Source organism: Phormidium sp. CCY1219 (assembly GCF_055795085.1).
Genome location: NZ_JAYFEQ010000724.1, coordinates 1 through 57,671, shown reverse-complemented (window position 1 = coordinate 57,671; position 57,671 = coordinate 1). Strand labels below are relative to the sequence as shown.

45 protein-coding genes are annotated in these 57,671 nt (G+C 50.4%); 24 read left to right on the top strand and 21 right to left on the bottom strand.

Annotated elements, in window-relative coordinates; all coding sequences use genetic code 11:
- Window positions 1-26 precede the first annotated feature (26 nt).
- A complete protein-coding gene (locus AC0QH1_RS21790) occupies window positions 27-176 on the top strand; it encodes a hypothetical protein (protein WP_324633432.1) in 150 nt (49 codons plus the stop codon).
- Window positions 177-213: 37 nt separating this feature from the next.
- Entirely contained in the window at window positions 214-1,287 is a 1,074-nt protein-coding gene (locus tag AC0QH1_RS21785; RefSeq protein ID WP_324633431.1) for a fatty acid desaturase, read from the top strand.
- Window positions 1,288-1,819: 532 nt separating this feature from the next.
- Here the strand turns inward: AC0QH1_RS21785 and AC0QH1_RS21780 are convergent.
- From AC0QH1_RS21780 to AC0QH1_RS21770, 3 genes are all read right to left on the bottom strand, one after another.
- A complete protein-coding gene (locus tag AC0QH1_RS21780; protein ID WP_324633430.1) occupies window positions 1,820-2,581 on the bottom strand; it encodes a phycobilisome rod-core linker polypeptide in 762 nt (253 codons plus the stop codon).
- Between the two features lie 256 nt (window positions 2,582-2,837).
- Entirely contained in the window at window positions 2,838-3,551 is a 714-nt protein-coding gene (locus AC0QH1_RS21775; RefSeq protein WP_324633429.1) for a hypothetical protein, read from the bottom strand.
- Window positions 3,508-4,122 (bottom strand): phycobiliprotein lyase, encoded by a 615-nt coding sequence (locus tag AC0QH1_RS21770; RefSeq protein WP_324633428.1) that lies wholly within the window; start codon window positions 4,120-4,122, stop codon window positions 3,508-3,510. Before AC0QH1_RS21770 ends, AC0QH1_RS21775 begins: the two co-directional genes overlap by 44 nt.
- Before the next feature lie 222 nt (window positions 4,123-4,344).
- Between AC0QH1_RS21770 and AC0QH1_RS21765 the strand changes: the two genes are divergently transcribed.
- Entirely contained in the window at window positions 4,345-4,515 is a 171-nt protein-coding gene (locus tag AC0QH1_RS21765) for an NblA/ycf18 family protein (RefSeq protein ID WP_324633427.1), read from the top strand.
- Window positions 4,516-4,725: 210 nt separating this feature from the next.
- On the opposite strand, the gene pstB is transcribed toward AC0QH1_RS21765, so the two are convergent.
- Complete coding sequence (pstB, locus tag AC0QH1_RS21760; RefSeq protein ID WP_442957353.1) at window positions 4,726-5,541, bottom strand: phosphate ABC transporter ATP-binding protein PstB; 816 nt, start codon at window positions 5,539-5,541, stop codon at window positions 4,726-4,728.
- A 636-nt stretch (window positions 5,542-6,177) separates the two neighbouring features.
- Here pstB and bioB point away from each other — a divergent pair.
- From bioB to lspA, 3 genes are all read left to right on the top strand, one after another.
- A complete protein-coding gene (gene bioB / locus AC0QH1_RS21755; protein ID WP_324633425.1) occupies window positions 6,178-7,227 on the top strand; it encodes a biotin synthase BioB in 1,050 nt (349 codons plus the stop codon).
- Window positions 7,228-7,458: 231 nt separating this feature from the next.
- Window positions 7,459-8,028 (top strand): biotin transporter BioY, encoded by a 570-nt coding sequence (locus AC0QH1_RS21750; protein ID WP_324633482.1) that lies wholly within the window; start codon window positions 7,459-7,461, stop codon window positions 8,026-8,028.
- A 114-nt stretch (window positions 8,029-8,142) separates the two neighbouring features.
- Window positions 8,143-8,628, top strand: coding sequence for a signal peptidase II (gene lspA, locus AC0QH1_RS21745; RefSeq protein WP_324633481.1), 486 nt, complete (start codon window positions 8,143-8,145; stop codon window positions 8,626-8,628).
- 87 nt (window positions 8,629-8,715) lie between these two features.
- On the opposite strand, the gene AC0QH1_RS21740 is transcribed toward lspA, so the two are convergent.
- Complete coding sequence (locus tag AC0QH1_RS21740) at window positions 8,716-9,822, bottom strand: hybrid sensor histidine kinase/response regulator (RefSeq protein ID WP_324633424.1); 1,107 nt, start codon at window positions 9,820-9,822, stop codon at window positions 8,716-8,718.
- Window positions 9,823-10,363: 541 nt separating this feature from the next.
- Here AC0QH1_RS21740 and AC0QH1_RS21735 point away from each other — a divergent pair.
- Window positions 10,364-12,628 carry a PBP1A family penicillin-binding protein gene (locus tag AC0QH1_RS21735; RefSeq protein WP_324633423.1) on the top strand — a complete coding sequence of 755 codons (2,265 nt, stop codon included), beginning with the start codon at window positions 10,364-10,366 and terminating at the stop codon, window positions 12,626-12,628.
- Between the two features lie 101 nt (window positions 12,629-12,729).
- Here the strand turns inward: AC0QH1_RS21735 and AC0QH1_RS21730 are convergent, their stop codons facing one another.
- The 5 genes from AC0QH1_RS21730 to AC0QH1_RS21710 form a co-directional block, all read right to left on the bottom strand.
- Window positions 12,730-12,999: a hypothetical protein gene (locus AC0QH1_RS21730; RefSeq protein ID WP_324633422.1), complete on the bottom strand. Its 270-nt coding sequence runs from the start codon at window positions 12,997-12,999 to the stop codon at window positions 12,730-12,732.
- Window positions 12,996-14,261, bottom strand: a complete 1,266-nt coding sequence (locus AC0QH1_RS21725; RefSeq protein WP_324633421.1) for a response regulator — start codon at window positions 14,259-14,261, stop codon at window positions 12,996-12,998. Before AC0QH1_RS21725 ends, AC0QH1_RS21730 begins: the two co-directional genes overlap by 4 nt.
- A gap of 67 nt (window positions 14,262-14,328) precedes the next feature.
- Entirely contained in the window at window positions 14,329-16,431 is a 2,103-nt protein-coding gene (locus AC0QH1_RS21720) for an ATP-binding protein (RefSeq protein WP_324633420.1), read from the bottom strand.
- 370 nt (window positions 16,432-16,801) lie between these two features.
- A complete protein-coding gene (locus tag AC0QH1_RS21715) occupies window positions 16,802-21,655 on the bottom strand; it encodes a PAS domain S-box protein (RefSeq protein ID WP_324633419.1) in 4,854 nt (1,617 codons plus the stop codon).
- A 436-nt stretch (window positions 21,656-22,091) separates the two neighbouring features.
- On the bottom strand, window positions 22,092-28,436 hold the full coding sequence (locus tag AC0QH1_RS21710; RefSeq protein ID WP_324633418.1) for a PAS domain S-box protein: 6,345 nt from the start codon (window positions 28,434-28,436) through the stop codon (window positions 22,092-22,094).
- Window positions 28,437-28,802: 366 nt separating this feature from the next.
- On the opposite strand from AC0QH1_RS21710, the gene AC0QH1_RS21705 reads away from it, so the two are divergent.
- Together AC0QH1_RS21705 and AC0QH1_RS21700 are read left to right on the top strand one after the other, a co-directional pair.
- Window positions 28,803-29,501 (top strand): glutathione S-transferase family protein, encoded by a 699-nt coding sequence (locus tag AC0QH1_RS21705; RefSeq protein ID WP_324633417.1) that lies wholly within the window; start codon window positions 28,803-28,805, stop codon window positions 29,499-29,501.
- A gap of 89 nt (window positions 29,502-29,590) precedes the next feature.
- Window positions 29,591-30,949, top strand: coding sequence for a TrpB-like pyridoxal phosphate-dependent enzyme (locus AC0QH1_RS21700; RefSeq protein ID WP_324633416.1), 1,359 nt, complete (start codon window positions 29,591-29,593; stop codon window positions 30,947-30,949).
- A gap of 163 nt (window positions 30,950-31,112) precedes the next feature.
- Here the strand turns inward: AC0QH1_RS21700 and AC0QH1_RS21695 are convergent, their stop codons facing one another.
- The 3 genes from AC0QH1_RS21695 to AC0QH1_RS21685 all read right to left on the bottom strand — a co-directional run bounded on the left by AC0QH1_RS21695 (window position 31,113) and on the right by AC0QH1_RS21685 (window position 32,598).
- Entirely contained in the window at window positions 31,113-31,463 is a 351-nt protein-coding gene (locus AC0QH1_RS21695) for a cupin domain-containing protein (RefSeq protein ID WP_324633415.1), read from the bottom strand.
- A 342-nt stretch (window positions 31,464-31,805) separates the two neighbouring features.
- Window positions 31,806-32,435 carry a class I SAM-dependent methyltransferase gene (locus AC0QH1_RS21690; RefSeq protein WP_324633414.1) on the bottom strand — a complete coding sequence of 210 codons (630 nt, stop codon included), beginning with the start codon at window positions 32,433-32,435 and terminating at the stop codon, window positions 31,806-31,808.
- A gap of 40 nt (window positions 32,436-32,475) precedes the next feature.
- A complete protein-coding gene (locus AC0QH1_RS21685) occupies window positions 32,476-32,598 on the bottom strand; it encodes a hypothetical protein (protein ID WP_324633413.1) in 123 nt (40 codons plus the stop codon).
- Between the two features lie 132 nt (window positions 32,599-32,730).
- Here AC0QH1_RS21685 and AC0QH1_RS21680 point away from each other — a divergent pair, with 132 nt between their 5' ends.
- The gene (locus AC0QH1_RS21680; RefSeq protein WP_324633411.1) at window positions 32,731-33,780 is read left to right on the top strand and encodes an endonuclease/exonuclease/phosphatase family protein; all 1,050 of its coding nucleotides are present in this window, start codon (window positions 32,731-32,733) and stop codon (window positions 33,778-33,780) included.
- Here AC0QH1_RS21680 and AC0QH1_RS21675 read toward each other — a convergent pair.
- The gene (locus AC0QH1_RS21675) at window positions 33,766-33,921 is read right to left on the bottom strand and encodes a hypothetical protein (protein WP_324633409.1); all 156 of its coding nucleotides are present in this window, start codon (window positions 33,919-33,921) and stop codon (window positions 33,766-33,768) included. The genes AC0QH1_RS21680 and AC0QH1_RS21675 overlap by 15 nt on opposite strands.
- 81 nt (window positions 33,922-34,002) lie before the next feature.
- On the opposite strand from AC0QH1_RS21675, the gene AC0QH1_RS21670 reads away from it, so the two are divergent.
- The 3 genes from AC0QH1_RS21670 (at window position 34,003) to AC0QH1_RS21660 (ending at window position 37,433) form a co-directional block, all read left to right on the top strand.
- Entirely contained in the window at window positions 34,003-34,203 is a 201-nt protein-coding gene (locus tag AC0QH1_RS21670; protein WP_324633408.1) for a hypothetical protein, read from the top strand.
- Between the two features lie 213 nt (window positions 34,204-34,416).
- Window positions 34,417-35,091, top strand: coding sequence for an SDR family oxidoreductase (locus AC0QH1_RS21665; protein ID WP_324633407.1), 675 nt, complete (start codon window positions 34,417-34,419; stop codon window positions 35,089-35,091).
- Between the two features lie 413 nt (window positions 35,092-35,504).
- Window positions 35,505-37,433, top strand: coding sequence for a sensor histidine kinase (locus AC0QH1_RS21660; RefSeq protein WP_324633406.1), 1,929 nt, complete (start codon window positions 35,505-35,507; stop codon window positions 37,431-37,433).
- Window positions 37,434-37,681: 248 nt separating this feature from the next.
- Here AC0QH1_RS21660 and AC0QH1_RS21655 read toward each other — a convergent pair whose 3' ends face one another.
- Window positions 37,682-38,890, bottom strand: a complete 1,209-nt coding sequence (locus AC0QH1_RS21655; RefSeq protein ID WP_324633405.1) for a hypothetical protein — start codon at window positions 38,888-38,890, stop codon at window positions 37,682-37,684.
- A 365-nt stretch (window positions 38,891-39,255) separates the two neighbouring features.
- On the opposite strand from AC0QH1_RS21655, the gene AC0QH1_RS21650 reads away from it, so the two are divergent.
- Entirely contained in the window at window positions 39,256-40,440 is a 1,185-nt protein-coding gene (locus AC0QH1_RS21650) for a glycosyltransferase family 4 protein (RefSeq protein WP_324633404.1), read from the top strand.
- Between the two features lie 15 nt (window positions 40,441-40,455).
- Here AC0QH1_RS21650 and AC0QH1_RS21645 read toward each other — a convergent pair whose 3' ends face one another.
- Entirely contained in the window at window positions 40,456-41,697 is a 1,242-nt protein-coding gene (locus AC0QH1_RS21645; RefSeq protein ID WP_324633403.1) for a glycosyltransferase family 4 protein, read from the bottom strand.
- A 136-nt stretch (window positions 41,698-41,833) separates the two neighbouring features.
- Between AC0QH1_RS21645 and AC0QH1_RS21640 the strand changes: the two genes are divergently transcribed.
- Genes AC0QH1_RS21640 through AC0QH1_RS21630 form a run of 3 tightly spaced genes read left to right on the top strand, consistent with a single transcriptional unit; the run spans window position 41,834 to window position 44,064 of the window.
- A complete protein-coding gene (locus tag AC0QH1_RS21640) occupies window positions 41,834-42,712 on the top strand; it encodes a hypothetical protein (RefSeq protein ID WP_324633402.1) in 879 nt (292 codons plus the stop codon).
- 18 nt (window positions 42,713-42,730) lie between these two features.
- Window positions 42,731-43,420, top strand: a complete 690-nt coding sequence (locus tag AC0QH1_RS21635) for a hypothetical protein (RefSeq protein WP_324633400.1) — start codon at window positions 42,731-42,733, stop codon at window positions 43,418-43,420.
- A 5-nt stretch (window positions 43,421-43,425) separates the two neighbouring features.
- Window positions 43,426-44,064 (top strand): FHA domain-containing protein, encoded by a 639-nt coding sequence (locus tag AC0QH1_RS21630; protein ID WP_324633399.1) that lies wholly within the window; start codon window positions 43,426-43,428, stop codon window positions 44,062-44,064.
- Window positions 44,065-44,245: 181 nt separating this feature from the next.
- Here the strand turns inward: AC0QH1_RS21630 and AC0QH1_RS21625 are convergent, their stop codons facing one another.
- Window positions 44,246-44,500 carry a hypothetical protein gene (locus tag AC0QH1_RS21625; protein ID WP_324633398.1) on the bottom strand — a complete coding sequence of 85 codons (255 nt, stop codon included), beginning with the start codon at window positions 44,498-44,500 and terminating at the stop codon, window positions 44,246-44,248.
- Window positions 44,501-44,602: 102 nt separating this feature from the next.
- Window positions 44,603-45,268 (bottom strand): iron-sulfur cluster biosynthesis transcriptional regulator SufR, encoded by a 666-nt coding sequence (gene sufR / locus AC0QH1_RS21620; protein WP_324633397.1) that lies wholly within the window; start codon window positions 45,266-45,268, stop codon window positions 44,603-44,605.
- A 276-nt stretch (window positions 45,269-45,544) separates the two neighbouring features.
- Between sufR and AC0QH1_RS21615 the strand changes: the two genes are divergently transcribed.
- From AC0QH1_RS21615 to AC0QH1_RS21585, 7 genes are all read left to right on the top strand, one after another.
- Window positions 45,545-45,907 carry a ferredoxin-thioredoxin reductase catalytic domain-containing protein gene (locus tag AC0QH1_RS21615; protein WP_324633396.1) on the top strand — a complete coding sequence of 121 codons (363 nt, stop codon included), beginning with the start codon at window positions 45,545-45,547 and terminating at the stop codon, window positions 45,905-45,907.
- 129 nt (window positions 45,908-46,036) lie between these two features.
- Window positions 46,037-47,473 carry a Fe-S cluster assembly protein SufB gene (gene sufB / locus AC0QH1_RS21610; protein WP_324633394.1) on the top strand — a complete coding sequence of 479 codons (1,437 nt, stop codon included), beginning with the start codon at window positions 46,037-46,039 and terminating at the stop codon, window positions 47,471-47,473.
- Window positions 47,474-47,566: 93 nt separating this feature from the next.
- Window positions 47,567-48,355, top strand: a complete 789-nt coding sequence (gene sufC / locus AC0QH1_RS21605) for a Fe-S cluster assembly ATPase SufC (protein ID WP_324633393.1) — start codon at window positions 47,567-47,569, stop codon at window positions 48,353-48,355.
- On the top strand, window positions 48,355-49,722 hold the full coding sequence (sufD, locus tag AC0QH1_RS21600; RefSeq protein WP_324633392.1) for a Fe-S cluster assembly protein SufD: 1,368 nt from the start codon (window positions 48,355-48,357) through the stop codon (window positions 49,720-49,722). The genes sufC and sufD overlap by 1 nt, the downstream gene beginning before the upstream one ends.
- A gap of 365 nt (window positions 49,723-50,087) precedes the next feature.
- Window positions 50,088-51,350 carry a SufS family cysteine desulfurase gene (locus AC0QH1_RS21595; RefSeq protein WP_324633391.1) on the top strand — a complete coding sequence of 421 codons (1,263 nt, stop codon included), beginning with the start codon at window positions 50,088-50,090 and terminating at the stop codon, window positions 51,348-51,350.
- Window positions 51,351-51,450: 100 nt separating this feature from the next.
- The gene (locus tag AC0QH1_RS21590) at window positions 51,451-52,101 is read left to right on the top strand and encodes a Uma2 family endonuclease (protein ID WP_324633390.1); all 651 of its coding nucleotides are present in this window, start codon (window positions 51,451-51,453) and stop codon (window positions 52,099-52,101) included.
- 349 nt (window positions 52,102-52,450) lie between these two features.
- Window positions 52,451-54,961 carry a CHAT domain-containing protein gene (locus AC0QH1_RS21585; protein WP_324633389.1) on the top strand — a complete coding sequence of 837 codons (2,511 nt, stop codon included), beginning with the start codon at window positions 52,451-52,453 and terminating at the stop codon, window positions 54,959-54,961.
- A 66-nt stretch (window positions 54,962-55,027) separates the two neighbouring features.
- Here AC0QH1_RS21585 and rppA read toward each other — a convergent pair whose 3' ends face one another.
- The 3 genes from rppA to AC0QH1_RS21570 form a co-directional block, all read right to left on the bottom strand.
- A complete protein-coding gene (rppA, locus tag AC0QH1_RS21580) occupies window positions 55,028-55,717 on the bottom strand; it encodes a two-component system response regulator RppA (protein ID WP_324633387.1) in 690 nt (229 codons plus the stop codon).
- A 328-nt stretch (window positions 55,718-56,045) separates the two neighbouring features.
- A complete protein-coding gene (locus AC0QH1_RS21575) occupies window positions 56,046-57,053 on the bottom strand; it encodes a copper resistance protein B (protein WP_324633386.1) in 1,008 nt (335 codons plus the stop codon).
- Window positions 57,053-57,671, bottom strand: a 619-nt coding sequence (locus AC0QH1_RS21570; RefSeq protein ID WP_324633385.1) for a multicopper oxidase domain-containing protein, incomplete at its 5' end; no start/stop codon positions are given. The genes AC0QH1_RS21575 and AC0QH1_RS21570, both read right to left, overlap by 1 nt.

Below are 57,671 nucleotides of genomic sequence, written 5' to 3'. Positions count from 1 at the left end.
GACCCATTGAATTTTCTGATGCAATCATGCAAGTTATCCCTATGCTCCGACTCTATGCCCTGGACAAACCCCTTGGTTTGAGATTCGCCTCCCGTTGGGAATTGGCGATCGCCCTGGAAGCTTTGCTGAGTCACATACCGGGCTGCAAATTCTTTGGGGTCATCGGTGAAAGGTGAAATTTTGGCTTTAAAATCAGGTAGAATTGTAAGTTTCGTGCAATCAAACACTGTTCTCAATCAACCGACGGTAACAGCCTCATCCACCCGGACCGCAGAGTTACCCTTTACCCTGCAAGACCTCAAAACGGCAATTCCTGCTTTTTGTTTTGAACCCTCGGTGGGAAAGTCTCTGTTTTATTTTGTTCTCGATGTTTCGATTATCGCGGGTTTGTACGCGATCGCCGCTACCCTCGATTCTTGGCTTTTTTTCCCCATTTTCTGGGTGATGCAAGGCACCATGTTTTGGGCGTTGTTTGTGGTGGGGCATGACTGCGGTCATGGATCCTTTTCCAAAATCAAATGGCTGAATAATCTCATTGGGCACCTGTCCCATACGCCGATTCTCGTGCCTTTCCACGGTTGGCGTATCAGTCACCGCACTCATCATGCCAATACGGGCAACCTGGATACGGATGAAAGCTGGTATCCGGTGTCGGAAACCAAATACAACGAGATGAGGTGGTATGAAAAGCTGGTGCGCTTTTATTTACCGTTGCTGGCGTATCCCATCTATCTATTTAAGCGATCGCCCGATCGCGACGGTTCCCACTTTCTGCCCAATAGCCCCCTATTCCGTCCCTCGGAAAAATGGGATGTGGTAACCAGTTCTGCCCTTTGGCTGCTGATGGTTGGCTTTTTGGGTTTCCTGACTTATCAGTTTGGTTGGCTGTTTCTAGTCAAATACTACCTGGTTCCTTATCTTATCTTTGTGATGTGGTTGGATTTAGTCACCTTCTTGCATCACACCGAAGCGGATATCCCCTGGTATCGCGGAAAAGATTGGTATTTCCTGAAAGGCGCATTGTCCACTATCGATCGCGATTACGGGTTTATCAATCCGATTCATCACGATATTGGCACCCATGTGGCCCATCACATTTTTTCTACCATCCCCCACTACCATCTAAAAACCGCAACTGAAGCGATTAAACCGGTATTGGGTGATTATTATCGCCAGTCTAGCGAACCGATTTGGAAGAGCTTTATTCGCTCTTATTTCTCTTGCCATTTCGTCAGCGATCGCGGTTCCCAGGTTTACTATCAATCTGGTTGGAAGCGCTCTAATTAATTCGCTTTTTCCCCTTTTAATTGCCCGGTGCAAACCGGGCACTCTACCGACAAAGCCCGCCCGCGCGGGCTATTTTTTTGCCGATGTAATTTATATATTGCATAAACCCCGCGATCGACACCGCATCAGCCATGAAAGCTAGAGGCGGATGATGGAAGATATCCAGGTCTTCACAAGGAGTTTCTCGCGCCTCTGAGAGATTCCGAGATGACACCCCGCATCGGGTCGAGGGGCTGTTTTTCGCGTTACCCAAACAGGGCGATCGCATTTTCCTCCCCAACTTCCCCACCAATTGCAATTGTCAATTGTCAATTTCAGGACTTACGCACCACCTTCACGGGTAGGGTGGGCAAGGAGTTGCCCACCCTACGGCTCAAAATTACTCAATTCTTAATTTTCAATACTCAATGCAGTTAGGGGTCAAAGACTAGAAAGTGCAGCCGACGAGCCATAACTCTAGCCGCGCGCTTCTAGTCTGTGACCCCTAACAAAGCGATGGAACTGCGGTTAGTTCCAAATTAGCAAGGTGCAATTATTTTTTGCGAGGCACCAGAGCTTCGTAGTTCATGTTGAACGTAGAGACTCTTGGCGGTGGATTGCCTTGAGCGTTATTCAGAGAGCGCGCCATACCCAGATAGCCGGCGGGGTCGCCTTCGCGAAGCCGCTTGTCTTGGGGAATAAAGCGGCGCACTTGATTTTGCCAGACAACTTGGGGGAAGCCCAACTGACTGCGGTGGTACGCACCATAGCGGGGAGTTTTCAGGTTAAAAGGAGTATCGCCTTTAGCCTGCTGGGGAAGGATGCGACGGCGCTGATAGGGCACCGTATCGTAGCCGAAGTTGTCCAGATACTCTTCGCTATCGAGCACAGCATCGATAAAACCTTCCACGCCTTTAGTCGCGATGACAATCGACCAAGCGATTTTTTCCCGTTCGTTGTAAATATCGCGGCCCAAAATCCGCTGCACGCAGATTTCAGCAAAGCGATAGTTGCTGTTGGTTTCGTAATTGAGGGTCAAAAACGCCGGCGAAGTTGCCAAAGCGCGGATGAAATCGCGGACGGTGATTTGACCGTACCGCAGTTGGGACTCAGCGAAAGTTTGACGATTGCTCTTCAGGATTTGGTGTTCGCTGAACACTTGACGATAGCTGGCCCAAATCAACTCATCCATCTCAGTGGGAGAGGGTAAGTTTTCGGTGGAATAGACCTTGGGTTGTTCTTCGCTACCGACTTCGTATCCAGCAACGCGCTCGTTTTGGCTCTTTGGAGCGTACTGTAACAAAGGTATTGCCACGTCAGAATCTCCGTAATGTCAAATTCTAATTATCTGCGTTCGGCACAGAAGAGAAGCACCGGGGGTCCAACGTAACGGATCCGTACAGAGGGATGGGACTCCGAAAGTACGCGATCGCCGATCGTTGGCGGAGGATGCTTGCTCGCCGAGCGCCGATTTAATAAATAGACATCATTCAGATTACGGGATTACGGTAATCTGCGTCTAAATTTTCTCACCGAACGCAACAATCTGTAACATTTCGAGAAAAAAAGTATTATTCGCGACCCATCCAGAAGGCCAAAGAGTCAGCGGTGGAGCCACAGTGAGGCCAATTTCGCAAAGTAGCCTCCATTGTTTGGGGATCCATCCCCTCCACCACCGGGGGTGGGAGGCCCAAGCCCAAACACAGATGAGTCAGAACCTCGAAAAAGGGGCGATCGTGTCCGGGAGACTTCAAATGGGCGTGGGCATATTCATGCACCACGATGCTCAACCAGTCGGCGGGTGCAGTGCGACCCACATCAATCAGAATCACCACCGGATCCAAGAGAATATTGCAAAGGGCATCGATGCCAAATTCCGGGGCGATGGGGGCGGCAAAAATTTCGATCGCCCGCCTGTCTTGGGTGGGAAAGCACTGATGACAGGCGCAGAGACACTCCGCCAGTTCTTGGTTGAGGGCGTCAATATGTTCGCCGATCCAGGTACAGATGCGGATCCGATCGATGATGTCCTCCCCGCCGGCGATCGCATCCGAGGTCAGGGCTTTTTGACGCAACCCATTCAAATACTCCGATCCGCGCACGAACGGATCGCTCATCGGGTCTGGAAGTTGCGACGCCGGTGGGCGATCGCTCCGGGAGTGACTCCCCGGGGAAAGCACCGGGGAGAGACCTTCACTCGAGGACTTCGGCGGTTCCCCGGGACTCCCTTCCCGGTGTGGATCACCAGCCGAAGGCGGAATGGAACTGTGGGGGGGTTGTGGCATTCTCCGTGGATTCTGCTTTGCGATCGCTATGGCTGGCTGAATCTGGGGCGGCATGGATCCGGCTTTCGCTACAGAAAGAAGCGGTACTAAACCCGCCAAAGCGCGTTACCGTACTCGTCCGCAGACGCAGATCCGGACTGGCAAACCAAAAGCGCTCGATAACGCTCATGGTTTCGTATTCCGTAATCAAAACCAGCCCGTTTTCATCATCGATATGATACTGACCCGCCACCGGGACAATTTCTGCATAACCGCGTTCCCGCAATAGTTTGCCCATTGAGGGATTGTTCGGTTCTGGTACCAAGGCAAACACCGTGGATCCTTCGTGATTTTCATCCTCGCGGTCCCACGCCATCGACCCGGCCCAGGTGACATAGGCTCCCCCTACCGCCGTCCTTGGATCCACCTGATGCATTTCGCAGATCTCTATGACTTTGGGGTGATTTTGCTCCAGGGTTTCCACTTGGATTTGCGAATCCCCCATCTCCGCCCGTCTAAAGGCAAGATGGTGGGTCGTGCGCTGCGATCGCCAAGTTCCAGCACTTTGGCGAAAAAACTCCATTGCATCCATGAAAGTTATCTCCGTTGGGTGATGCTTCGCGGCTGTTTCCCTTTTATGATAAGGCTTACAGGGCTTTAAACCATTTTTTTTTTCAAGATTTTTGCCAAACTGTACATCATGGACAGTTTGTCAAGGGTTTGTTACGATAATTTACAAACCAAGGAATCAAACCCGACACTACCCACGTCTGGGTGAATAATTCAATCATTGAAAAACAGGAGGACAATTCTCATGGAGATGCCCACAGGTTTGAGCATGGAACAAGAATTCAAACTGCAAGTGTTGCGCGAACAAGTCGCTACCCTCACTCGGGAACAGGCGCAAGAGTATTTACTCGAAGTGTTGCGGCAAAATATGGTCAAAGACAATTTGTTCAAGTACCTACTGAAAAAGTCGGCGTAGGGAGGCGGCGAATGCAATTGCGATCGTCATCAAACCTATCGCGTAAAAGCAAATCGGGTGAGTTGCACCCTCGAGTTGCAAAGAATATTCTGGCGATCGCTGTTTCCCCCATCCCACTCAACTGTGTTTTTCGTTACTAATTGAATCGGGAGGTGAGTCCAACTCAATTCACACTCTTTCCCCCCATCGTTCGCTTCCTCGCAGAATTCCTTAACCAAAACGACCGCGAATATATTGTCGCGTTAAAGATTGAGCCGGATTCAAGAAAATCATCGGCGTTTCATCGTACTCCACAAGATAGCCGACTCTTCTGTGATTTTCACTGAATTCTACATTAAAAAAAGCCGTCATATCCGACAGGCGCGACGCCTGCTGCATGTTGTGCGTGACGAGCACGATGGTGTAATGTTGCTTGAGTTCTTGCAGGATTTCTTCCAGGGTCAGAGTGGATATGGGATCTAGGGCAGAACAGGGTTCGTCCATCAAAATCGCTTCTGGTTGCACGGCTAACGTGCGGGCAATGCACAACCGCTGCTGCTGACCCCGAGACAAAATCAAAGCACTTTTGCGGAGTCGATTTTTCACTTCTTTCCACAGATCCACTTGGATGAGCGATCGCTCCACTAACTCATCGAGATTCTTTTTTAATCCGATGCTTTTCGGACCAAATGCAATATTTTCGTAAATCGACATGGGCAAGGGATTTGGTTTTTGAAACACCATGCCGATCCGACGCCGGATTGCCACCGGATCCACACCAGAATCGTAGAGATTTTGCTGGTAATAGGAAACACTTCCTTTCAGACGAAAGTTTTCGATGCGATCGTTGAGTCGATTAAAGCAGCGAAGTAACGTACTTTTACCGCAACCACTCGGGCCAATAAAAGCGGTAATGTTGTTTTTGGGTATTTCTAAATTAATGTTACGCAGGGCGAGAGCATCTCCGTAATAAACATTTAAGTTTTTTGTCTGCAAAACGCTCTCGGTTTTTTTGACGGTGGGAATGCGATCGGGCATAGAAATCATCATCGATCCTAGGAATTTATAGTGGATCTCGCGGGTGAGTGGGCGACAAAAACACGCTCGGGGTACAGAGAGTTTGGCACAGGGTCGATGGCGGAAACGCGCCGATGATGGCGCAGGGGTATGAGAGCGATCGCGAGCATTTCACGAGGGAGTCTCAATTTAACCTGTGCTTAACCCGGCCATAAAATGGCACGCGCTGCTGTAGTTAGTATTACCGTAGTGCGAGAAATCTCTACCGTCTTTCCCTCAAAATTGGGTTAATTTTTAATACAGTAATTTTTCAGTTTGTCAATAAATATTGCAAAATATTGCGTTAGTTGCGCCAGAGTGCATAAGAATTGAGAATTGAGAATTGAGAGAACTGGCTGAAGGTTGGCGGTGTGAAGGTCAGCAGAAGGTTCAGGGGGAAGAATTGAGGAATTTTCCTTGACAAAAGAGAGGAGTTGTGGTATGTCAGGGAGGATTTGAAGGGAGGAAGTGGGAGCGGATCCGGTGGCATGAGGGGAAGGGTACGGCTTTGGCGTGGTAAAATGCCTAAACTTCACGAACACAGAACTCAAAGGGCTGAAAGTGGTTCAAGCACCCAGATCGACAACCTCAACTCCGTCAACCCCACGGTGGACTGGAAGCGCCGCCGTGCATCCAGGGGAGTCAACCCAGCAACTTCGCGAGTCTCTAGACCAGTTAGCCAAGCGGATTATAGCAGGCGATCGCCTAGAGCGAGAAGAAGCCCTCGCCCTCACCGAAATTGAAGGCGAAGAAAACATCATGCTGCTGTGCGAAGCCGCCGATCGCGTTCGACAAGCCTGCTGTGGCAACACCGTAGACCTGTGCAGCATCGTCAACGTCAAATCGGGCAATTGTTCGGAAAACTGTAGCTTTTGCTCCCAGTCAGTACATCATCCCGGGCAAGATTCGCCGATTTACGGTCTCAAATCCACCGAAGAAATTCTCGAACAAGCCAAATCCGCCGAAGCTGCAGGGGCGCGTCGGTTTTGCTTAGTCTCCCAAGGACGCGGACCGAAATACAGCAGTCCGAAATCCCAGGAATTCGAGGGCATTTTAGAAACCGTGCGGCGCATCATTGCCGAAACCAATATCAAACCCTGCTGTGCCTTGGGAGAAGTGAGTCCAGAACAAGCTCAAGCCCTGGCTGAAGCAGGAGTGACGCGCTATAACCATAATTTAGAGGCATCGGAAAACTTTTATCCCGAAATCGTCACCACCCATACCTGGAGCGATCGCGTGGAGACGGTGCAAAATCTAAAAGCTGCCGGGATCCAAGCTTGTACCGGGGGAATTATCGGGATGGGCGAAAGTTGGTCCGACCGAGTAGACTTAGCCTTAGCGCTCCGAGAGCTAGAAGTGGAATCGGTGCCGTTAAACCTGCTCAATCCCCGCCAGGGAACTCCCCTGGGCGATCGCACCCGGTTGGACGCCTATGAAGCGCTCAAGGCGATCGCGATTTTCCGCCTGATTCTCCCCACCCAAATCATCCGCTATGCTGGCGGACGAGAATCCGTCATGGGAGAACTGCAAGCCCTCGGACTGAAAGCGGGTATTAACGCTATGCTCATCGGGCACTACCTGACCACCCTCGGTCAACCGCCAGAAAAAGACCATGAAATGCTCGCGGAACTCGGACTCGAAGGTGGCGAAGCGCCGGTACCGGGCATTGAGAAGTGAGCGATCGCAAATTGAAACGCGATCGGCACTGAAATTGTGCCGTTCAATTTTGGATTTTCATCCGGAATCCGGTTGAGATAGTCTGACAAAACCCCCTACCCGACAAGGGTGGAGGTGAACAACTGTCGCCCGCCTGCGCGGGCTAATTTGAAAAAATACTTTTGTCAGCCGGATTGGCGATCGCCTCTCGATTCTACTAACGTCTTTATCCTTCAACTTTTTGTGTCCACCGTGTTTGCTCCACTGGAAATCATGTGGGCTTTAATTGGCTTAATTCTGACAATTGGCGGCACCTTTCTGGAAGCCTCAATTGCCAGTCCCTCCTGGAATGTATTGCAGGAGGGAATTCCCATATACTCTCTCGGTGTCACCTATCAAGTGGGAGCTGTACTTCTCGTGGGCTGTCTCGGGGGAAAAAATGCCGGCGCACTGTCCCAAATTGCCTATTTGGTTTTGGGGTTACTGTGGTTGCCGGTTTTTACCCACGGCGGTGGACTTGACTATATAAAACAGCCTACGTTTGGTTATTTACTCGGTTTTATTCCCGGGGCGTGGGTATGTGGATGGCTGGCGTTTAAACTCCCACCGCGCTTAGAATTTCTTGCTGCAAGCAGTTTGTTGGGTTTGCTGTGCGTTCACGCCATCGGGCTGTTGTTTTTGGTGGTGATTGTTCACGCCAATCAAAATGCCCTCGCCAATGCGGCGATCGCCTATTCGGTTTATCCGTTACCCGGTCAATTAGCAGTGGTTTGCGCCGTCAGCGTGGTGGCATTTATCCTGCGAACCATTATGTTTTATTGAAGCGTCAACAGTTCGTGCCAGCTAGGGCGAATTCTCCAGGGGAAATGCCTCCCCTTGCCATTTGCAATCAGTCACCAAACGAGCGATCGCTCACCCCCTGCCATGAAGTATGCCATGAAGTTGAAAAAAAATCGCATTTTCTGGATTATTGCTGCTGTTAGTGTGGTATTAGACCAGCTTACCAAATTTTGGGTTTTGCAAAATTTTGAACTCGACGAATCTTGGCCATTATGGGAAGGGGTTTTTCACTTTACCTACGTGACGAATACTGGTGCGGCATTTAGTTTATTTAGTAACAATGGCGGATGGTTGCGCTGGTTATCGTTAGTGGTGAGTCTGGGGTTGATGGCATTGGCGTGGTTTAGTCCGCGATTGAACAAGTGGGAACAAATGGGATATGGGTTGATTTTAGGCGGGGCGATCGGCAATGGTATCGATCGCTTTTTTTTGGGGCATGTCACCGATTTCCTCCATTTTACCTTAATTAATTTTCCGGTCTTCAATATTGCTGATGTGTCTATTAATATCGGCATTGTTTGTCTGCTCATCGTCGCCTTGAAAACCCCCCCGCAACAAAGCAAGGGAAAAGCCCGAAAATAGGGGGTAAAGTTGAAGTGGAAGGATAAAGAATAAAGGAGAAACAATAGAGAAATTTTTCCTTGAAACTTTATCCTTTTGCCTTTTTCATCACCCCTCACCTGCGGGTTTTGGCAAGACAACCCTGACGGTGGTGTAGGAAACACTCGGATCGCTGTAGATGGTTAATGTGCCGCCGTGTAATTCGGCGATTCGTTTGGCGATCGCCAATCCCAAACCGGATCCTTGTTGTTCGTGCAGTTTGCGCTCGAATTGCATATATGCGCCGACCTGGGCAATTTGTTCTGCACTCATCCCGCGCCCTTTGTCGCTGACGGAGAAAATCGCGCGATCGCCCTCGGATTTGAACGCCACTTCCACCGGGGTTCCCGCCGCCGAAAACTTCAACGCATTATCCACCAGTTCTCGCACTAACTTTTGCAATTTTATTGCGGATATTGCCACGGTGGTATTGTGCAGTTTCAGTTGCAAATCTGCTTGGCGATCGGCTTTTAGAGCTTGGTACATGATGCAATCGGCTAAAGCTGCATCGGCGGAATGAATCTGCTCATTTCGCAGGGCTTGAACTTGCTGCGGATCTGAAGCAATTAAATCCAGTTGCGCGCAGAGCAAAAAATTTTCGATTTGCCGCGATAACCGTTTTCCCGCATGATTGATGCTTTCTCCCATCTGTTGGATTTCTTCCGGGTGAAATTGGGAAGTTCCATTCATTAAGACTTCAGAAAAACCCAGAATAGAGTTGAGAGGTGTCCGCAGTTCGTGAGGCAGAGATTGGGCGATGTTGGCGCGTAAATTTGCCAGTCTGGCTTCGCTTTGGCGAGCGATCGCGGCTTGTTTGTCCAACCGCGCGGCGATCGCTGCCAGCATTTCTTCCGGTTGGCAAGGCTTCGTCAAATAATCATCAGCGCCTCGGGTCATCCCTTGGCGCAAATCCACTTTTTCGGCTTTAGCCGTCAGAAAAATAAACGGGGTCGTCTCCATTTTCGGATCTTGACGCAAGGCCCTCAGCACCCCGTATCCATCCAGTTTCGGCATCATAATGTCGCAGAGAATTAAATCCGGTTTTTTCTGCCTTGCCAATTGCAGACCCACAATGCCATTGGTCGCACCAAAGGTTTCAAACCCCTCGGCTTCCAGCAGTTCTCGAATATTTTCCAAGATTCCTTCTTGGTCTTCGATGACTAAAATTTTGGTCACTGACCCTTCTCCTGTGTACGAGTATGATTCAATTTTAAGTTTGGGATTTCCCCGTTGAGAATCCATAGGTGTATCGAATTGTGTGGTCTCTCCAGAAGACCAAGGGCAGCCATTTCCCCTTTCGGAAAATAATTGAACCGGTGTGATAAATTTTTGACGCCGGAACCGGGAAGCGGCTTAGGGTTTAACCTTGGTTTCAGTGAATTGATATCTTAAAACAGCCGTTTGATTAAATTGAATCGGTTAAATTTCAATCGTTCTGTTGGCCGTAACGGTTGACTAAATTGTAGTTTTATGATAAACCAAGCCAATGGGTGGGTAAAAATGGGATCGCATAGGGAGTCGAGCCATCTGTGGCGCAGCAAGCTATCATCATCAGAGAAGGGCATGTCTGCGAAGCAGCGGCGATGATGCAGGGCGTTTGCGTCTGGAAAAACGAGCCGATCCGTTGTAGTGATGCCCACGGTCGGCGTTCACTGGGGGTAAACCCCAGGCGTGCCTGTTGTGAATTTGGTTATTGTTGCTTTTTCGAGATTAGCAAATGAGTTCTTCTATGCCTCCCGGTCCCCCCCAAAAACCGAAAACGCTCCTGGGTACGATTACTCAAGCCACCCAGACGATGTTAGCCAAGGTTAATTTTTCGCAGTTGGTTCTCAAACCCAATGCCAGGGTGCCGGAACTGAGGATTTTCGATGGGGGGGCGAACAAGGCAGATGTGTATCCCTTGTTGGGCGATCGCTACATCATCGGGCGATCGTCGAAAACCAGCGATATTGTAGTCCGCAATCCGGTGGTCAGTCAAACTCACGCCTCCTTATCTCGCGATAGCAAACGTCCCCATACCCCGTTTTACCTGAAAGATGAAAACTCCACGAACGGCATCTATCGGGGCAAACGACGGATAAAGCATTCTCCCATACGTCACGGACAGAGCTTCACCCTCGGCCCGCCGGAACTCGCCGATAGCGTGGATATCCACTACTACGATCCGCCGCCGTGGTACATTCGCGCGGCACGATGGACCTTTTACAGCGCCAGTGGGTTGGTCGGTTTAGCCGCCGTTTATATCGGCATCGAATGGCAGAAATTTGAAGTGCGCCCGTTGCCGATTTCCCTTCACGGACCGGTGGTGGTATATGCGCGAGACGGACAAACTCCCCTGCGTCCGCCTTACAACAATGCCCACGTGGAAATGAAACAGCTCTCGGACTTTTCCGAATATCTGCCGCAAGCGTTAATGGCCTCGGAAGACAGTCGGTTTTATTGGCACTTGGGCATCGATCCGATCGGTACCCTGCGCGCCTTAATGGTCAATTTGCGCGGGGGAAGTCTGCAAGGGGGGAGTACCCTGACCCAACAGCTTGCCCGCAGTTTGTATCGCGATTATGTGGGCACTCAGGATTCGGCGGGTCGGAAAATTCGCGAGGCGATCGTGGCGTTAAAGTTAGAAACATTTTACAGCAAAGAAGAGCTGTTGTTAGCTTATTTAAACCGAGTTTATTTGGGGATTGACCTATATGGGTTTGAAGATGCGGCACAGTTTTATTTTGGCAAATCGGCGAAAGCGCTAACCCTATCGGAAGCGGCAACGTTGGTGGGGATTTTGCCCGGACCGAATGCGTTTAATCCGGTGCAAAATTACGATTTAGCGGTGAAGTATCGCAATGGGGTATTGTATCGGATGCAGCAGTTGGGGATGATTTCTCAGTCACAGGCCGATCGCGCGCGGCGATCGCGGATTGAAATTAACCCAAAAGCTCTAGAAATTATCGGCAATACGATCGCTCCTTATTATTACAATTACGTGTTTATGGAATTAGAGGAACTGTTGGGGGAGCAACTGGTGCGAGAGGGGAATTTTATCGTCGAAACGGCATTAGCTCCGCAGGTTCAAACACAGGCGGAGCGATCGCTGAAAAACTGGGTAGAAACTGCCGGCGATCGGTATGCTTTCGACCAAGGGGCGATCGTTACCCTGGACTCTCGTACCGGGGAAATTTTAGCCTTAACCGGCGGGGTGGATTACCAGGAAAGTCAGTTTAACCGCGCGACCCAAGCTCTGCGCCAACCGGGTTCGACGTTTAAAGTGTTTGCCTATGCTGCAGCACTTGCCGAGGGGATTTCTCCGAGGAAAGCTTATTCGTGCAACCCCCTGCGCTGGTCCGGTCAGTATTATAATGGCTGCGAGCGCAGTAGTGGGAATGTGGATATGTATCGGGGGGTGGCGCAGTCGGAAAATGCGATCGCTCTGCGGGTTGCCCGGGATGTGGGCTTGGGTAAAGTGGTGCAGATGGCACGCCGACTGGGGATAAAGTCGGAGCTGAAGGCGGTTCCGGGGTTGGTACTCGGTCAAAGTGAGGTCACGGTGCTGGAAATGACCGGGGCGTTTGGGGTGCTGGCTAATGAGGGGAAAAAAAATCCCCCTCATGCTATCCGGCGAATTCTCGATAGCAGCGACTGTGACGATCGCAACGACCCGAACACCTGTCGCGTGATTTATGACGCCGAACGCGATCCCAGTGCCAACCGACGGGCGATCGACCCGGATGTGGCACGAACCATGACCAATTTGTTGCAAGGTGTGGTGCAAGGAGGCACGGGACGCAATGCTTATCTCGGTCTCGGCGAAGCGGGAAAAACCGGCACTACGAATTATAATGTAGACCTCTGGTTTGTGGGGTATATTCCCCGTGAGGATTTAGTCACGGGCATTTGGTTGGGCAACGATGACAACAGCCCCACCTATGGCAGCAGCGCCCAAGCGGCTCAGCTTTGGGGAAATTACATGGATCGAATCCTGCCGTAGGCGGGATTGAGAGAAACTTCACCCTCTCATCGTGCGGGGAGTTGGTTGCGAGCTAACTCTGGATCAATGTACCTTCAGACACAGGCTTTTCGTGGGGGAAGCTATCTGAATGATGAAGAAGACACTAAAGTTGATACAATCTGAATTTGCGAGGCTTCCCGTTTAATAAACGAGATGGCTTTTTTGTCGTCAGTGGCGATCGCCCATCCTCGGTGAACGGCGATCGCACAGGAGGCAGATTCTCCATCACCCCTCAATTCAAAAACATAATTGACGAACAATTCTGCCTCTTCTATTGAGGCTAGGGGAAAATGGAGGGAAGGGCGAATGGGTGAGCGGGAGGGGAGGAGCGATCGCCTGGAAGCGCTCATCTATCCGGGGTGGAATCGGAGGGAGAGTGAGGTGGGCGGTGCTGACGAATGGGAATGGCGATCGCCAATTCAGTGCCCTCACCCAACTGAGAAACGCACTCTAATTTACCGCCATGTTTTTCCACCACAATTTGATAGCTAATCGTCAACCCCAATCCCTTGCCCGCGCCCACCGGTTTAGTGGTAAAAAACGGATTAAACACTTTCGAGACTAATCCTCGGGGAATGCCTACCCCATTGTCAGAAATCCGAATTTCCACCCATCCATCGTGGCGGGGGAATGTGCGAATTGCAATCTGCCCGGTGTCCTCATGGATTTGGCGCACCGCATCGATCGCGTTATTCAAAATATGCAGAAACACTTGATTCATTTCCGCCGGATAGCATTCCACCCGGGGGAATTCGCGATACTCCTTCATCAATTCAATTCCGCCGAGACGGTGCTGCAAAATAGACACAGTATTATCGATTCCTTCATGGATATCCACCGCCTTCATCTGCGCCTCATCGAGACGAGAGAAATTCCGCAGAGAAAGCACAATTTCCCGAATTCGCTCTGCGCCTCTTTTCATGGAGTGCAGCAATTTGGGAAAATCTTTCATCAGGTATTCTAGCTCGATTTCTTCGGCGAGTTCTTGCATTTCAGGCACCGGGTGGGGATAGTATTTTTGATAGTGATGCAAAAAATTTATCAATTCATCGAGATATTTTGCCCCATGACTGAGATTCCCATCGATAAAGGTCACGGGGTTGTTAATTTCGTGAGCGATGCCGGCCACCATTTGACCGAGAGAGGACATTTTTTCAGATTGAATGAGTTGAGCCTGAGTTTTTTGCAAATCGCGCAATGTTTTGCTCAGTTGCCGATTCGATTCGCTCAATTGCAACTGAGACTGATAGAGGCGAAGTCCGGCGCGCACCCGGGCGAGGAGTTCTGCCGGATCTACGGGTTTGGAGAGAAAATCGTCAGCGCCGGCATCGAGTCCTTGTACGCGATCGTCGAGGTCCACTTTGGAGGTCAAGAGAATAAAAAAAGTGGCGAACAAATCGGCATCGGATTTAATGCGGCGACAGACTTCCACCCCATCGAGATTGGGCATGACCCAATCACAAATAATCAGGGCGGGTTTAAAGGCGATCGCCGATTCTAACCCTTCTTCTCCATCTTTGGCCAGCTCCACTTCATGCCCTTCGAGCTTTAAATCGCGCTTGAGCAGTAAGCGGGTGGCGGAATCATCATCAACAACCAGAATTTTCGCCATTGTCTTCCTTAAAGATGTTTTCGAGCGCGGGTGAAATACCCATGTTGCATGTTACAATCGCCGAGGCTCATTCCAAACGCGGATCCCTGGTTTTTTCTGAGGTAGAGGGTTGGCCGATCGCCGTTTCTGGGGTCAAGGGCAGGCGCACGGTAAAGGTGGTTTGTCCCGGTTCGTTATCCCGGGCCAGTTGACTGGTGACGGACACTTCACCGCCGTGTAATTCCACGCATTTTTTCACAATAGACAACCCCATGCCGGTGCCGGATATTGCGCCCACATTGCGACAGCGGTGGAACGACTGAAAGAGATGGGGTAGGTCTTCTGGGGGAATGCCAATGCCGCGATCGGCGATGGTAAAAATGGCGTGGCGATCGGCACAAGATAGCTGGAATCGGATCTCACTGCCCGCCGGAGAATACTTCAGTGCATTGACCAGCAAATTATTGAGAATATGGCGCAGGAGCTTGTCATCCATTTTGGCGGGAATGCTGCGATCGGCAGCAACAAATTGAATCTGATGCTGATTAATATCCAGTTGTTCGATTTCGGCAATTAAACCTTGACAAAATTCGCGCAAATCCAGGGGAATGGGTTTCACCTGAAGGCGTCCGGTTTCTGAGCGATTCATCAATAAAACATCATCGATAAGTTGGCTCATATTCACGGCGGTGGTTTGAATGCGCTGCAAGCACTCTACTTTTTTCTCAGCTTTGTCATGGGGAAAGTCTTCCAGGTAATATTCTAATAAATCGGCAGAAGACAGAATCGCCGTGAGCGGGTTGCGAAATTCGTGAGATACGAGGGAGACAAAATGAGTTTTCAGCTCGTTGAGTTCCTTTTCTTTGGCGAGAGCTTTGAGGGTTTCTTGTTCGGCTTGCTTGCGTTCGGTGATATCTCGCCCCACGGCTTGGAACTCCACGATCCGATCGCCGGAATAATCAAACAAGGCGCGTTGGGTCCACTGGTGCCAGCGAACTTGTCCGTTGGGGAACCTCACCCGTTCTTCGCGCGTAATCACCGGATGGCGTTTCAAATCTTTATCGAGGGAGGGGCGAAAGGGCAGGCGGGTGCTTTGCGTCACCTCTTCTCTAGTGAGGCCAAAATTGCGACAGTAAGCATCGTTGACAAAGGTGAGAGTACCGTGGGGGTCAAAGCGACAGATCGATTCGGTTTGGTCTTCCACGATCGCGCGATAGCGGGCTTCGCTCTTTCGCAGGGCCACCAAAGCCGCCGAGCGATCGCGATGCACGGAAATGGCACCGGCGGCGGCTTGCAAAATCGAAATCAAAGCGCTATCATCCGGCGTTACCCGAGAGTTTTCCAAGCCGATCGCGCCAAATAATTCTCCCTTAACCATCAAGGGTAACATCAACAGCGATCGAATCCCGAGTTGGGTGAATTTTTCTCGTTTTGACGGGGGAAAATCCTCGGCGGTACAGGTGACGCTCTCACCGCGAGCGAGCAGGTCTAACCATTGAGAAAAGTCAGAAAAGGGACAGTAACCGGAGAGGGTTTTCCCCAAGTGAGAATCCGGGGAGCGATCGCCGGAATTCATCGTCGATCTGTCGGCACTTTGGGCAACCCACTCGCCCAAAAGCATCGCCTCGGGTTTGGGATTTTTGCGTTTTAATTCGCATAAATAAACGCGACTGGCTCCCGACACTTCTCCCAGGGGTTCTAACAACTCGGTGTAAGAGATCGGTTTGCTTTCGTTCTCCCATTCCACAGTTGCCAATAACCGCTGCTGTACCGCGACTAGGGCGGATAAATGTTTGTTGGCTTGGCTCAATTGCTGGGTGAGCTGGCGCAGTCGCAATCCCGCCCGCACCCGCGCCAATAATTCTTCATTTTCAATCGGTTTTGAGAGAAACTCATCGGCTCCCGCATCGAGTCCTTCAATGCGATCGCCGAGTTGTTCGCGCACGGTGAGCAAGATAAAAAATATGGTCGCCAATTCCGGGTCTGCTTTCAATTGCCCACAGACTTCCACGCCATCGAGGTGAGGCATCACCCAATCGCAAATAATCAAATCTGGGCGCTCTTCTCGGGCCAGTTGCAGTCCTTCTGCACCGTCTTTTGCGAGGATAACCTGATATCCTTCTAACTGAAGATTTCTTTTCAGGAGTAATCGAGTGACTCCATCGTCGTCAACTACCAAAATTTTTGACATGGTTTGTTCTCTCCTAGGTTTACTGTGGACGCTTTTTCCTTGAGTTTAAGAGTTCGAGCCTATCATTTTATGAAATAGACATAAAAGTTAATTTTTGCTCTCCTGGCGTACTCAATCCGCGTTCATTTTAAGTCAAATAATAGAAGCTTGCAAAGGAGATACGAGGAGGGAGGTTTGCCGTACCACTATGGCTCAGGAATTTCTCGTAACCATTATCCCTCCCCGGGGGGTAACGGTCGTCAAATCCGGGTGAGTCAATCGTCAAAGGAAAGACGATGGGGTGGATCGAAGTGCCCGGTTTAGAGGCAAAGTGTCAATGAGCCGTTTCTTGAGGTAGAAAACCATATTTCTCATCAACTTTAATAGATTTCTAATCTAGGGGAGCCGATCGCCGATCGCGCGATTGGATAAACGCCTCGATTTGCGCCACAATTGCTTCCAAGCGATCGAGGATTTTCTCTGCATTTTCCAGACGCTCGTTTTTGGCGTCTCGTTCCAGAGAGGCGGCGATTTCGGGCATTTCCAGAACCGCCACCGTGGCGCTACCGCCTTTGAGCTGATGGGCTTTGTGGGCGAGGGTGGTGGTATCCTGGGCGGCGAGGGCTTCTTGGGCTTGTGCGATATACGTGCGAGCATCTGCCACAAAGGCGGCGAGCAGTTCCACGGCGAAAGCGCGATCGCCCCGGGAGATTTGGTTGAGGCGATCGAGGTTCACCGGGAGAGGTTCGACGATCGCGCCGGGGGAGGATTGAGTTTGGCGCGTCTCGGGGTCGGCGCGGTTCTCGGGTGCTTGGCGATCGCCAGGGGATTCCCAGTTGTCCATATCCGCCGTGAAGCGCTCGAAAATCTCCTGCAAGGAGGCGAGTAATTCCCTGGCATCTTCCAGTCGCTCGGACTTCGCCTGCGCTTCTAATTGGGAGGCAATTTCGGGGATAAATCGCACGGCTACGGTGCCAGACGCGCCTTTGAGCTGATGGGCTTTTCGCGCCAAGGTCTGTGTATCTTGGCTTTCCAGGGCTTGCCAGGCTTGTGCGATATAAGTGCAAGCGTCGTTGGCAAAAGTGCTGAGCAGTTCCCGGGCAAATTCCGCATCGCCTCGGCTAATCTGATGCAGGCGATCGCCATCCACCGCCGCGATCGTCGGTTGAGGGTCGAGGGTGGAGGGGTTCTGCACTGTGGCGGGGGGATTTTCCCCAGTGGGTATGCGATCGCCGATATCCGTGACCCAGCGTCGGATGGTCGTTTCCAAGTCTTCCAGGGAAACCGGTTTGCTGAGATAGTCATCCATGCCCGCCGCCAGACATTTTTCGCGATCGCCTTTCATTGCATAAGCGGTCAACCCCACAATTGTTGTATGACGTTGGCTGTTGGCTTCCCGGTTTCGCAGGGCTTTCGTGGCGTCATACCCATCCAAAATGGGCATCTGACAATCCATGAAAACGATATCATACTCTCGCTCTTGCAATTTGTCAAGGGCTTCTCGACCATTATTCGCACAATTTGCCTGGAGTCCTAACACATCGAGCTGATTGAGCAGGACTTTTTGATTGATCGGCGTATCTTCTACCAACAAAATATCGATCGCTGAAGGAAGTGGAGTGCGATCGCTCGAGGGTTGGTCAGGGTAGAGAATCGCGGAGGATTGACCGCTCACCGTTGAAGCCCGATCGCATAAAACGCTAGCGAGACAGTCGAGCACTCGCCGTTCTTTTACCGGCTTGATTAAATACCCGGCAAATCCGAATTCAAGCAACTTTTGCGCTCTATTAACCTGACCCAAGGATATCATTAAGACTAATTTGGTGCGCTCCAAAACTGGCTTGAGGCGAATCAACTGTCCCAGGATGTTCGGATTGGGATGGAGTTCGTCAAAATCCAGCAGCGCCACATCATAGGGAGTGGTTTTCGCTGCGGAACATAACCGAGTTAATGCAGAAATACTGCTGTCTGTTTCTTCCACATTTATCCCCCACATTTGGGCAGAGAACTGCACCACGGTGCGATTGGTTAGATGAGAATCCATCACCAACAGTTTTTTTCCGCAGAGGGTTTCGCGAACTCCCGGCATTGAGGGAAATTCGGGGTAGCGATCGCCCACTTGGCCCAAGATGGCGGTAAACCAAAATTGCGACCCCACACCTTCTTCGCTGTCCAAGCCAATTTCTCCGCCCATAAGCTGCACTAACTGCTTGCAAATCACCAATCCCAAGCCGGTGCCCCCATATTTTTTGGTAGTGGAGGGGTCTACTTGGGAAAAGGATTGAAACAGTTTTTTCTGGTTTTCTGGGGAAATGCCGATGCCAGTGTCTTTTACTATAAAGCGAATCGGAATTGGCGGTAAATCATTGGCAGTGGAAGATGGGTTGGGGGAATATTCGCGAGGGAGGGAGCTTGCAGAAGCGCGATCGCGCGAGACAAAAATCGCCACTTCTCCCCCTTCGGTAAATTTCATTGCATTCCCGACTAAATTGCTCAAAATCTGTCGCAAGCGGCTCGGGTCGCCGAGTAAATGTCGCGGCACCTCCGGCTCTACAATTAAGGCAAAATTCAGATTTTTGCGCTCGGCTTGGCTGGCGAATAAATCCACCACTTCTTCCAAGCAAGCCATCAGCTCGAATTCTTCCACAGACAGCCGCATTTCCCCGGCTTCTAATTTAGAAAAATCCAGAATATCGTTAATAATCGTCAGCAGGTTTTCCGCACTGAGCAGTAAAGTGTGAGTGAAGTCCATTTGCTGATGATTTAGGGGAGTTTTCATCAGCAGTTCTATGGTGCCCAAAACCCCATTCATCGGCGTGCGAATTTCGTGACTCATATTGGCCAAAAACTGGGATTTCATCTTCGCGGCTTCGATCGCCTGTTCGCGAGTTTCCACTAATTCGTTGATAATATTCGAGACGATCGCGATGCCTCCCACAGTTGTCTCTTCGGCGGTGGAAGTCTCGGTCCCGGAGAGAGGCTTCTCGCTCTCGAACCAGGGTTGAATCGCCCAACTCAGATATAGTTTCGTGCCATCTTCTCGCTGCCAAACGTCTTCCGGGTGAGCGATGACCTCTCCTTGCAATGCTCTTTCCACCAAGGGTTTCCAACGCGGCGGAAAATCGGGAATCGCGTCATACAGCTTCATGCCAATCAGAGACGAATGCGGGAACTTGTAATCTCGCAACCAGCGCTGAGAATGTGCGATATAGCACAATTGGGAGTCGAACATCGCCATCGCCACTGGGGCGTGGGTGACGATTTGCTGTAGTTGCTGGCGTTCTCGCTCGATCGCGGCTTCATAGCGCTTGCGTTCCGTGATGTCGCGCATCACGGCGGCAAAGGTCTCGATTTCGCCATTCGGCGCGTATTGGATGGCAAAGCAATCAATGGATACATCAATGGCGTCCTCGGTTTGGAAGTGCCGCAGTTGACCTTCTCCATCCCAGTTTCCGCATTCCACCACCGTGGGAATGGCGGTGTCTCGCAGCAGGTTCCAGGTGAGTTCCGGATGGTAGTGGGCAAGATGAGCCACGGCGTTGCCCGCGCCATTTTCCAAGCCCACCAAGCGCTTGCCGGCTGCGTTGAGGAAGATTATATTGCCGGCAAGATCGGCCATACAAATAAAGTCGTTGCTGTTTTCCACCAGTAATGCGAGTTTCTGGCTTTCTTCTTCTCCTCGCTTGCGTTCGGTGATGTCGGTGGTAATGCCATCGATGCGGACCGCCATGCCAGTAACATCCTGGATCGGACGGCACCTCACGCGCAACCATCGCACTTCACCGTCGGGGCGCAAAATCCGATATTCCATATCTTGACTTTCGACCTCGAACAGACTGTGGAGGCTGTTTTTTACAAATTCCCGGTCTTCGGGATGGATGGTTTCCAGCCACAGGGTGGGACGCTGGAAAAAGTCCGCGAGCGATCGCCCATACACGGCTTCTGCCGGCGGGTTTACATAAAGCATTTGGAAGGTTTTCGCATCGATGGACCAGACGATATCCTGTAGGGAACTGAGAATATTGTCGATCCGCTCTTGGCTTTCGCGCAGTGCCGCTTCGGCTCTTTTTCTCGCCGAAATGTCTTGCGCCAGACAAATAATTCCTTGCAGATTTCCTTCGCGATCGCGCATCACCGATGCCGAAAACGACACCGGAATATGGCGTCCATTTTTGGCCAGCAATTTGGTCTCTTTTCTGCCTACTAAACTGGTTCTCGCTAATTCGTTGATTTCTAAAAAATCGCCAATATTTTTTTCGCCAAATAACTCCTGAATTGGTTTGCCAATCAGTTCTGATTCTTCATATTCTAGCAAGTAAAAGGTGGCTAAGTTAAAATCTTTTATCGTACCATTTTCGGGGTTTAAAACAATCAGAGACTCGCTGAGGTGTTTGATTAAATTATCTAAGTAGACTTTAGAAACGGTGGTTTGTTTTAAATTGTCTACCATTTGATTGAAGGCCGTAGCTAAAACTCCGAGTTCGTTATTGCACTTGGTGTTGAGCTTGGCCTCATCCAGTTGTCCCTGGCCGATTTTGACGGCTTTATCTTTGATTTCGATTAAAGGACGAGTGATTTTTTCCGCAAGTAGCACCCCGGTACCAATCGCGATCGCGCAAGCGACTAAACTAGAAAAAATGCTAATCCAAATCGAAACATCCGCGCGGTTCTCTGCCCTGGAAATTTCCCCGGCTAATCTCTGACGCTCTACTGCGATCCAGTCTTGGATTAAAGCGAGTAATTCTTGTTGTTTCTCCTCGAGTTCTCTCCCTTTGCTGCGAATTGCTTCGCCTGTGGCTCCGTTGCGATTGAGTTCGATGAGTTCTCTGGCGGTTTGGTAAAAAGCATCATGGGCTTGTTTGATGTCTTCATACCGCTGACGAGTTAACGGGTTAGATGGTATATTCAGTAAATATTCTAACCCGCGTTCCGATGAGGCTTTTGCCTCGGCTAAGGGGTCTTTGAGCGATGCTTGCGGTTCTGCTGGGAGGAGAGTGCGATCGCCACTGGCAGATCCCTCAGCGGGTTGCCAACCCCCTAACGCATCGCGCAATATTTCAGTCATCACCTGTAGGGAAGAAACTTTCATTTCTTCTAATACCAGCAGGGTGCCTGTTTTGGTGCGGGCAATGCGATCGAACTGGTGTTTGACCCGTCGTTCTTGTTGGATATTAATCGCCCCTGAAATGGCAAACAAACAGGCAACCGCTAAAAAAGCCGACAGAATTTGAGATTTTAATTTCATTGATTTGTCCCGTGATAGAAACCCCGATCTAAACCCCAGCTTATCTGATGGGTGAGGGCGCGATTCCGCAGAGGATAAACCCACTGTAGCAGAATCATGCCGTCGCCCAACCTCACTTTAGTCCCCGAACCGATTGGCTTCGGGGGAGGTTGCCCAATTTTGTGGCGACACACCGAGTTCCAAACAGAACCCACCCCTACAGAGGGAAAATTATGCCGCGCCATCTTGATGGCGGTACTCAAAAGCCATCTCAGGATCCAGCAACACTGGAAGACAACAAACCTGCTGGTAAAATAGCCCAGAACCCGAGAATCTGCGGCTAGGCAAGGGGGGTCTCGGTAAATCCCGATTTGTGCCATAACTGAGAGAATCGCCTCGCAATCGAACGGCAAACGAACTGAACCAGATAAGAGAGAATTTTCCCTCGTGTTTTCTATTATCCACCACTTTGGGCAGCAATAAAAGCGTTCAATCCATCCAAAGCTTGCTGTAACTGGATTAGAAGTTTCTCGGCATTTTCGCGATGATTTTTTTTGGCTCGCTCTTGTAAATTAGCCGCAACTTCTGGTATAATACGCACGGCAACGGTGGCAGATCCTCCTTTGAGTTGGTGCGCCTTGCGGGCGAGAGTGTCCCAGTCTTGCACTTCCAGGGCTTGGAATGCCTGGGCGAGATAGGTGGCGGCATCGTCGGCGAAGGCTTGTAGTAATTCTAATGCAAATTCCATATCGCCTCGGGCAATGTCATTGAGCCTTTCGCGATCGACGATAGAGGCGGGGAATTTAAAGTCGATGGCGGGTGTATTTTTTACCTCTGGGAGAGGTGGAGGAGAAGTTTTCGCCCCGGAATTCTGGTCATTGTAGTGCAACTGAGGGAGAAAAGCATCGAGGCGATCGCAAATTTCGTGCATCTGTACCACTAAACTTGTCGCATTTGCTAGCTGATTTTTTTTGGCAAGCTGTTCTAAAAACGCGGCAATTTCGGGGATAAAACGCACGCCGACGGTGCCCGCACCTCCTTTAAGTTGATGCGCTACTTTCGCCACAGTGGCGCAATCCTCAGAGGCAATTGCTTCTGTGGCTTGAGTTAGATAGGTTTTGGCATCTTCGGCAAATGCTTGTAACAGTTCCCGGGCAAATTCCTCATTTCCCTGGGAGATTTGTTGCAGGCGATCGCCATCGACAACGGTAGAGTTTTCCCCGGGAAGTAAAGCCAGTGGATCCGCGAGATTGGATGCGGATAAGGGGCAAGTTTCCCCCGGATGAATCCAGCGGCAAATTGTGTTGCTTAAGTCTTCCAAGGAAACCGGTTTGCTGAGGTAATCGTCCATGCCTGCTGCCAAACATTTTTCGCGATCGCCTTTCATCGCATAAGCGGTCAAACCAATCACAATTGCATGTGGGTTCGACCCTTCTGCCTCCCGAATGGCTTGGGTGGTTTGATAGCCATCTAAAATCGGCATTTGACAATCCATTAAAACAATATCGTACTGCCGCTCTTGCAATTTGTCCAGGGCTTCTTGCCCATTATTCGCACAATCCGCGATCGCCCCGAGGCGATCGAGTTGATTGAGAATCACTTTTTGATTGATCGGCGTATCTTCCACTAACAAAACATGCAGGGGATTCTGGAGTTGCTCCACAGGTTCTGCCGATTTTTCCGGGGCGAATTCTGCTGGCAACCGCTTCTGTGTTTCCTGCTCTTGACCTGCTAAAATAGGAGATTGACCGCCGAGTACCTGTAGCAAACATTCAAGCAGTCGGTATTCTTTCACTGGTTTGATTAAATACCCGGAAAAACCACTTTCGAGCAACGGCTTGGCTTTATTACTTTCATTCACCGAAGTCATCATAATTAACTTCGTTTCCCCTAACGCTGGTTCGCTGAGGATGAGTTCGCCAAGGGTTTCGCCGTCCATTTTGGGCATTTGCATATCCAGCAGAGCCACCGGATAAGGGTTGCCTGCTGCTGCGGCTTTTCGCAAGGTTTTGATGGCTCTCAATCCATCGGTAACTTCGGTAACATTCATCCCCCAGTTGCTCGCTTGCAGTCGGATTAATTGACGATTGGTGGGATTATCGTCTACCACTAACAGGTTTTGCGACTTGAGAATCGAGAGGGGAACAGAAGGGTGGGAAACGGCTACGGTTCCTTCGGATATTTGGGGAAGTAATCGGTCGGTAGTTTGGCTGAGTTTGGCGGGTTTAAATTGCGCGGTAAACCAAAAGGTAGAACCGATGCCAATTTCGCTTTCTACGCCGATTTTCCCTTGCATGAGCTGCACTAACTGCTGGCAAATGGCTAATCCCAATCCGGTGCCGCCATATTTGCGGGTGCTGGAAGAATCGATTTGGGAAAAGGATTGGAACAGTTTTTGCCGATCGCGTTTGGAAATCCCGATGCCGGTATCTTTGATGGCGAAGCAAAGCCGGATATCCGATGAGGAGGAACTGGTGGATTGCGGATGGGGTTTGACTTCGACGATGACTTCTCCGGCGTCGGTAAATTTAACTGCATTGCCCACTAAGTTGGCGAGCACTTGGCGCAAGCGGGATGCATCTCCTTGGAGCGATCGCGGCAGTTTTGGGTCGATGAATAAAACGATTTCTACTCCTTTTGGCGCGGCTTGCAAGGCGAATAAATCTACCACTTCTTCTAGGGTGCGGGTTAAGTTAAAATCATGGCAGTCCAGACGCATTTCTCCGGCTTCGAGTTTGGAGAAATCGAGAATATCGTTGATAATGGTCAGTAAGTTTTCGCCGCTGACTTTCAGGGTTTTGACAAAATCCAGTTGTTGAGAGGTGAGCGGCGTTTTCAAGAGCAATTCGGTCATGCCCAAAACGCCATTCATGGGGGTACGAATTTCGTGGCTCATGTTGGCCAGAAATTGGGATTTCAAGCGGGCGGCTTCTAGGGCGGCTTCCCGGGCTTGGACTAATTCATCGATCGCGGTACTGGCGATCGCGATTCCGCCCACGGTCAATTCGGGGGTGTACCAGGGGTGTATCGCCCAATTCAAATATACTTTACTCCCGTCATCCCGTTCCCACAGATCTTCGGCGCAGGAAATCGCTTCTCCTTGCAGGGCTTTTTGGTAGAGGGTTTTCCATCGCGGGGGGATATCGGGCAACAGGTCGTAATGACACAGCCCGATCGCGTCTTCGGCAAGGTGATAATCGCACTTCCAGCGATTGCTGTGCGCCAGGTAGCGCATCTCGCTGTCGAACACTGCCATTGCGACTGGGGCGTGAGTGACGATTTGCCGCAATTGCTGGCGTTCCCGTTCCAGGGCGGCTTCGTAGTGCTTGCGATCGCTGATATCGGTAGCCAAACCATCCATGCGAATCGGGGTTCCGCTTTTATCGTAAAGCACCCGGGCGCGATCGCGCAGCCAGCGCACTTCCCCATCGGGTCTCACGATCCGATATTCCAGGTCGGCGCTACCGGTGGCTAAAATTTCTTGCATCTTGGCCTCCACGCGGGGGCGATCGTCGGGATGGAGAATCTCCAACCACAAGTGAGAATTAGCAAAAAATTCACCTAAGCTGTGCCCGGAAATTTTCTCAGCCGCCGGATTCATATAAATCCGTTCGTAACTGGGCAGGGAAACGGACCACAATACATCGTCGATGGAACCGAGAATGCTGTCGAGTCGTTCGCTGGTTTCGCGCAATGCTCGCTCGAAGCGCACTTTATCGCTGATGTTACGAATGATAGCAATGGTTTGCTGATTTTGAAACGGCACGACCCGGGCTTCGTAATGTTCTTCCCCGTCGCTTTTGGGCAAGGAATATTCCATCGTCACGATGGAATTCGCCTGCTGCACTAGGGCGATCGCTTCGTCAAATTTGCGGTTCACCGGTTCGGGTAAAACCTCTTGAATTCTGTGCCCCAAAAACTCTTCTGGCGGGAGATGCAAGACTTCTTTGTCGGCTTTATAATCGAGAATGGTGCCATCAGAAGCCAGGCGAAAGAATAAGTCGGGAAATACGGCAAAAATGGCTTCCATTTCGGCGTTTTTTTGCTGCAGTTGGGCTTCGGCAGCTTTGCGATCGCTGATGTCTCGGCCAATGGCTTGAAATTCGATAATGTTACCCGTTCCGTCAAAAATCGCCCGATCGCTCCAATGGTAAATTCGCGCTTCTCCCTGGACGAGGGCTTGATGTTCGATGGTTCTCACTGGCTCTTCCGGCGTGAGCTTTAACAACGACTGGTGGTAGCGTTCTATCTTGTCCCGGTCTGCATCGCACACCATGCGGTTCATCGGTTGTCCGATGCAGGCTTCCCGGGACATGCCCACGAAACGACAGTAGGCTTGGTTGACAAACGTGAGAGTTCCGTCGGGTAAAAAGCGACAAATCAATTCGGTTTGATCTTCTACAATCGCCCGGTAGCGATTTTCGCTCTCGCGCAGGGATTGTTCGGCGAAAACGCGATCGGTGATATCATTCAGGGTGCCGGATGCTCCCACCACCGTGCCATCCGCCGCCATTTGCCGAATGCCGAAGACTTCCAACCAGCGGGTTTCTCCCCTTTTGGTCAAACATCGAATCTGGCAATGACACTCTTCTTGTTCCCCAGACATTAAGGCGGCAAATCGCTCGCCACTGGCGGCACGATCGTCGGGATGAATGAAGTTTAAAATCGGTTGTCCGAGGCTTTCGGCGATGGAATAGCCGATGATTTTCGTCCAAGCAGGATTGAGGAATGTCCAACATCCGCGATCGTCGGTTTGGAAAATTACTTCTTTGATGTTTTCTACCACCGAGCGATATTTTTCTTCGCTGTGGCGCAATGCGGTTTGTTCTTGCTGCAGGCGGTTGTTAATCCGCTCTAATTGTGCGGTGCGTTCTTCGACTAATTCTTCCAACCGTTCGCGATATTGACGCAATTGTTCGTCGGCAAGATAGCGATCGCGCTGTTCGATGCCCAGGGCGACTAAATCGGCAATGGATGCGGCAAATTGTCGCTCTTCTAATAACCACTGGCGATCGCTTTGCGTTCTTTCGCAACACACCAGCCCCACCACTTCCCCGCCTAAGCGAATCCCTGCATCCAGACGGGCTAAACTGGGGGGTTGACGGTTTCCACGCGAGGCAGTATCACCTAAGTTTAATTCCTCGGGCACTACAATTTCAAACGTCGGCAATTGAACCACTATCTCGCGGCGATTATTCAAAGCAAGGGTTCGCTGGGTAACTAATGCTTGAAAATAGTCTCCATAGTTGGCATAATTGAAGTTTTCTCCCCGTAAATACGCCTGGGTATGGCCATCGTAAATCGCCGCGCATTCCCAGTGCGATTTGTCCGCCACTGGCAACCAAATACTGACGCGATCGACCTCTAAGGTTTCTGCGGCTACGGCGGTAATCTGCTGACAGGTGGCTTTTAATGCCCCGGCTTTTAAGCGATCGCAAGTGGTGAGTTGAACTAAGGCGTCATTCTGTCGGCGCAGAATGGTTTCTTTGCGGCGCAGGGTTTCTTCGGCGGCGACGCGATCGGTGATGTCGAGCACTAATGAGATGGCTCCGATGGGGCGGTCATTGCGATCGCTTAAGGGGGTATTATACCACTCGCAGAGAATTTTTTTTCCGCTTTTGGTCACATTTTCTTTGACGATGCGATAGCCGCCGGAATTGGTCAAGCAAGCTGTGGCCATCCCCTGGCGTTTTTTGGTATTTTGGGGTCTTAAAAAGCTAAAATTTCGCCCGATCGCTTCGGCGCGAGAATAGCCAAAAATTGCCGAGGCTGCGGGGTTCCACCCGGTAATTTCTAACTGATGATTCCATTCGATAACGGCTAGGGCGGTTTGCCGAATTAATAGAGATTGTTTTTGGGCAAACTGCTTGAGTTGTTGTTCGATGGCGATGCGATCGCTAATATCTCGGGCAATGACAATTAACCCGATAACATTGCCTTCGGCGTCGCTGTAGGGACTTTTCGTACATAAAAAGGTATGGGTTTCTCCCTGAATCGGCATCACTTGTTCGACCACTTTGGTTTGCCCACTCGCCATCACATTGCTGTCGTCCCATCGAATGCCAAATGCTACATCTGAGGGCAACAAATCGGTGTCATCTTTGCCAAAAATATCCTCGGGAGAGCGACCGAATAGCAGGGCGCAACTGGAATTAACTAATAAATATCGCCCTTCTAAGTCTTTGACGAAAATCGGATCGCTGGTGCCTTCTACTACTGCATACCACAAGTTATAGCTGCTTTCTAGGGCGGTTTCTACTTGCTGGCGCTGCTCGATTTGCGTTTGTAATTCGCAAATGACCTGACTTAATTCGGCGGTTCTTTCGGCAAAGCTACGTTGCAATTGTGCGGAAGTTTGCTGCAATTGTTGCTGAATTGCCCCGCGCCCGATCGCGTGGCGCAATGCGTTGACCAGCGATCGGGCATCGATTTTTCCTTTCACTAAATAATCTTGGGCACCGACTTGAATCGCATCGGCGGCGAGTTGTTCGTCATCGATGCCGGTAAAAACCACAATTGGGGGCATCTGGGCACGGGCGATCGCTTCTTTTTTTCTCCCTTCTTCCCGAAAATTTAAAATCCGCTGCAAGCTGTGGAGTCCCTGACTGTCTGGCAAGGATAAGTCGAGCAGAATCACGTCAAATTGCTGTTGGTTTAAATGGGCGATCGCCCCCGTTAAGTTCTCCACATGGGTTAGCTCAACCTGAATGCTCTCGGTTTCGGAAAATATGTCTTTAATCAGTTCGGCTTCCCTGATGCGGTCTTCTACTAGTAAAATTTTTAAACCCGTGCTGTCGTTCATACCACTGACCACTCACTCGCTTAAGCTAACCGGGTAGAAACCGGGAGACAAAACACTTCTGATGAAAGCCTCCCTCTCGTTCCCCCTCTGACAAATACTAGCCCATTCTGCTTAATTTTTCGAGTTTTTTTACCCAATGTTACAAAACTTTTCAATCCTTCCGATTTGGGGCATCTTTTGGCCGCGTCCCGCCCCCTACAGAGGACTTTCACATTCCAGAATCCCTTACTCGGGCCTGAGTTTTCGCCATTCACCGAGGGTGGAGCCAATTTGGCCTCGGATCGGGAGAGGCGATCGCGCCCCATCGAAAAACTTCTGCATTGTCGTTGGTTATGATAGTCTGTAGTTGCTAACCGACCTTTCTAGATGCTGGATAAAGTGAAAATTTATAGCGCGAAAGTTTGTCCCTATGCCCAACGCAGTCGAATGGTACTGCTGACAAAAGGGATTGATTTTGAATTGGTGGAAATTGACTTAAATCATAAACCGTCTTGGTTTACCGAAATATCGCCCTATGGGAAAGTGCCGCTGCTGCAAAATGGCGAGGACATTCTGTGGGAATCTTCGATTATTAATGAATATTTAGAAGAATGCTTTCCCGCAAGACCCTTAATGCCCGCCCAACCCGGAGAACGGGCCTGGGCGCGCATTTGGATCGATTTTGCCAATACGAAATTAACCCCGGCGTTTTACAAATTGATTCTCGCCCAAGAGCGGCAAAAACAGCAAGAGTGGCGGGAAGAATTGCGGAATTATTTATTGTTTATCGAACGAGAAGCACTGCAAAAGCGATCGCAAAACGGTCCGTATTGGTTGGGAGAATCGGTGAGTTTAATCGACCTGACATTTTATCCCTGGTTCGAGCGCTGGTGCGTGGTGGAGCATTATCGCGGGATCGCGATTCCGGCGGAATGTGCCCGCTTGCAACAGTGGTGTGAGGCGATGCAGGATATCCCTGCGGTGCAGCAGACGCAACAGCCCCCGGAATTTCATATCGAACAATATGCCAAATACGCCAACAATACCGCCACGGGGATAACCGCCCGGGAGATGCGCCGCGATTGAATCGGCGATCGCGCTAGGGTTGTCGCCCCTTCCCACAAGGCGTCAAGTCTGGCAAAATAAAGTCTGGACAATTGTTGCCAATCAATTCAATGGACACGATTAAATACCTGCTCTCAGAAGACCAAATGCCCACCGCCTGGTATAATATCCAGGCCGATCTGCCCAAACCGGTGCCGCCGGTCCTCCATCCGGGAACCCACCAACCGATTACGCCGCAGGATCTTGAACCCCTGTTCCCTGCGGCGCTGATCGAACAAGAAGTCAGTCGCGATCGCGACATCGAAATTCCCGAGGAAGTGCAGCAGATCTATCGTCAATGGCGACCGACTCCCCTGTATCGCGCCAGACGCTTGGAACAAGTCCTGGATACGCCAGCCAAAATTTACTATAAATACGAAGGCGTCAGTCCCTCGGGCAGTCACAAACCCAATACCGCCGTTCCTCAAGCGTATTACAACAAAATGGCCGGGGTCAAGCGCCTGACCACCGAAACTGGTGCGGGACAGTGGGGGTCTTCCCTGGCGTTTGCCGGCAGCTTGTTCGGGCTGGAAGTGGAAGTGTATATGGTTAAGGTGAGCTACGAGCAAAAGCCTTACCGTCGGGCGCTGATGGAGTCCTACGGGGCGCGGGCGATCGCCAGTCCCAGTTCGCAAACGGAAGCCGGACGGCAGATTTTGCAAGCGAATCCGGACAGTACCGGCAGCTTGGGTATTGCGATCGGGGAAGCGGTAGAAGTGGCGGCGCAAGATGAGAACACAAAGTATGCCCTCGGCAGCGTCCTCAATCACGTCTTGCTGCATCAAACCGTTATCGGGTTGGAAACCCTGGCCCAGTTGGAAATGGCGGGGGATTATCCGGATATTATCGTCGGCTGTACCGGGGGCGGGAGCAACTTCGCCGGTATTGCGTTTCCTTTCATCGGTGCCCAATTGCGCGGCGATCGCCCGGTTCGCTGTATCGCCGTGGAACCCGCCGCCTGTCCCACTTTGACCAAAGGACAATATGCCTATGACTTCGGCGATACCGCCCATCTCACTCCCTTAGTGAAAATGCATACCCTGGGTAGCACTTTCGTCCCCCAAGGCTTTCACGCCGGCGGTCTGCGCTATCACGGTATGGCACCCCTGCTCAGTCACCTGCTGCAATTGGGTCACATCGAACCCACCGCCTATCCCCAACTCAGTTGTTTCGCCGCCGGTGTCACCTTCGCGCGCACGGAAGGGATTTTACCCGCCCCGGAAGCCAACCACGCCGTGAAAGGGGCGATCGATGCCGCATTGCACTGCAAACAAGCCGGTGAGAGCAAAACCATTCTGTTTAATTTGTGCGGTCACGGTCATTTCGACATGCAAGCCTATATCGACTATCAAGCCGGAAAACTGCGCGATTTGGAATATAGTTCTGAAGAAGTGGCAATGGCTCTGGCTGGTTTGCCTGTGGTACCCTAAGTAAGATAAATCGGAAAAAGTCCCTGGGCCAGAACTATACCAACCAAGCCCGCCTGCGCGGGCTTTTTGTGAGACAATTCGAGCGATTGAAATCTTGCCTATGCAGGCTATAGTCCGCGGAGGCGGACTATTTTTTTTTACATCTATTCCGGCGGAGAGAATGTCACCCTTTGCCTGTCTCGACTTTGAGGCCAAAATAGGTTAAAATCAACTCGGTTTTCCCCGTGTTGGCCACTTCGTGAGCTTCTCCGGGTTCCACTGCAATGCAACTGCCCGGTGTCAGGGGATATTCTCTCCCGTCAATGTGAATAGTTCCCGACCCTTGGGAGACAAAAAACACTTCGCACATATCGGCATGGGCGTGGCTGGATGCCACCTGTCCGGGGGCAAATTTGGCCTGGGAAAAATTGGTTAAATGGGGCAATTCTCCCGCGCGCAACATCACTTTTTTCTGAATTTCTCGATTGTGGGAAACTTCTTCCCACGGTAGGTCATTGAGAGCGGTTCGTTTCATGTTCTTTGGCAACAATAACGGTGAATCGATAAACTCTAATCGAGCGGGTCTCAATGATTCGTTTCATTGATGACCGGAGTGGGAGCCTCTCGCTACTTCCATTAATAGCAAGCTAGAGGCTCGCATCCCATTTATCATTTTACCACTAAAATCGATTGTATTTAGGGGAATAAATTTATCCGAAAGCATGGCGATTGTTTGGCTTCCCAACTGAAAAAAGGCGGAGCTTCGGTAGAACCGTTCCCAGCATGAGCTGGGAACGAGTCAACTTACTTAAAAAAAGGATTAGTCCGCATAGGCGGATTAAAGTTTTTGCCTCGGCACAATTTCAATCGCCTTTGATTAACCATCGAATTGGGCTTTTTTAACCGCTACGCCTTTGTACATATAACCCACGGTTTTGGGAACGTTGGGCGCATAAAAACGCTCTAGTTTGACCAGATGAAATTTGCTTTCCACTAAATTTTGGATGGGACGATTCAAATGACAGCCATCGCCGACCAGTTTTTGCAAGGGAGTCAAGCGATGCTGCCACACTTGCACGTTGGGTTCTTCGCTCAGTCCATGCTCGATAAAACAGAATTTTCCGCCCGGTTTGAGGACGCGATAGATTTCGTCCAGGGCATTTTCTACTTTGGCAATGCTGCACAAAGTCCAGGTACTCACGACGCTATCGAAGCTGCGATCGCCAATCGGCAATTTTTCCCCATTAATGACTTTGTTTTCCACCGGAATTGAGGCATTTTTTAGCCGCTTCTCGGCGATTTTTGTCATGCCAGGATTGGCATCAATTGCGGTCAGTTGGCGCACGGTTTGCGGATAATGGGCTAAGTTCAATCCGGTGCCAAAGCCAATTTCTAAGACCTCTCCGGATACTTCCGATAGCACCTCTTGGCGGTACTGTGCGAGGCGCGAGTCGGACATGGTACGATCCATAAACCGAGGCAGGATAACCTGTGAATAAAAACCCATTGGCACGTTCCTTGTGGTAAGAGGGCGATCGACGACACTGTTAGTTTAGCACAAAATGGGCTGGGGTGACATGCTGGGGGAAATGGGGAAGTGACGGGAAGATAGATAAAACCGAGAGAGGCACCTCGCCAGAGACGGCGATCGCCGGGGTTTCCCAGGGCATAGATTCTCCTCTATTTCGATAGTGTTACTGGAGATTTCGCCAACCTTTAAGATAAGTAAATATTTCTAGACATTTGGAAAATCGAAGTTATGTTGGAAGTAAAGCTGACTGAATGATAAAAATTAACGAACGATGATTAAGCCTTACCGAATTTTGAAAAGCGCCACTGCAGGGCTAGCTTACACCTACCTCGGGGTGCTGATTGTCTATTTAATTCTGCGCCTGCTTTTCTGGGATACCCTGTGGATTGTTGCCTTGGTTGGTAGCTTGATACCTTGGATTTTCTTTCCCTTATTTCTGTTGCCGATTGTCTCCCATTTTATCCTGAAAAAGCGCAGGCTTTTGATTGCTTCATCGATTATTTGTCTGTGGTTTGTGGGATGGTTGCACGCGAACTACTGGTCTCCCAATCCCAGCGCAATGGATGATTCGGCGACCCGAATTAAGATTTTATCGCTCAACTGCACCTGGTACAAGACTACGCCAGAAACCTTAGTCAACCTGGTGGAAAAAAACCAGCCGGATATTGTTTTTTTGCAAGAAGTGGTTGCCCCGCATGTGAACCGGGCCTTTCCGGAGTTAAAAGCCTCCTACCCCTATCAATTTTCTGCGCCGCGAATCGCGATTATCAGTCGATATCCGATTCTGTCGAAAGAGAAAATCCATCTGGCGGGTCACGAAGAATTCCAAAGCCGAAATATTATTCAATTACCGGGACAGGAGATTGTGGTTTATAACGTACAAACCATCGCTCCTTGGATTCGAGAGCGTCAAGTATTGCCGTTTTTGACCCTACCGAAGTTTGAATACGAACAGCGCACGGCAGAGATTAAAGATTTAGTCCAGCGGTTGGAAAGGGAAACTCTACCGGCGATCGCAGCGGGTGATTTTAACCTAACCGACCAAGCGCAAGATTATTTTATTCTCCAGAAACAGATGGAAGATTCTTTTAAAGAATCTGGATGGGGATTTGGGTTGACTTGGCCCTATGGTTGGCCGTTAAGTGACTTATTTAAAAAAGCCACTTTGGAAATGAAATATCCCCTGTTTAGAATCGACTATATTTGGCATTCGCCGCAGTTTGGGTCTCGCGCCAGCCAAGTTTTAGACCCGACTGGTTCGGAACATTTGCCGATGATGAGCGAACTGATTTTACGTCGAGACTCTTCAATACCGAGTTAGAGAATGAAACAAGCAAATGGAGAGGCGATCGCCATTGAGTGAGTGAAAGCAGCGATCGCGGTGATGGCGATCGCCACCGTTGCGAGAAAGCGATCGCCCGATTCGCGCTTTCAAATCACAGCTTGTCGATAAAATTATCACTGGTGCGATGAGATAGAGGTCACACAGGGGATTTCCCACATTGGATAGAATAGAGTAAAAGATTGAATTGGAGATTGACCTATGAACGCACCACGAACCATTTCCCCGCATCCCGCCACAGTTCGACCCACGGACATGGAAACCACCCTGCGCGAGATGTCCCGGGCGATCGCCCTGTACTTCGCCTGGAGATCCACCGGGTTGCTCGATCCCAGAGAACCCCCAACCGCCTCACCCCTGGTAGCGCCGGAAAAACCCCCGGAACCCCGGGATTCCGGCTAGAGTGGGGGGGAATTCCACCCAAATTGCGACCCTGTAGAGACACGCTTAGCGCGTCTCTACACAAGTATCATTTAAACTGCAACTTTTTTTGCAGTGAAGGCCAAGAGATTTGTCAGCAGGGAATTGAGGGGGGGGAGGGAGCTAAATTGTAAGCAAAAGGCTCAATAAGCTATCCTAAACAATAGAAAAATTAATCGAAGGAACTGAATTTCCATGACTGACCCCTCCAATATTTTTATCGCCGGTGCCTCCCGAGGTTTGGGACTAGAAATTGCCAAATGCCTGCGGGGGAAACAAATCCCTGTCAAGGCATTGCTGCGCTCTGCCGATGCTGCGCCCGGATTAGAAGCAATGGGAATCAAAGTAGTAATGGGGGATGCACTCGATCGCGCCCGGATGGAGCAAGTGATGCAAGAAGAGCCGCTGCAGGCGGTTATCAGTACCATTGGCGGTTTACCCAAAGAAGGGCAACGCGCCGATTATTTAGGGAATAAAAATCTGATTGATGCCGCCTCCCAAGTCGGGGTAAAAAAATTTATTCTGATTTCTTCGATTGGGAGTGGCAATAGTAAAAACGCCTTATCAGAGACCGCGTTAGAAACCCTAGGAGCGGTATTAGCCGAGAAAGAAAAAGCCGAATCGCACTTGATAAATAGCGGGTTAATTTATACGATTATTCGTCCCGGAGGACTCAAATCAGAACCGCCCACCGGCAATGGCGTGCTAACCGAAAATACCACGGTTTCTGGCATCATTCACCGAGCCGATGTAGCGCAATTAGTCTGTGCCTGTTTGGGATCGGATGCCGCAAATTGTAAAGTGCTGTCGGCGATCGACCGTGAGATGGCGTTTGGGGAAGCGCAGTTTGAGGAGTTCAAACTCAGTTAACTTTCACCCTTGGCGCGCTATTGTTGTGAGTGTTTGCCTGCGGATAGAGACCTTGCGCCCGGGGTTTCTATCCTTTACAGAAACAAAATCAAGGCTAGGGAGAGGGGTTGGGGGGGGAAGGAAAAACTGCCCCTCAGTTTTGCTATCATAGCGCGAAAGACATGATGGCGAGTCTCCATTTCTGGTTCAAGGGCTGGAGTCTGCGTAAATCTGCGGATTTGTAAAAAAATGTAACAAAGGTGCTTTAAAACCTGCGCGGTGGTTTATAACAACTCTAAAGGGGTGACTCCAAGTAAAGCCAGTTAAAATAAATCAGTTAATCAAAAAGTTAAGCTCAACAATTGCCGGGAAGTGGATTTTGGCATTTTGCCAAACCTGCCGGCTGGTGGGCTGAGTAAAAACACGGAAACTACATGGGTAAATTCATCTGGAGAAAAGGCTCGCTTGCCACGAAACTCACCCTCTCGGTCACCACGTTTGTCATTGTCGCAGTGGCAAGCGTCACCGGGCTATATCTTCGCACTCAGCAGCAGACCTTGCGCGAAGAACTCGAACAGCAGGCGGAGATATTGCTCGATTCTCTAGAGGTTGGCGTAGCCGATGCGATCGCCGATGAAGACAGACAGTTTCTCGAGCAATTGGTGGAACAACTGGGGACGCAAGAGATGGCGATCTCGGGGTGGGTGTACCAACCGGACGGAACTCTTCTCGCCGAAACCGATGACTTGAGCGGACAGGAGCCGCGATCGAAGCCGGATCCGTTCGTGCAGGCGGTGATGGAAAGCAACCAAGTCATCTACCAGTGGACCGATGAGCGACTATTAGCCGGCACAGCGGTAGCACAAGGGGATCGGGCGATCGCGGTAGTCACCCTGGCTTTATCCACTGCACCGCTACAGCAAAAAATGACCGAAGCGATCGGCCTGAGTGTGGCAGCAATCGTTGTATTAGGGTCACTCGGAACTGCGATCGCCATGTGGCTCGCCCGCTCGATTGCAGAACCGCTGCAAGAAATCGCCGCCGGCACCGAACAGATTGCCGAAGGAGACTTAACCCATCAAATCGAGATTCATCGCGATGACGAACTCGCCATGCTCGCTCGTGCATTTAATACCATGAGCGAGCGCCTGCGAGAACTGTTTGAAAGCATGGCAGAACGTGCCGCCCAACTCCACCAAAGCGAAGCCAAAAATGTCGCCTTACTGCTTGCAATTCCCGATTTAATGTTTGGATTTACCGAAGATGGAACCTTTGTGGATTACAAAGGCGGAAGAGGCGACACCATCATCAGACCCCAAGGAGAAGGGGAACTCTTGCGAAAAAATGTAGAGGAAGTCTTCCCCCCAGAAATTGCCGATTTGTATCTCAATTACGTCCAGCAAACCTTAGCCACGCGCGAAACCCAAGTATTTGAATACGAGTGGTTTATCAACGATCGCCGTCGCCATTTTGAAGCTCGGTTTGTGGTCTGTGGCGAGCAAGAAGTGCTGGCGATCGTGCGCGATATCACCGAAGGCAAACTGGCCCAATTTGAACTGCAAAAGGCGAAAGAAGCTGCCGAGTCTGCTAACTATTCTAAAAGCGTATTTCTCGCCAATATGAGCCACGAACTTCGCACCCCGCTCAATGCAATTATTGGCTATAGCGATTTGCTCGAAGAGGAAATGGAAGATTTAGGTTACGAGGATTTAATCCCCGACCTGAATAACATTCGGCAAGCGGGGAAAAATCTCCTCACCATCGTCAGCGATATCCTGGATATTTCCAAACTCGAAGCGGGCAAAATGACCCTTTCCCTGGAAAATTTCGATATCTACACCCTCATCCTGGAAATCCAGACCCTCGTTCAACCCCTCGTGGATAAAAATCACAATACCCTGGAATTAAAATGCGCCAGAAATCTAGGCAGCATGTACGGCGATCGCACCAAAATCAAGCAGGTTTTGTTAAACCTGCTCAGTAACGCCGCTAAGTTTACCAAAAACGGCGTCATCACTCTATCTAGTCAACGCATAACTAAGGAAAAATCCGGCGACACCCAACTGCCATCTCAGGAGAAAAAGCCGCGTGAATTTATCATTTTTCGGGTAAAAGATACCGGAATTGGCATGAGTGAAGAAGAGCTGCAGCATATTTTCAATGCCTTTACCCAAGCCGACGCCTCCACCACCCGCAAATATGGCGGAACTGGTTTGGGACTCGCGATCGGTCAGCGATTTTGCCGCATGATGAGCGGTAAAATTGTGGTAGAAAGTCAGCTTGATGTGGGTTCCACTTTTACCGTGGTTTTGCCCGCAGTGGTGAAAGAACCTAAACAAAATACCGCCGCAAAGAAAGGGTAATAAATAATGCACAACCAGCCATTAGCCATTCCCTGGCCAACCCCCGAAGAAACCCGGCATCAGCGTAGCTTTAGGTGAAAAATTAGGCAAGAAAACGGCGTGCTAAACGCCCTTAATTGGATAGCTCGGTGGCTGCTGAATGGCAATTTTTAGGTAGAGTCTGGTAACAGAAATTAAGAGATAAGGTGGGCATTACCCACCCTACAGTTTTGCGGTGAAAAAACGGACAAATTATTTTGCAGAATTGCTTATTTTAACTCTTCACTCACTAATCTTCTCAAAATTTCCGTCACTTCAGTGGCCATCCGGGCGTCAATTTCTACTGCTTCGCGATCGAAGTTTCCTAATGCTCTCGCCCCGCGCAATGTCATCGCCACTGACATCGGCATTCCTTTGTAGGAAAATTGGGTAAAGCAGGTGTAAGTCAGTTCGGTACGCTTGCGACTGTTGCTATACCCAAATCCCATTTTCGAGAGAATCACGGGAGATTGAAGATTTTCGGTAATTCCCAGTTTGGCGATCGCCACATCCAGGTAACGGGAAATATCTTTCCCCAACGCCACAATAAATGGCTTTAAATTCTCCCACTCAATGGAAAATTGCGCCTCATGGGGCAGATGAAAGTGCCATCCCACCATTGACATTAACCGCGTTAAATCGTAAGCCGTCACCAAGTTTTCCCCCGGTTGAGTTTCCCGCTTTTTCGTTTCCGGGGCGGCGCTCAATATTTCCCGGTTTCCCTGACAGACTTTCGGCGATGCAATCAACGGTTCCTCGCCATAAAGTCCCTGGAATTCCGCATGATGATTTCCGGTGACGTTCATCATCCACTCTTCTAAACCCTGATAGGTTTGGAAACACTTAAACATTGCCGCGATCGCATTAGAACTGCCGATTTTTTCCTCATAGGTGACCACATCCTCAAACAGTTGCCACAAACTGAAACTTTTCTCCTCGCCCCGCACTTCACTGCTTTGCACGTCGGTTTTCAACTGAGAAAGTAAGTTGAGAATCGGAATAATTTTAGTCGCACTCCAAAACTGCTCTTTATCTAGGGCATTTCTACCCAACCAGCGCGCTTTCAACGGTCCCCCCGCCGATCCACCCACGCAGACACAAGCTTGTTTGATATCGGGATGAAGAAAATGTAAAGCTTGCTCATCAATCTCGGGAACTTCTCCCACATTCGGATAGGTTTTCGCCCCGGCTAATGCTAAAGTCGGTCGTTGGGTTAAGCGATTGGGATAATCCGATACCGCAGTGTGGTAAGGGGAGGTTTTAATTCCTTTGTCGAGAAATGCCAATTTCTGCGCGTTGAAGCCAGACTCTTGTTCGAGGAAATCTTGATAAACTTGTTCTCGGTTTTGTGCCATTGTTAGCATGTAGGTTTCGGTTAATAGAGTAAAAAATTCACTAATGAATTCCGGAATGGATTCGAGAGGAAATTCAAAATTCATGGTCAATGCACCTAAACAGAAAAAATCTTTCACCCGCAGAGCAAGGAAACCCTGGCAATGTACCCCAGACATTAGCCCCGATCGCCCCTGCAAAATTGCGATCGCCGACCAGTTTTTGAACTGACCCTTAGAAATATCCGGGCGACTAGAAGTCGCGACTGGGCAAACAAAGTCCGCCTGCGCGGACTAATTTTAATGCCGATGTTTGCTAGCCGGATTCCGCATTCTATTTTGCTTTCGGCGATTTGCCAATAAGGCTCTCTGCGATTATAGCCGGATTTCATCCCCCCTGCTTCTTGAATTTATTTTTTCTTCCTATTCCCTTAAAATATTTGAAAATTCACCATACTCGGAGTCACTTCAACGTGAAACGATTATTATTTATTACCGAAAGATTCCCCCCAGATATTGGCGGCGTAGCCAGAAGTGCCGATCGCATCACAGAAGCGCTCTGTCAACTGGGATTAAACGTCGATGTTTTGGTGTGGACGCGCTATTTGCAAGCAGGCGAAGTTGCCTTTCCCCACCGAGAAAATACCCCGGATATAGAGTCGCGCCAAATTTACCGCGTCGGGCGATATCGTCATTGGGATATGACCCTCAACCACACCATGAATCTGTTAGATTGGATGCAAGAAAACCATCCTTATGATGCCGTTTGGGGGCACTATCTTTTTCCAGCGGGATTTCTCGCCACTTGGTTTGCCGAATTAAACCACTTACCCTCCACGGTTAGCGCCAGGGGAAACGATATCGATCGCGGCATTTTTCCCCCGGGAGATTTTGCCCGCCTACAGTGGACTTTAGAGCGCGCTAGTTTGATTACCACCGTCAGTGCAGATTTGCAGAAAAAAATTCAATGTTTGACCCGACGGGATGATATTATTTTGCTGAAAAATGCGGTGGATACGCAGATATTTTCGCCCCCAGAAGACAGGCAAAACAGTTTGGATATGCGCCCCGATCGCCACGCGCTTGGCATCGGCGAAGATGAAGTGATTTTGGGCTTTTCCGGAGAGTTGCGCGAAAAGAAAGGTCAGCGGTTTTTATTCAGTGCCTTGAGTACCGTGCGACAGGTTTATCCCGCTTGTTTGTTAATTATCGGCGAAGTGCGCGAATCGCAAAAACCTGCCCTCCAATTGTATGGGGCAACCCACCCAGAAGACAGCGATCGCGTCATCATTACCGGACATTTAACTGATGGCAATTCTGTGGCCCAATACCTACAGCTTTGTGACCTTTTTCTCCTCCCTTCATTGTGGGAAGGAATGCCCAATTCCCTCCTCGAAGCAATGGCTTGCCAGTGCTGCTGTATTGCTAGCGATGCAGGCGGAATTCCCGAGGCGATCGAACATGGCAAAAATGGCTTTATTCTCTCGCGATCGCACCTGCATCATTTAGGCGATGCGATTTTAGAATCCTTGAAATTGCCCCCAGAAAACCGCCGCAAAATCGGCCAAGCCGCTCGCGATCGCATTTTAGCCGAGTTTTCCCCCGCCCAAGAAAAAGCCCGCCTGCAACAGGTCATCCACCGCTTAAATTCCGATTAATTCCAACCGACAATTTTAATTGTAGGAAACGGATGGTATTCCCAAGCGGTGATAAGCGGCAATTAAGGCATCGCCTGCTTGTTGCCAGGTGTAATGGGTTTCAATTCTTTGGCGGGCATTGCGCGCCAACCGGGCGGCGAATTGCGGTTGAGAATGGTACTCGACGATCGCATCTTTCAGGGAACCCGCCGAACCCGGTTTAACGAGTAGAAAATGCTCGCGATCGCCGCCAATTTCGCGCACCACGGGCAGATTGGTAGCAATGGTGGGGGTTGCGGTTGCCATTCCTTCCAGCACTTTTAGGGGGCAGCATCCTTGAATTAAATTGCGATCGTTGGGAGTTAAAGGGGCGACAATCGCATCGGCTTGATGAATCTGCTGCACTAAATTCCCTTGGGACATGGGCGATAAAATTCGCAGATTTTCGCTCACCCCTAATTTATTGGCCAGCTTTTGCAATCGTTCAATTTGCTGCGATCGCGCCTGTCCGATTGCCGTCAGTTTTGCCGGAAACCGTTCGTTAACCTGAGCTAATGCTTCGATTGCAATATTGACACCTTGCCAAGCAGAAAGAGTGCCAAAATAGATTAAATGATACGGGAAATTTTCCTCTAAATTCACCGCCGATGCTTGTTGTGGAGTTGGGGTAAAGATGTCTAAATCCACGCCGTTGGGAATCACGCAAATTTTTGCCCGGGGAACCTGTCGCCCTTCCAGATAATCCCGGGTGACGCCACTGGGGGTAATAATTAAATCCGCTGCATCCAGGCAGATTTGTTCTTGGGCGTGTAATTTTTGCAAGAGTTCGCGATCGTCTGCCACGGCGGGATAGCGATACTTGAGTTCGATAGAAGGTAGCCCGTTAACTTCAAAGATGAGGCGATCGCAGCATTTTTCTTTCTGCAAAGCAATCGGAAATCCCTCATAAATCGACCGAATATGCACCACGTCAAACCGTTTGTTTTTAAACCAACTGCCCAACATCGTGCGGAAATACATCACGCGATCGATGAGGGTTTTTCCCACCGCCGGTAACGCGGTTTGCATCACATTCGGGTAACGTTCTTGTGGATCCATAGCTTCCCAATTGGGAGAAACCGTCACCAGTTCGACATTGCCAAATGCAGCCCCTAACGCTCTAACAAAAGCAGCAATATGAATGGCTGCCCCTTTCGGTGCGGGTACGATATCGAAAGAAATGTAGGCAATTTGCGGCTGGTTCATCGTTGCGATCGTCCCTCGATTTGTTTCGCCCATCAACAGAGTCGCCAATCTGAAAACTCTAGTTTATAATAGGATGGCTCGATGCGGGACAGTTTACAAAAATTGATGATGTTTTGTTAAGTTTTTCACAACAATGCAGACCCTTCACTTAGGAGAATTTGCTTAGATTATGTCCATCGACCCAGACAAGTTGCTCGAAACCTTAACCTATAAAGCCACAGCACCTTCCTCAGAGATTTGCCAGGATTTGCATGACATCTCCAAGCTCGATCGCGTCGTCGAGAACAAGCAAGCCTTTTGGAACCGAGTTCGCAATATTGGCTTTGTGGGGGTTTTTCTGTGGTTTTTTGTCGCGTTTTTATTTTCCGGAGCCTTCCTTGCTGTTTTTATGATATTGTGGTTGGTCTTTTTGGGGCTGGCGATCGTCGGCTTGATTCAAGGGCATAACTATCACAAAAAAAATATCCCCAACCATCGCTATAGATTGGCAGAGAATTTTATCGACCTGCTCGATCGCGATCGGGACAAAAGTCACCCCCTGAGCATTCGTCTGATTTTGAGTCAACCCCTAGACGACAGCAAGAAAATCAGCACCGACCCCCATCCCACCCGTCGCGGGTGGAAAGTGGAGAGTTTTGAAGATAATTGGCTCGTCTTGCAGGGAGCTTTTGTGGATGGAACGGAATTTTTTATAAGTTCCACGGAAAATTTTCAAAGAAAATCCGGCACCAAGCGATCGCGCAGTGGAAAAACCAAATTTAAAAGCAAAATCAAATACAAAGGGGAGCAAATGGAACTGAGCTTAAACTTCCCCAAAAAGCGCTATGGCGGCATCAAAATTTTACAATATGACGCCAAAGGAGCCGTGCAACTTCCCAAAAATGCGCGCGTCAAGCGGTTAAAAGTTGCGGACAACAAAATGCAGCTCACCGTGAAACTCAAACCCGCATCCGAGGAGAGTATTTATCAAACGGTGACGATGATGTTAATGAGTTTGTATCAGGTGCTTAATTTAGCCCAAAAGCTGACAAAAAAAACCACGGCATAATGCCAGGAGTAGATGAAAATGAAACGGATTGTGAAAAGGGTTTTATCGGTGTCCCTGATTTCCGTGACCTTGTGTTTAGCAAGCTGTGGAAATAATGGCAATGCCCCCTCGCAAACGGACAACATGGCCAGTCCTAGCGTCCCCAGCGCGCCGACCCCGGAGGTGCCCAACCCGGACACCACCTTGAACAAAATTAAATTTAAACTCGATGGCGAGACCGAAGCTTTTTCGTTTAAATTTAAACCGGATGGGGCGAAATTGGTGGATGCCAGGGATGCCGAAATGGCGCGGCTAACCGTGGATGAAACGCAAAAAATCAAGATTAAAAATCCGGCAGATGAAGCGATCGGGTATGTGGTCAGCGAAAAAGGATATTGGAAGATAAAGAATGCCGACCAAACCCAGGAATTGTACGTGTTGCGGCGGCAAACCGATGGGGATTACAAGTTAGAGACGGGAAGCGATCGCCAAATTTACCGCATTAAAAAACGCGACTATGGCTACGAGATAGAAACCCCAGACAAACAATCGCTTTATAAAGTGAAGCTGAAAAATGGCAAACTATCTTTGAGAAATGCCAACGAGGAAACGGTTCTCTATACCAAAGACGACTTTTTGCCCATTGCCTTAGCCAGTTTTGGCTTTGACGAACTCACCCGCGAACAACAAGCCGCTTTGGCTTATGCGGTTTATCTTTCCGGAGGTTAACCCCGATGAAAATTCAGCTCGTTATCACCAATGTTTCCACCCAAGAAACGGAAACATTCCTGAGAGAAACGCCGATAGCCCTGGGTCGCGACCCGAATGCCATGCCCGGGGAAATTAACGGCGAATCGGTATCGCAGGTGGTGTTAAATGATGGGTTAGTCTCCGAGTATCACGCTGTCATTGAGGAAAATAACGGCGAAGCGATTGTGGTGGATTGTAATAGCAGCACCGGGATTGAAATCAATCGAGTGCAATTGCCAAGCAGCACCTTGGTGGATGGCGATCGCCTGCAAATCGGGTCCTACACTATTCTCGTACAAATCGGCAGTGGAATCACCGGCGACAACCGGGAAGGATGCAATCTGAAAGTCGGTTTTTTATTCAAACATCCCTGCGGGCGTCTCGACCCCACCGGTTGTCCGTATTGCGAAGGGGGTCAGCGCGATCGCGAGGTGGATTACCACGAATATTCATATTACTCAGGGTACGGGCGTTACGATAACTGGGGCAGCTACTATTACACCCACCGCCATTCCTACTGGTACGATCGCCACAGCGATCGGGTGGATTTTACCGAAGCGGATAACGAAGCCTTTGAAACCGAAAACGACACCGATTTTGAAACCGATATGGGAGCGAGTTAAAATAGAGAATTGAGAAGAGATAATTGAGAATTTTTCTCGTTCCCAGGTTGGGCCTGGGAACGAGTCAAAAAACAGCCCGCCTCGGCGGGCTAGGTTTGTATTTAGCCCTACCCTTGTTGGGTGCGGGGCTTTTTGAAAAAAACCGGGGGGTTCAAAGAGGGGATTGGCGAATCAAGGGGGATCACCACTTCAAAAACGCCGCATCTGGACCAATTTCGCGACGGATTTTGCCATCTTTTTCAAACCAGTCAATCACCTGCTGTGCCGTAAGTTCCTCCATCGGCACCGACAGATCTTGAGAGATATGCTTGAGCAGCTTTAAAGAAGAAATTGTCAATCGGGTTAGAAACTTTTCGTGGGAAGCGAGCAGCGCGCCATCAACAGCATAAGACTCTTCTGGGGTTAAAAACTGAGCGGAGGGTTGTTGAGGTTCCATGATTAAGGGGGGTGGAATTAGACAGCATGAATTGATGTCGCGAGGGGCGACAATATGAAATAATAGAATTTTGACTGTGGATTTTAAAATTAAAATCGGCAGTTATTTGTCGCGTGGCTGAGGAGTAATCAGATAGCCACACCGATGTTCCCCATCAATCATCCAGTAGGTGCGTTCCACCGTACAATCCGGGAGAATTGCGCCAAACATGTCCAACTCGTGACCGCAGACACTAGGGAAAGACTCAGCCACAGTAGAGATAGCGCAGTTGTGTTCGGTGAACATAAAGCGCTCGGCGATCGCATCCGGGGAGGATTCGACCGGATAATATTCTGCCATGTAGCCTTCTGCCTTGCGCAGTTCCACCAAAGCGGCGATCCGTTCTGCCAGAGAGCGATTGCCCAGGGCATTGCGATATTCCAGGGCCTTGCGTTCCCATTGTTTTCGCAAAATGGTGCTGACTTGATCTTGGCCCACAGTTTCCGCCAGGGTATCGAGCAGAGAGACGGCAAAATCATCGTAGCCACTGGGGAAGCGATCGCGACCCTTCGGGGTGAGTTCGTACTGATGCTGGGGGCGGCCCATGCCCACCTGCACCGTTTGATGCGCGATTAGCTTTTCCGCCTCCAAATCCTTTAAATGGCGGCGGATGGCTTGGGGGGTGATCGCCAAGACCTCAGCTAATTCCTGAGCTGTAGCCTGACCCTGCTTGAGTAAGTATTGCAGGATGTCCTCTTTTGTGGAAGGTTGGTGAGTAGTGGTCATCATCTTCCTCGGGGTTAAACGCCAAAACACTAAAAAAAATCAAATTTGGACTTTGACAACACGGATGTTGCTAAAATACCCTACAATGGAATTAAGCAACACTCGTGTTGTTTTAACCCTATTATATATAGACGGCGATCGCGAATGCCCATTTTCCGACAAAATCGGAAAGCGCGACGGTTGCCAGGACAAGCGGAAAGCCCCGCTTGCGCCGCCTGGAGCCTTCGTCCCCAGGCATCCGATCCCCAAGAAGTTAGCTGCTTAATATCAAATCGCATAATGAGTGCAGAAGAGAACCCCAAACAAGCCACAGACAAGAACCTAGAAGCCATGCGGCGCTTTTCGGAACAGTACGCGAAGCGCACGGGAACGTATTTCTGTGCCGATCTTGGCGTAACCTCTGTGGTGATCGAAGGACTCGCCAAGCACAAGGAAGAATTAGGTGCCCCCTTATGTCCTTGTCGCCACTACGAAGATAAAGAAGCCGAAGTCAAAGCAGCATACTGGAACTGCCCATGCATTCCCATGCGAGAGCGCAAAGAATGCCACTGCATGTTGTTTCTGACGCCAGACAACGACTTTGCCGGAGACCAACAAGAGATTGACTTCGAGCAAATTCGAGCGACCACGAATGAATACTGAAGAGAACCAAGCACAAAACGGCTAAAAGTCAACCCGTAGAAATACTTATTTTTTTTAAATCGGTTGACTGAATTGAGAACACCCGCCGCCGAAAAACCTGAAAAGAGAGAGAACACAATCACGCGAACTATGACTTCTACAGCAAAAACCTTAGTCAATCAACCCTACAAATACGGTTTCGTCACCGACGTCGAATCCGAGAGCATCCCTGCCGGTCTGAGCGAAGAGGTCGTGCGCTCCATCTGGGCTTTAAAAGAAGAGCCAGAATTCATGCTAGAATTTCGCCTCAAAGCCTATCGGCAGTGGGAAAAAATGCAGGAGCCGACCTGGCCCCACGTCCACTATCCGCCGATTAACTACCAAGATATCGTGTATTATTCGGCACCGAAGAAAAAGCCAAAACTGAATAGCATCGACGAGGTAGATCCTGCCATTCTCGAGACCTTCGAGAAACTAGGGATTCCCCTGTCCGAACAAAAGCGCCTGAGCAACGTAGCGGTTGACGCCGTATTCGATAGCGTCTCGATCGCCACCACCTTTAGAGAAAAACTCGCCGAAGCCGGGGTCATCTTCTGCTCCATCTCCGAAGCGGTACACGAATACCCCGAACTGGTGAAAAAATATCTTGGCAGCGTAGTGCCCGTGGGGGATAACTACTTCGCCGCCCTCAACTCCGCCGTATTTAGCGATGGCTCCTTCGTCTACATTCCCAAAGGAGTCACCTGCCCGATGGAACTGTCCACCTACTTCCGGATCAACAACGGCGAGTCGGGTCAGTTCGAGCGCACCTTAATTATCGCCGAAGAAAAGAGTTCCGTGTCCTACCTGGAAGGCTGCACCGCCCCCATGTTCGACACCAACCAACTGCACGCCGCCGTAGTGGAACTGGTGGCACTCGATGACGCCGACATCAAATATTCCACGGTGCAAAACTGGTACGCCGGGGATGAAAATGGTAAAGGTGGCATTTACAACTTCGTCACCAAGCGCGGATTGTGCAAAGGGAAAAACTCGAAAATTTCCTGGACCCAAGTAGAAACCGGTTCGGCAATTACCTGGAAATATCCCAGTTGCGTATTAGTCGGCGATAACTCCGTGGGAGAATTCTACTCCGTGGCGCTGACGAACAACAAACAACAAGCCGATACCGGCACCAAAATGATCCATATCGGCAAAAATACCCGCAGCACGATTATTTCCAAAGGAATTTCTGCCGGCAACTCCGCCAATAGCTATCGCGGGTTGGTGAAAATGGGACCGAAAGCCAAAGGCGCGCGCAACTATTCCCAGTGTGACTCGATGCTGATTGGCGATAACGCCGAGGCGAATACGTTCCCCTACATCCAGGTGGAAAACGAAACCGCCAAGGTCGAACATGAAGCATCCACCTCCAAGATTGGAGAAGATCAACTGTTTTACTTCGCCCAGCGCGGCGTCTCGGCGGAAGATGCAGTGTCGATGATGATTAGCGGATTCTGCAAGGATGTGTTTAACCAGCTACCGATGGAATTCGCCGTGGAAGCCGATCGCCTATTGAGCCTGAAATTAGAAGGCAGCGTGGGTTAAAACCACTTCCTGTTTTGCCCGGTTTCCCGCATCGGGGGAACCGGGCAACCAAACCGATCGCCATAGCACAATTGTCAAATCATCGAGGAGATAATGATTAACGAAAACAGCGAAGTGATTCTGTCCGTTCGCGATTTAACGGCGAATGTGGATGGCAATCAAATTATTAACGGTTTTAATTTAGAAATTAAAGCCGGAGAAATTCATGCCATCATGGGACCGAATGGTTCCGGTAAGAGTACCTTTTCTAAAGTATTGTCCGGTCATCCAGCCTATGAAGTAACTGGCGGCGAGGTAATTTTTAAAGGAAAAAATCTGCTGGAATTGGAACCGGAAGAGCGCGCCCGGGAAGGAGTGTTTTTGGCATTTCAATATCCCCTAGAAATTCCGGGGGTCAGCAATCTGGATTTCTTGCGCGTGGCGTATAATGCCCACCGCAAGCATGAAGGGTTGGAAGAACTCGATTCGTTTGATTTTGACGAGTTAATCCAAGAAAAGCTCGAAATTGTCAAGATGTCGCCGACATTTTTGAGCCGCAGTTTGAACGAAGGATTTTCTGGCGGCGAGAAAAAGCGCAATGAAATTTTACAAATGGCGCTGTTAGAGCCGAAGCTGGCCATCTTGGACGAAACGGATTCCGGATTGGATATCGACGCGCTCAAGATTGTGGCCAATGGAGTGAATCAGTTAGCCTCGGCAGAGAATGCGATGCTGGTGATTACTCACTATCAGCGGTTGTTGAATTATATCGTGCCGGATTACGTCCACGTGATGGAAGGCGGTCGCATTCTCACCAGTGGCACGAAAGAACTGGCGCTGGAATTGGAAGAGCGCGGGTATGACTGGGTGCTAGAAGCCGATCGGGCTAAGGTAGGTGTGTAATGACCGCTGAGGTTTCGAGTAAGCCAAAGGTGTCTTATCTGGACAATCTGCTGCGTCAGGCGTTTAACGGTGCGGCGCGGGTGATTCCGCAAGACTGGGGCATCGCGGCACCGACGGCGGCATGGTTGCAGCAGGTGCGCGATAATGCGGGAACCTGGGTGCGCGAGTTAGCGATGCCCACGAAAAAGGATGAGGAATGGCGGTTTACGGATATTTCGCCTTTATTGGCGGTGGATTTCGAGACTGCGCCGACGGTAGAGTTGCCGAAAGCAGCGATCGCGCCATTTGAATTACCGGAAGTGGCAGACAGCCGCTTGGTCTTCGTCAATGGCGTGTATGCCCCGCACCTGTCCGAGGTGTCCGGATTGCCGGATAGCGTGTTTGTGGGCAATCTGGGACAATTGACCCAGGGGCAACGCGATCGCCTACCGGAATATTTGGCCCAAGTAGAGGGAGGCAAAGAAATCTTTACCGCCCTCAATACCGCCGGGTTAACCGATGCGGCGGTGGTCTGGGTGGCCAAAAATGCGATCGTGGACACCCCGATTCACCTGCTCTTCGTCAGTGTCAAAGGCGAGAAAGCCGCCCTGGTGCAGCCTCGCACCTTGGTGGTGGCCGAAGGGGGCAGCGATTGTACCCTGATTGAAGAGTATCTGGTTGCCGGGGAAGAGTGGTGTCACGCCCAGGGGAAACAACCCTATTTTACCAATGCGGTGACGGAATTCTGGCTGGCAGACAATGCCCGGGTGAATCACGCGCGAATACAGCGTGAGGCGAGCGACTCCTTCCATATCGGCAAAACCGCGATCGCCCAAGGGCGAGACAGCCAATATACCTGCACGGCAGTCTCCACCGGCGCGAAGCTCTCGCGGCACAATCTGGAAATGTTCCAAAAAGGCGAAGGCACTTATACCACCCTCAATGGCTTGACCTGCGCCGAAGGGGAACAAGTGGCCGATACTCACAGCGCCCTCGCCCTCAACTACCCCCACGGGAACAGCACCCAACTGCACAAGTGCATTATCGGCGATCGCGCCCATACCATCTTTAACGGCAAAATCTTCGTTCCCAAACCCGCGCAAATGACTGACGCCAGTCAGCTCAACCGCAACTTGTTGCTCTCCCCCAAAGCGCGCGTCAACACCAAACCGCAACTAGAAATCACCGCCGATAACGTCAAGTGCGCCCACGGTGCCACTGTCAGCCAACTAGAAGATGACGAACTCTTCTACCTGCAAAGTCGCGGTTTAGATGCGACCACCAGTCGCAATTTGCTCATCGATGGGTTTGCCGGAGAAATTATCGACCATTTGCCGATAAAATCCTTGAAAACCCATCTGTCTCGCTGTATTGCTTGCCGCGCATAGGGAGAATTTTCCCCGGGTAACAGGGCAAGTCTGAGTTCAACTTTCCCTGACATTTGACCCACCCCCCCATCCCCCCGAAAGAATCAATTTCCGGAGAAACTTCCCGACTCGGAAGTCTCTCCCGGGGGGAAATTCCATTCCCGAGGGCTTCCTGCTTTTTCCCCGTAAATTCATTCTTGAGGCTGATAGCGCAACTTGGTTAAAACCCCCTAAACCTGAAAAAAACTACACTAACTCCTTATAATTTCTTCAGTCCTCCTCAAGAGGAATTGAGCGCTTAGCCTTCCGGGTTTTAACCCAGGGATGAGGAGTTTAACCCTCGATTCAATTCACCCTTTATTGTTTATCGTTCCTTCTTGAATCCCATGATAGCCACAACCGAAAAAACCTTAGCCGACCGAGTGCGCGACGACTTTCCGATTTTAAAGCAAGACATCAACGAGCAACCGTTGGTGTACTTGGATAATGCCGCCACCTCGCAAAAACCCGTGCAGGTTCTCGACACCCTGCGCCGCTATTATCATCTCGACAATGCCAACGTTCACCGAGGCGTCCATACCCTCAGTTCTCGCGCCACCGATGCCTATGAAGGGGCGAGAGAAAAAATTGCCTTCTTTGTGAATGCCGCCTCAGAAAAAGAAATTATCTACACCCGCAATGCCAGCGAAGGAATTAATTTGGTGGCCAATACTTGGGGGGCGAGCAATATCCGCGAGGGGGATGAAATTATCCTCACGGTGATGGAACACCACAGCAATTTAGTGCCCTGGCAAATTCTGGCGCAAAAAACCGGGGCAGTGTTGAAGTTTGTCGAACTGACGGAAACCGAAGAGTTCGACATGGAGCAATATAAATCCCTGCTCTCGGAGAAGACAAAATTGGTTGGGGCGGTTCATGTTTCTAATACCTTGGGCTGCATTAATCCGGTGAAAGAAATTGCCGCTTTAGCCCACGAATGGGGGGCGAAGGTGTTGATTGATGCCTGTCAAAGTACGCCTCACATGAAAATCGACGTGCAAGACCTGGATTGCGATTGGTTGGTGGCGTCGGGTCACAAAATGTGCGCCCCTACCGGGATCGGGTTTTTGTATGGGAAGTTGGATTTGCTGCGATCGATGCCGCCGTTTTTGGGCGGTGGCGAGATGATTGCCGATGTGTTTTTAGACCATTCTACCTACGCCGACGTGCCCCATCGCTTTGAAGCGGGAACGCCGGCGATCGGGGAAGCGGTTGCCCTGGGGGCGGCGATCGACTATATCAGCAGTATCGGCATGGAGCAAATCGAAGCTTACGAACAATATCTCACTAAGTATCTATTCGAGCGGTTAAACCAAATTTCGGAAGTGCGAGTGTACGGACCGCAACCGAAGCCCGATGGTTCTGGGAGAGCGGCGTTAGCCTCCTTTACCTGCGGTAGCGTTCACCCCCACGACCTTTCGACTATTTTAGACCGCGCCGGGGTCGCTATCCGCGCCGGACACCACTGCACTCAACCCCTACACCGCGCGATCGGGGCACAGTCCACTGCCCGGGTGAGTGTATATTTCTACAACACTCGCGAAGAAATCGACGTGTTTATCGCAGCGCTGAAAGAGGCGATCGAGTTTTTCAGCGGCATATTTAGTTAATTCAAATGGCTGGGCTTCCGCCCAGCCATCAGGCGAAGCACAAGGGCGTCAACAAGTCCCGGCGCGATCGCATTTTGTGACGCAGTGAGGCAACCCGCAGATGATAGCAACCAATCGGATTCCCGGAGAACAAAAAACTGTCCTCAAACCGATTAGCTGGCAAACCTTTACCGCTTTGCTACAAGAAACTGGTGAGGATCGCGGTTCTCGATGGGCTTATGATGGAGAACAACTCGAAATTATGACGCCTCTTTTAGAACACGAAAGCTATAAGAGCAATCTGGGAAATTTTGTCCTTGCCTTAGCGGAAGAATTAAACCGGGAACTCAAAAGTGCAGGGTCGATGACTCTGAAGCAAGAAGCGTTAGAAAAAGGCATCGAACCGGATAATTGCTATTATATCCAAAGCGAACCTGTGGTTAGAGGCAAGCAAAAACTCAATTTAGAAACCGATCCGCCACCGGATTTAGCGATTGAAGTGGATCTGACCCACAGTTCTATCAATAAGTTGGGCATTTACGCGGCGCTGCAAGTTCCGGAACTGTGGCGATATAACCGAGGGGTTTTGACGTTTTATCAGCTTGTCGAGGGAGAATATGTAGAGCGGGAATTGAGCGTTGCCTTTCCGGTGGTCTCGGTGCGCGATTTGGCGCGGTTTGTCGAGGAAAGTCAAACCAGCGGCGAAATTGCTGCGCTCAAAGCGTTTCGCAGTTGGGTGCGGGAGAAACTCCACGAAAGGGGCAGTTCTTAACCCCAGGGTTTGTCTGTTGATTGGCGATCGTCCGGGTTTGCCTCGCCCCCCCCTCTTGTAGAGACGCGATTCATCGCATCTGCTTCGGGGACTGGTGGGTACCCAACTCTAACACCAAAATCGAAAAATGGTAGAAGTTTTGGCCGGATAAAATTCCGGGTTGTAAAAAAAATATTAATTTTTCGCCTTTTTTATCAAAAATCCAATACAATTAGACAAATTAAAATGGAAATTTAGCCACCGCGAAGCGAAAGGGGTTTGTTTGGGGGGCAACGTTCTGCGGGTGGCTTTTTTATGGTACTGGAAAACCCTGCTTATGCTGTTCCAACTTCCTCGCCTTAGTGTTTTAGTGACGGCAACGATCCTGTTCTCTCTCCCCGGCGCACAGGGGTGGGGTATGCCGCCATCGGGAGATGCTTTGAGTGACAATGCCGATCGCCCATCGGCGCAGGTGCCGCGAGAGGTGTTAGAATTTGATGCGGGGATGCTGTTTCAACAGGGTCGATCGCAGTTATCCCAGGGCAAGTATGAAGACGCCTTGCAAACCTTCGAGAACTATCTGGAAGTGGTGCAAAAGTTGGGCGATCGCGAAGCAGAAGGAATTGCCCGGTATTATATCGGGTGGGCGCGGGCAAATCTCAGCGAATATCAAGCGGCATTAAGCGTGACCGAGCAAGCATTAGCCATTTTTCAAGACTTGGGGGAGGAAGGTTGGCAAGGAAACAGTTTTAACTTAATTGCTTCTATTTATGAGAGTATCGGGCAGTATGAAAATGCCTTAGAGTTTTACGATCGCTCGTTGGCTATTTATCAACAAATCGGCGATCCGTTAGGGGAAGCGACCAGTCTCAATAACATCGGTCTCCTTTACCGAGGGTTGGGACAACTGGAAAAAGCCCTGGATTTCTACCGCCGCTCTCTGGCGATTTTAGAAGCGATAGACGAACCGCGATCGCAAGCGGTTAGCCTGAATAATATCGGCTACCTTTATTCCGAACTGGGAGACTACGAAAAAGCCTTGGAGCTTTACGAGAAATCCTTGGCGATCGACAGGGAATTGGGGTATAAACCCGGACAAGCGAATGTGTTAAGCAACATGGCGTCAGCATACCACAGTTTGGGGGAATACGACAAAGCGCTGCAGTTGTACGAAGACTCGTTAACCCTGGAAAAAGAGATGGAAAATTTGGCAGGGTTTAGCCCGACCCTGCACGGGATGGGAAATGTTTATCTCGATCGCGGCAACTACGAAAAAGCGTTAGAGTATTACGAAGAAGCCTTAGAAATCGAAACCGAACTCGGCGATCGCATTTGGCAAGCGTGGAGCCTCGATCGGATTGGGTTGGCGCTGCTGCGGGCCGGGGACTTCGCCGCTGCAAGTGAGAAACTGTGGCGGGCGATCGCCGTCTGGGAATCCCTGCGCCCCTCGCTGACTGACGATAACAAAGTATCTCTGTTTGAGAAACAAGCGGATACCTATCTCTATCTGCTCGAATCGCTGATTGCCCAAAATCGAGCCGAAGACGCCTTAGAAATCGCCGAACGCAGTCGGGCGCGGGCATTTGTGGAACTGATCGCCTCGCGGATTGCGGAAGACTCTAAAGCGGCGATCGCCGCCGAACCGCCCACCGTGGAACAAATCAAAGCCATTGCCCAAGCGCAAAAGGCCACCTTAGTCACCTATGCCCTGGGATTGTCCGAGTTGTATATTTGGGTGATTCAGCCCCAGGGAACGGTATCGTTTCGCTCCGTGGATCTCGCCGAACTGGATCTGTCCATCGAAGATTCTGCCGAGCGATCGCGCGTTGCGGCGGCAACCGGAATCAGTCGCGGCACCGAATGGCCCACCCGCGCGGTGACTTCCGCAGTACGCGGCACTCGCGACGCCATGCAACTGAACGCGGAACGTCTGGTTTCTCCGGCACAGTTGGAAACCGAACCCACCCGGCGACTGATTCCGAGACTATATAAAAGTTACCAGCTCCTCATCGAACCGATCGCCGATTTGCTGCCTGAAAATCCCAGCGATCGGGTTATCTTCATCCCGCAAGGGGCGCTGTTTTTAATTCCCTTCCCCGCCTTGCAAGACAAACAAGGTACCTATTTAATCGAAAACCATACCATTCTCACCGCCCCTTCCATTCAGGTACTCGACCTCACCCGTCAGCAACGGCAACAAAATTCCCCGCAGACCTCACCCACCACTGGAGAGGATACGTTAGTGGTGGGCAATCCCACCATGCCCAGCATTCCCCTAGAGTTAGGGGAAGCGCCAGTCCCCTTAGAACCGTTACCCGGTGCGGAAGCAGAAGCGATCGCCATTGCCCAGCTATTGGCAACCGAAGCCATCATCGGCGATGCCGCCACCGAAGCAGCAATTGTGAGAAAAATGCCCCACGCAAGTATCATCCATCTAGCCACCCACGGCTTACTCGACGAACTCGAACACCTGGGATTTGGCATTCCCGGGGCGATCGCCTTAGCCTCCCTCGGCGAAACCCCAGACGGAACCCCCGCCACCGAAGATGGGTTTCTCACGTCCGGGGAAATCCTGGATTTAAACCTGAAGGCTTCTCTCGTCGTGCTGAGTGCCTGCAACACCGGCAGAGGCAACATTACCGGGGATGGCGTTATCGGGTTGTCTCGTGCTTTTATTTCTGCCGGCGTGCCCAGTGTGGTGGTGTCTCTCTGGGCCGTCCCCGACGCACCCACCGCCGAGTTAATGACCGAATTTTATCGGCAAATGCGGGACCGACCCGATAAGGCGATCGCCTTGCGAGAAGCGATGCTCTACACAATGGCACAATATCCCCATCCGCGAGATTGGGCGGGGTTTACCTTGATTGGAGAAGCGGAATAATTGACAGATAACATCGCCGATTGTTTCAATTTGCTTGCACCCAAAAAGTTGCCCCCCGGCGCAACTTCAATGTTTGAGGCGATAGCCGAGTCCATACACCGTTTCGATCGCCAGGGGGCAGTTATTGTCCGCTAGCTTGCGGCGCAACAGTCGGATCTGTGCCGCCACCACATTGCTTCCCGGTTCTGTGCCCCATTCCCATAACTGGGCTAAAATTTGGTCGCGATTGACAATTTGATTCGGGTGTCTCATAAAATATTCGAGTAACTGAAATTCTTTATTGGTTAAAGCGATCGGCACCGATTCACTGGGGGTTTTTTGGTGATAAAGAGTGCGACTGCCATAATCTAAGGTCAGATTGTCTAACTGTAGTTGCTGGGGTTGGATTTGAGGCGATCGCCGCTGCAGCGCCCGCAACCGCGCCAACAATTCCGCCATTCCAAATGGCTTCACTAAATAATCATCCGCACCAGCATCTAACCCCGCCACTTTATCGGCTTCTGTATCTTTTGCGGTGAGCATCAACACCGGTAATGAGTTTTTCCGGTCTCGCAGTCGCTTGCACAATTCCAGTCCCGATAAACCGGGCAGTAACCAATCGAAAATGGCCAAGGTATATTCCGTCCACTGACTTTCTAAATACCCCCAGGCATCGGTACCATTTTGCACCCAGTCCACAATATAAGCCTCGTGGGTCAGGGTGCGCTTAATTGCCGCCCCTAAATCCGGCTCATCTTCCACTAACAAAACTCTCATACTAATTTTTCCTGACTTAATCTCCGGCGAATGCCCTTAGCTCAATTAATCAGTCAAGGGCAGTAAGCAATGGATAGAGCAGTTTTCATGTAAGTAAGGTGTTGAATGGTTTCTAAATTTCCGCCCATGACAGATGTGGGCGGCGTGCTTTCCCTACATGAAAAATGCGCTCTTGGCGAGATAATTATAAACGAAATCGAGATGAGCGGAGACAGAAAAAGCTGGATCGAAACATTGCAGTACAGGAATCGGTAGTATTTCCTCCAGGAAACCCACCGATTCCATCAATGGGATTTAAAAGCATCCCCAACCCGATTGGCGCTCTGGCTTAAAACAACAGTCGCAGACCGCCAACCACTGCGAAATTATCCACGTCTTCTCCTTCTTCTCGTGCAAAGTCGGCAGTTTCGCCAAACTTGCGGCTCCAAGAAATTCCCGCATAGGGTGCAAATTCACGGGTAATTTCATACCGCATTCGCAGTCCTAAATCGATATCATTCAGACCGGAACCTACACCGAAATCCGCGACTTTCTGGGCAGAAACATTGACTTCAAATTCCGGCTGCAATATCAATCTTTGGGTGAGCAGCAGTTTATATTCGGCAGAAAATCGCGCCGAAACATCGCCATTTTCACTGACAAATAGCGCCGCATCAACCTCGAACATGTAAGGGGTTAAGCCTTGAACGCCAATCACCGCAAAGCCACGACCGCGATCGCCTTCCGAACCATAAAGTCTATCGTACCGCAGACCGGCCTGCACATCCCAGAAAGGGGCAACGAGCTGACCGTAAAGAAGCTGAACTTCAGCTTCACCGCCCGTGTCTTCCACGAGAGCCACCTCACCTTCAGTTTTCAACCAAAGCCGGCGGTAGTCGCCACCAACCCAACCTAATCCTTCCCAATTAAAGGAAGCTTCTCCCTCGTTGTTGCGAGATTCAAATTGCTCGATGAGTAAGGACCAATAAGTTCGACTATCATTGACGGGTAAAGGCCAGTCTTCTTGCGCGGTATCGTTAGGGATTTCTACAGGAGTTGTCAGGGTTTCTGGGCGATTTTCCCCTAGGGGTAAGAGCAATTCTGCGCCCTGGACTTGTGGGCGTGTTTCCCGATTAAATCCTCGGTTTTCTTGCTGCTGGTTTGTCACAAGCCAGCCTGGGTTTTTCCCGGTGTCATTCGCGGTTTCTACGGTGGAGTAAATGGTTTCAAATCCCGGGGGTTTTATCCCGGAGGGGGGGTGTTCTTCTGCCCGCATGTGCGGGGCGTAACTCATCAAGCTGAGAAGAGAAATTAACCCTGCCACAAGAGAGGGGAAATCTGTGCTTCGGAATTTCATTAGCTAGCCTCCACCGGGCGATCGACCACAGCGATCGTGCGGAACATTCCCGCCTTCATGTGATAAAGCAGGTGGCAGTGAAATGCCCAGTTACCCGGTGCATCCACGGTGACTTCTACGGAACAGCGTTCGGCAGGTTTGACGTTGACCACGTGCTTGCGAGGTTTATACTCACCCGCGCCATTGTCCAGTTCCATCCACATGCCGTGCAGGTGAATGGGATGTTCCATCATGGTGTCGTTGACAAAGGTCAGCCGCAATCGTTCCCCGTTGTAGAAGGTAATTTCTGGGGAGTCGGAATACTTCTTGCCATCAAACGACCACATATATCGTTCCATATTCCCGGTGAGGTGGAGTTCGATTTCTCGTTCGGGTTCCCGTGGGTCGTAACCGGGCTTCACGCTGCGTAAATCGGTGTAGACCAGTACGCGGTGGGTATCCGTACTCTCTAAGCCGATTCCCGGTTCGTGCAGCCGACTTCCCACCATCATCGGCTTCCCGACGTTGCCCGGACCGTGAGCGTCTGGGCCGTGCATGACGCCCTCGCTGTGAGACATACCATGTTGCGAATGTGCCTCATTGCCGTGAGACATACTATGTTGCGAATGTGCCTCCTCG

Coding starts and splice junctions, on each gene's coding strand:
- AC0QH1_RS21695 (WP_324633415.1), bottom strand. CDS start 31,463: ATGAAACGAACCGCTCTCAATGACCTACCGTGGGAAGAAGTTTCCCAC.
- AC0QH1_RS21710 (WP_324633418.1), bottom strand. CDS start 28,436: ATGAACGACAGCACGGGTTTAAAAATTTTACTAGTAGAAGACCGCATC.
- rppA (WP_324633387.1), bottom strand. CDS start 55,717: ATGAGAGTTTTGTTAGTGGAAGATGAGCCGGATTTAGGGGCGGCAATT.
- AC0QH1_RS21630 (WP_324633399.1), top strand. CDS start 43,426: ATGAAAATTCAGCTCGTTATCACCAATGTTTCCACCCAAGAAACGGAA.
- AC0QH1_RS21660 (WP_324633406.1), top strand. CDS start 35,505: ATGGGTAAATTCATCTGGAGAAAAGGCTCGCTTGCCACGAAACTCACC.
- AC0QH1_RS21575 (WP_324633386.1), bottom strand. CDS start 57,053: ATGAAATTCCGAAGCACAGATTTCCCCTCTCTTGTGGCAGGGTTAATT.
- AC0QH1_RS21765 (WP_324633427.1), top strand. CDS start 4,345: ATGGAGATGCCCACAGGTTTGAGCATGGAACAAGAATTCAAACTGCAA.
- pstB (WP_442957353.1), bottom strand. CDS start 5,541: ATGATTTCTATGCCCGATCGCATTCCCACCGTCAAAAAAACCGAGAGC.
- AC0QH1_RS21715 (WP_324633419.1), bottom strand. CDS start 21,655: ATGAAATTAAAATCTCAAATTCTGTCGGCTTTTTTAGCGGTTGCCTGT.
- AC0QH1_RS21680 (WP_324633411.1), top strand. CDS start 32,731: ATGATTAAGCCTTACCGAATTTTGAAAAGCGCCACTGCAGGGCTAGCT.
- AC0QH1_RS21730 (WP_324633422.1), bottom strand. CDS start 12,999: ATGAGCGCTTCCAGGCGATCGCTCCTCCCCTCCCGCTCACCCATTCGC.
- AC0QH1_RS21670 (WP_324633408.1), top strand. CDS start 34,003: ATGAACGCACCACGAACCATTTCCCCGCATCCCGCCACAGTTCGACCC.
- AC0QH1_RS21735 (WP_324633423.1), top strand. CDS start 10,364: ATGAGTTCTTCTATGCCTCCCGGTCCCCCCCAAAAACCGAAAACGCTC.
- AC0QH1_RS21655 (WP_324633405.1), bottom strand. CDS start 38,890: ATGAATTTTGAATTTCCTCTCGAATCCATTCCGGAATTCATTAGTGAA.
- AC0QH1_RS21635 (WP_324633400.1), top strand. CDS start 42,731: ATGAAACGGATTGTGAAAAGGGTTTTATCGGTGTCCCTGATTTCCGTG.
- AC0QH1_RS21720 (WP_324633420.1), bottom strand. CDS start 16,431: ATGTCAAAAATTTTGGTAGTTGACGACGATGGAGTCACTCGATTACTC.
- sufC (WP_324633393.1), top strand. CDS start 47,567: ATGATTAACGAAAACAGCGAAGTGATTCTGTCCGTTCGCGATTTAACG.
- AC0QH1_RS21685 (WP_324633413.1), bottom strand. CDS start 32,598: ATGCCCTGGGAAACCCCGGCGATCGCCGTCTCTGGCGAGGTGCCTCTC.
- AC0QH1_RS21690 (WP_324633414.1), bottom strand. CDS start 32,435: ATGGGTTTTTATTCACAGGTTATCCTGCCTCGGTTTATGGATCGTACC.
- lspA (WP_324633481.1), top strand. CDS start 8,143: ATGAAGTTGAAAAAAAATCGCATTTTCTGGATTATTGCTGCTGTTAGT.
- AC0QH1_RS21770 (WP_324633428.1), bottom strand. CDS start 4,122: ATGGATGCAATGGAGTTTTTTCGCCAAAGTGCTGGAACTTGGCGATCG.
- AC0QH1_RS21725 (WP_324633421.1), bottom strand. CDS start 14,261: ATGGCGAAAATTCTGGTTGTTGATGATGATTCCGCCACCCGCTTACTG.
- AC0QH1_RS21640 (WP_324633402.1), top strand. CDS start 41,834: ATGTCCATCGACCCAGACAAGTTGCTCGAAACCTTAACCTATAAAGCC.
- AC0QH1_RS21775 (WP_324633429.1), bottom strand. CDS start 3,551: ATGCCACAACCCCCCCACAGTTCCATTCCGCCTTCGGCTGGTGATCCA.
- AC0QH1_RS21615 (WP_324633396.1), top strand. CDS start 45,545: ATGAGTGCAGAAGAGAACCCCAAACAAGCCACAGACAAGAACCTAGAA.
- AC0QH1_RS21665 (WP_324633407.1), top strand. CDS start 34,417: ATGACTGACCCCTCCAATATTTTTATCGCCGGTGCCTCCCGAGGTTTG.
- AC0QH1_RS21700 (WP_324633416.1), top strand. CDS start 29,591: ATGGACACGATTAAATACCTGCTCTCAGAAGACCAAATGCCCACCGCC.
- sufD (WP_324633392.1), top strand. CDS start 48,355: ATGACCGCTGAGGTTTCGAGTAAGCCAAAGGTGTCTTATCTGGACAAT.
- AC0QH1_RS21595 (WP_324633391.1), top strand. CDS start 50,088: ATGATAGCCACAACCGAAAAAACCTTAGCCGACCGAGTGCGCGACGAC.
- sufB (WP_324633394.1), top strand. CDS start 46,037: ATGACTTCTACAGCAAAAACCTTAGTCAATCAACCCTACAAATACGGT.
- AC0QH1_RS21625 (WP_324633398.1), bottom strand. CDS start 44,500: ATGGAACCTCAACAACCCTCCGCTCAGTTTTTAACCCCAGAAGAGTCT.
- AC0QH1_RS21790 (WP_324633432.1), top strand. CDS start 27: ATGCAAGTTATCCCTATGCTCCGACTCTATGCCCTGGACAAACCCCTT.
- sufR (WP_324633397.1), bottom strand. CDS start 45,268: ATGATGACCACTACTCACCAACCTTCCACAAAAGAGGACATCCTGCAA.
- AC0QH1_RS21645 (WP_324633403.1), bottom strand. CDS start 41,697: ATGGGCGAAACAAATCGAGGGACGATCGCAACGATGAACCAGCCGCAA.
- AC0QH1_RS21705 (WP_324633417.1), top strand. CDS start 28,803: ATGCTGGATAAAGTGAAAATTTATAGCGCGAAAGTTTGTCCCTATGCC.
- AC0QH1_RS21590 (WP_324633390.1), top strand. CDS start 51,451: ATGATAGCAACCAATCGGATTCCCGGAGAACAAAAAACTGTCCTCAAA.